Source organism: Vreelandella sp. 2A-K22, from assembly GCF_054065485.1.
This window is the reverse complement of record NZ_JBSUGC010000014.1, coordinates 1-56,117: the sequence shown is the minus strand read 5'-3', so window position 1 is coordinate 56,117 and position 56,117 is coordinate 1. Positions and strand designations below refer to the sequence as shown.

Here is a 56,117-nt window from a genome sequence, read left to right as displayed (position 1 = left end):
GCCCATTGCAGTGGCTACTCCGCATGATCTGGAGGCCCGCCAGCGCATGCAGGAGGCTGCTTGCCTAGCGGGCCAGGCCATCGATAATGGTGGCACCGGCATCGCACACAACATCGGTCATGCCCTGGGTAGCTGTTACCACTTACCGCACGGTGTTGCCGTGACGCTGGCTCTGGAAGCGTCATTGGCTTGGTCAGTGACAGGTAATGAAGCACGCTTCACGCCAGCAGCCCATGCCCTGAAAGCCGGCAGCAAAGCCCAAGAATTGCCCAGACTATTCCGTGAGCTCGCTGATCAGGCCGATTTCAATCAAGCTCTTGCCCCCTTTGCTGAGCTGACGTTAAACGCTGAAGCGCTAGCCTCGACCATGCAAAAAGAAGAGAACGCGCCTATGGCCCGCAATGCTGCTCGCCGGCCAACTGGCGATGACTGGCAATGGCTCGCTGAAGCCACGGTGACCGTGTTCGCACGTCGCATCGCCGAGCTTGCCACCCAAAACAGCGAGGTCAGCGCATGAACGTAATCGAGCGCATCGAGATCAGCCAGCACCAATGCGAACTGGATCCACCTTTCCCGGCGGCCTGGGATAGCCAACCCAGGCGCAAGTTTCCGGCTACCATCGTTCGCGTGATCGACAGCGAAGGCCGTGAGGGCATCGGCTCGGGTGATGCCATGTATGGTTTCAGCGACTTCCGGTCGCTATTCCTTGGGCAAGACCCCTTAGTCATCGAACGCCACAGTGCAGTCATTGACAACATCGGTTTTCATGCCGGGCGCTGCTGGCCATTGGAAGTTGCCCTCTGGGACTTGATCGGCAAGATCAAGGCCCAACCGTTATGGCAATTATTGGGCGGCACCTCGTCACGCCTGAAGGCGTACGCCTCCAGCGGCACTCATCGCCCTACCGAGCAGGTCGTCGCCCTCGCCGAGCAGATTCGCGACGCGGGCATCCCCGCCATGAAACTACGCTTCGGTCGTCACCGGCTCGATGATGATCTGGCCGTACTCGCCGCTGTGCGTGATGCCGTGGGACAAGAATTGGATCTGATGGTCGACTGCAACCAGGGCTGGCGGATGCCGTGGGATACCCAGGCACCCTGGGATTTGGCCAAGGCAAGCGAGGTGGCTGAGGAGTTGATTCGCCATAATGTGCTCTGGATGGAGGAGCCGCTCTATCGCGGCGACTACCCCGGCATGCGCGCCCTCAACGACCTGACCGGCGAGCGACTGAAAATCGCCGGTGGCGAGATGACCCGCGAACCCTATGAATTCCGCGAAATGCTGCGACAGCAGTGTCTTGACGTTTACCAACCGGACGCCGTGTGCTCCATCGGCCTTCTCGGCTTATCCAGACTGGCGAAAGAGGTCACCACAGCAGGCAAGTGGTTCACGCCGCATACCTGGGGCAATGGCATCGGCCTTGCCGCCAATCTGCATCTCACCGCAGGAGCGGTTGGCCCAGTTGGCTGCCCTTATCTGGAGTACCCCTTCGACCCACCGGAATGGACACCTGAGGTACGCGACTTTCCGCTGACGACCGCTATCAAACCCGACGCCGAGGGCTGGCTGACGCTCTCTGATGAGCCTGGCCTGGGCATCACGCTTGATGAAGCACGCCTGGCGGCCACCCGCGCTGACCAAGCAACTTGGCAATAGCCATCATTACCGTTTGTGACTGTGCAAAGCTAGTCAAAAAAGAGCCCAGTGAAAGAGTGCAAAACAAACTAGCATGCTAACAAACATGCTACGATATGCGTTTATGCTTTTCACTCTCCCTCCTTCTCTTGGTATGGACAAGACTATTAGCCAATTAACGCATATTAAGGCCGTACTACTGTTTGCCAGCACTATGACCGTGATGTCGGGGGCAATCATCGCGCCTGCACTGCCGGGCATCAGCCGCCATTTTCCCGACCAGCCCCAGGTAGTGATCCAGCTGATTCTGACCCTGCCTGCGCTGATGATTACGCTGTTCAGTCCACTGATGGGCTATCTTGCTGACCGGTTTGGGCGCAAGAAATTGCTGCTGATGATGCTGGGCATCTACGGTTTTGCGGGGGGCGCGGGCTTTTTCATTGATCGCGTGGATCTGCTATTAAGCTCCCGTGCACTGATGGGGATTGCGGTAGCCGGTATTCTCAGTATCAGTACCACGCTGGTGGGGGATTATTTTGACAGCTCCGAACGCGCCCGTTTTTTGGGGCTGCAAAGCAGCTGCATGGCGCTGGGCGGGGTAATCTTTATTAACCTGGGCGGGCTACTTTCCGACTGGAGTTGGCGCGGCCCGTTTTTACTCTATATGACCGGTGTGCTGCTGCTTCCCTATGCCTGGGCGATTCTCCAAGAGCCTCAATCCAGTGATGGTGCCAGCCGCGATACAAGCGATGCGCCGGTAACGGTGGACTACGGGCGTACCTGTCTTGCTTACCTGATCGCCATGATCAGCATGACCATGTTTTATATGTTTCCCGCGCAGCTGCCCTTTCTGCTTTCCCAGCAGGGTCAAGTCAGCGGCGTAGCGATCGGCGTGGCGCTCTCGATGGCAGCCCTGACGGCCAGCATCGTGGCGTTTTGCTATGGTTACTACAAGCCGTTCCTGTCGGTGATGACCATCTATGTGCTCGGTTTTTTCCTGGCGGCCGCCGGTTTTTTGGTGGTGGGCTTCACCCAGAGTTACGCCATGGCCATCGTGGGTGCGGCGATCTCCGGTTTTGGCCTTGGCGCCTTTATGCCCAATACCACCACGTGGCTGATGCGGATCACTCCTCAACGGGTGCGTGGTCGGGTGTTTGGCGGTTTTACCTCGACCTTCTTTTTCGGCCAGTTTATCTCCCCGGTGGTGGTCGCCCCGGCGGTGATCTGGCTGGAGTCGTTGCGTAACGTGTTTACCGGCATGGCAGTCGTGTGCGGCCTGCTGGCCGTTGTCCTGATCATTCTAGGCAAGACGACGCTAAAGGCCGACAGCCAGCTTTGAGCATCAGCACTTACGCGGGCGGGTGAACCAACCCCACGACACTGACAAGAATCAGCACCGCGCCCAGCACACGAAAGAACAGCCCGGTGTTCGCTTTGAGCATATAGCGATGGGCTTTCTCGCCCACCAAATGGCCGATAAAGGCACAGGGCAGCAGCCACAGCTGGTGAATTAACTGAAGATCCACGCCTGCAATCAGGAACGAGACCATCTTGATCATCACCAGGATAAACCACAGCACAAACATGGTATCCCGCAGTTGCTCTTTGGCGACGTGAGTGGCGAATACCGCCACAATCAACGGCGCGCCAATCAGCGACGTACCGCTGACATACCCACCAAGCGCCAGCAGCACGTAGTCCACGTACTTGTTCTTGCTTTTGAACGGCTTATTCAATACATAGCCAATGGCATAGATGATCACAATGCCGAAAATGATACTGGTCATGACTTGTGCGGGCAGCGTTAACAGCCCCACTACCCCAATCAGCTTGGGGATGATCATGATTTTCAAGGCTTTGGTTAAATAACCCCAATCGATATTACTCTCTGGCGATGTGGTGCCCACGCCCGCTTGCTGCAGCTGGCGATGCCCACTCCAGGCGATCCAACTGGAGAAAATCAGCAGGTGAATGGCAATAATCGGCAAAAATACCAGTGGCTCGTTGACGACCAAAAGCAGGAAAGGCAGTGCCAGCACGGCACCGCCAAAGCCCAGGCTGGTTCGCACAAAACCGCTCCAGGCAAAAATTAGCCCGATCAGCGCATACTGGTACCAGAGTAGATCTGTCATGGTTCGCGTTAGGATCCTAAGTTAGGGGTGGATATCTCCCAGCGTCCACCAGCGTGGCAATAGCGCACGTACGCTGGCCTGGGCAAAACGATCATCCATTAATACCACAACCCCTTGATCTTCTGGACTGCGAATAACGCGACCTGCGGCCTGCACCACTTTGATCATGCCGGGAATGCGGTAGGTATAGTCGTCACCTTGGCCGAAGCGGGCGGTTAGTCGTGCTTTAAGCGCTTCGTTAAAGTCGTTAAACGGCGGTAGTCCCAAGGTGGCGATAAAGGCTCCGATCAATCGGTCGCCGGGCAGGTCGATGCCTTCTGCAAAGGCACCGCCCAACACCGCAAAGCCGATGCCTTCTCCGCCGGGTGCAAAGCGCGCCAGAAATTCCTCGCGCTGCGCTTCCGGCATCCCGCGGGTTTGGCTGAAAACGGGTACTTCCGGGTGCGCCTCGCAAAACCGCGCCAGCGCTGCCTCCAGGTAGGCAAAGCTGCTGAAGAACGCTAAATAGTGGCCTGATTTGCGCTGATACTGCTGCGCCATGGCCGCGACGATAGGATCGATAGAGGCGTCCCGATCCCGAAAACGCGTGGAGATATCCGTGCGTATACGCACCTCCAACTGACACGCAGTAAAGGGCGATGCCACTTCCCGCCATACCGTGTTTTCCTGCAAGCCCAGCAGATCCCGGTAGTAGTGGGCAGGGTTTAACGTCGCCGAAAACAGCACCACTGAGTGGGCCGCGTTAAACCGTGCGGCCAGAAAATCGGCGGGTATCAGATTGCGTAACCCCAACACCGCCTGACCGCGCCCATAGCGGGTAAGATCACACAGGGAGTGCTCACCAAAGCGCTCCGCCAGGCGGCAGAATGCCAGCGCTTCAAATAACAATTCCTGTAGTTCCAGGCTGGCATCTTCGGGGTGCTCACCCAGGTGGTCAGTGATGGCGGCGCCCACCTGTTGGGCAGCGGTGACTAGCTTGTCGGGCAATACCGTAAGCAGCCGGTAGGCCGGTTTCCTGGGGTCGCCCTCCTCTTCCAGCCCTGCTTCTTTAATCACCGCTTGCCATTGGCGGGCCAAACGACCCAGGGGCCGGGAGAGCGCTTTGGGCGCAGCACGGCGAACCCGGTTGAAACGCTGCTGATCGAGCTCGGCGCTGTACATGCCGCGGGCGCGCTCAATCAGATTATGCGCTTCGTCGACCAGCACGCCCGTTCGCCAATCGTTGGCCTGGGCCAAACCGTGCAGCAGGGCGTGGCTATCGAACCAGTGATTGACGTCACCGACGATCACATCCGCCCAGCGCGCCAGCTCCTGGCCGAGATAATAGGGGCAAACATCGTGGGCCAACGCCACTTCGCGCAACGCGTCGCGATCCAGCCATCCCTGATCCACCGCCGCTTGGCGTGCTGCAGGCAGGCGATCGTAAAAGCCGGCGGCCAGTGGGCACGACTCGCCGTGGCAGGCGCGATCTGGGTATTCGCAGGCTTTCTCCCGCGCCACCAGTTCCAGCACCCGCAGAGGAAGTGTTTCATCACTAGTGCGCAGTGTAGCCAGGGCATCCAGCGCCAAACGGCGGCCGGGGGTTTTCATGGTCAGAAAGGCGATTCTATCAAGCTGCTGGCGGGGCATGGCCGAAAGCATCGGAAACAGCGTGCCCATGGTTTTACCAATACCGGTGGGCGCCTGAGCGAGCAGGCAGCGCCCGGTGCTGGCAGCTTTGTAAACATCTTCAGCGAGTTCGCGCTGGCCGGGGCGAAACGCAGCATGGGGAAAGCGCAGGGTCTGCAGGCCACTATCGCGATCCTGACGGTGAACGGCCTCCTGTTCTGCCCAAGCGAGGAAGCGTTGGCACTGCTCGGTAAAGAACGCCTGGAGTTCATCGGCAGTGGCTTCCCGGCTGATCAGGGTCTCTTTGCCGCTGGCAATATCCAGATAAACCAACGTCAAGGTAATCTGTTCCAGCGCACGCTCAGCACACAGCAGCGCGCCGTAGACTTTTACCTGCGCCCAGTGGAGGGCGCGCTGATTATCCGCCATGCGCTCCAGGCTGCCACGGTGGGTTTTGATCTCCTCCAGGCGGTTGGCCGTGGGGTCGAAACCATCGGCGCGGCCGATAACTATCAGCCCTTCAAACTTGCCCGACAGGGGCAGTTCAGCGAGATAGTCTTCTCCCCGGCGGCTGGTCACTAGCGTATGCCCTTCCATCCCTTCGCGCGCACTGGGCGCCGGGGTAAAGCGGTGATCGAGGTCACCCTCCCGAGCGGTAAAATCGCACAGCGCGCGCACCGCCACGCGATAGGTCGCGCTCATGGTTCAGGCTCGTCGCCAGTCGACCAGCTCACGTAACACACCGCCACGGGCATGGCATGGCGGTGAAAAAACGTAAGCCAGCGGCGTTGGTTATCCTGCAGCCGATCGCCGGGGCCTTTGACCTCAATCATCCGATAGCGCGGCTCGCCAACGGGCGCACCGGGCATAAATTGAATTAAATCCGGCAGTCCGGCCCGGTTGGCTTTCAGATCCCCCAGCAGCCGCTCAAAGCACAAGCGTAGGTGCACGGCGGGAATGCACGTCAACGCCAGCTCAACCAGCGGTTCATCGACAATCGCCCAGTGCACAAAGGGAGACGCCAGGCCGTGTTTCTCCCGCCAAGTCGCCCGAATCACCTTTTGGTAGCTGCCGTCTTCCAGGTGCGCCAGGCAGGCATGAAAGGTGTCTCGCCGCCGCGCTACAAAATCGTCGCGGTATAAATCCGCCGGGCCATTGTGGAAAGGATGGAAGAAGGCCCCTGGCAATGGAGCGAAAATCGCTGGCCAGCAGAGCAGACCAAACAGCCCGGTCAGCAGCGCATTTTCCACGTAGTAGATCGGCGCCCCAGGCTCGCTGAGTGCCTCGACCACGGCGCGTTCGACCCACTGCGGCCCAGGCAATGATAAGTCCCAGCGCTCATGAGTGGGTTCGGGGTCGCTCGGCTCAGCAGGCAACTTAAGCCGCCGCCGCAAACGGGGCAGAATCCGCGCCAGCGCCTGGTGCTCGGTTTCGTTGGGGGAACTATTAAGCGCTTGGGTCGCCAGCTCAAAGGCCGCAGGGTGTTCCCCTTGGCGCTCCAACACACGTAGCTGCCGAACGCGCGCCTCACTACTGGCGGACTCGCTATACAGCGTCATCGCTAGCGCTGCGTCTCCGCTACGCTCTGCTACTCGGCCCAACTGGAGCAGTAACCGCGCGCGCCGTGTGGCCAGCCAGCGGTTATCCGCAGGCGGTGGCACTTCAGGGAATAGATCGGCGGGCAGCTCGCCGTCGTCCAGACGTTGGCGCAGACGATGGAGCGCTAAATACGTATCCACTTCATGGCGCGACTGGAAAGCGCGGGACTCTGGCGTGAAGGGCACACTTTCAAAACGCTGGAGGCCAAGCTCGGTTAACACGAACTCGGCCCAGTCCTGGCGCAGGTTGCCAAAGAACATCAGGCGCAGGCGGTCGCAGGTTTCCATGACTGTTAGCCGCAGAACTGGATCGTTTGCCTCGGGCCACCACTGGCATAACCGCTTGGGTTCATTGAGCTGGCTCGCCAGCGTGTCGTAGAGCACGGTTTTAGCGCTTGAGGCGCTCAGCCCGGCAGCGCGTATCTCCGCTACCAACGCCTGGCGCAGTTCGGCCAAGCGTAGCTGGTTAAACAGCTCATCAACGCTAAGCACCGATTCACTATCGACCCAACCTAGCGACATCAAGGGCGCCATGGCGCTGGCACTGTCGCCCACCTCGGCGTAGCTTAATTTGCTGAGCCGAAACAGCTCGCCCTTGCGCATCACCATGCGCACCAGCAGCGCTTGGGAGGCTTGCGGTAAGCTCTCAAACTGTTCAAGAAAAGCGAGCTCGTCTGCCGCGAGCAGATCAGCGTGGCGCTCCCCCACCCAGGCCAAAACGAAGCGGAAGTTCGTTAAGTAATAGAAGGGGTCATCAAGGGAGGCGGTAGGTGTCGCGAAAGCACTGTTCATTTATCCATTGTATCAGTGCGATGCTATTTTGACAGTCTCGCCGTCATGGAGATTAAGCAGCACTATGTCAGTTGCCAGTCTGCAAGCTCTGACTACTCAAGCTTAATAACTCGTTACTGTCATTCCTTCGGCACAAGGTCAGCCGTGTTCTGCTGGTACTGGCGTGGCGTCATGCCCTTTAGCTCACGAAAGTGACGGTTGAAATTGGAGAGGTTGTTATAACCAACCTCGAAACATATATCGGCGATGGACTGCTTACCTTCAAGCAACAGCCGACAGGCATGACCAATGCGGATCCTCCTGAGAAAGGCAACGAAGGTGTCGCCGGTGGCATGCTTAAAAAAACGCGAAAAGGTGGAAGGCGTCATGCCGTTATTCTCAGCCATTGTCGACATGCGCAGCCCTTCATGAAAGTGGTCGTGGATATAGAGCAGTATGGCATCGACCTGCTCGGAAGAGGCGCCCTTGGCATCCAGGCCGTACTCTCGACCGGCCAGGGTATGGTATTCGCTTTGCGAGAGCCTGCGCAGAATGGTCAACATGGTCAGTAGCCTGCCAGCATTATCCTGCTCGCCCATCCTGATGAGCAGTTCGGCACAGCGTGCCGCTTCTTCCCCCTTGAACTCCACTCCCAAGGCCGAGTCCTCGATGAGTGTCGACAGGCAGTTGAGCTCCGGGCAGAGCGCCATCATGTGTTCCAGCCACTCGCCCTTGAACTGGAGGACAACGTCACGGCCCTTGATCACCGGTTGCACGTCATCGAGCTCGCTAAACCAGGCGTGCGGAATATTCGGTCCCACCAGCACTAAATTACCGGGTTCGAAGCGGCCAATATAATCCCCTACAAAATAATGCCCTGCCGAATAACGGATGAGATGTAACTCATATTCGGGATGGTAATTCCAGCGGGCAATAGGGGCGGGGAAATCATGGCTGTGCCAGTAGAAACTAAATTTCGGATCCTGACTGATGCACTCGAAAACAGGCGCACCAAGAGGAGTATCGTTGAGATGCGAAGTAATCATAGTTTATCAGTGCCTCTTTCAGCTATCAGCGATGTCTGGATAAGACGCCCATGCCTGATCTCTTACTATCCTGAATTAAAGTGAGCCGTTGGCCTTTTATACTTTGGTCACAAAAAGTCTTGCGTCTTTCCAACAGCACCGCCCAGGCATTATGGAAAGTGCCATTTAAAACAGACCATTACCTACCACGCTAAGAAAGCCTGCAAAAAAGTATCAGTCCCAAGCAAATTATAGCCTAGCGGTTTTTTCCACATGGCGCGTAGATTTGTTTCAAGCCTGAAGCGAGGTTAACTAGACCAAAAAAAGGCCGGTTCTCGCCCCTTTAAATACAATTCGAGAATAGCGTCATGAAAGCAAAAGCTCTGGTGCTGGAGAAGAAACGCGAGCTGTCGTTACGAGAGATCGAGCTCCCTGACCAGCTCGGCCCGGAGGACGTTCGCGTGCGCATCCATACCGTCGGCATCTGCGGTAGCGACGTGCATTACTATACCCACGGCCAGATCGGCCCCTTTGTAGTCCGTGAGCCAATGGTACTCGGCCATGAAGCATCCGGTGTAGTGACTGACGTCGGCCGAAACGTAAGCCATCTTCATGTGGGCGATCGGGTGTGCATGGAGCCTGGTATACCCAACCCCAGCTCGCGCGCCGCCAAACTAGGCGTCTACAACGTCGACCCGAGCGTAAGGTTTTGGGCCACGCCACCCGTGCACGGTTGTCTGACGCCCGAAGTCATCCACCCAGCAGCATTCACCTTCGCACTTCCCGATTCGGTGTCCTTTGCCGAAGGCGCCATGATTGAGCCGTTCGCGATCGGCATGCAGGCGGTCATTAAAGCGCGCATGCAGCCAGGCGATATCTGCGTCGTGACCGGCGCAGGGCCGATCGGCCTGATGGTTGCCCTGGCCGCGCTTGCGGGCGGCGCCAGCGAGGTGCTGGTCTCCGACTTGGTTGAGGAAAAGCTGGCAATCGCGGCTCGTTATAAGGGCATCACGACTGTCAATGTTTCGCGGCACTCCTTGCGAGAAGCCGTCGACAGGTGTTGCGGCCACGAGTGGGGTGTCGATGTGGTATTCGAGGCCAGTGGTAGCCCCAAAGTCTACGACGACATCTTGGCCTGCGCCCGACCTGCCGGCACGATCGTGCTGGTTGGTATGCCTGTCGAGCCGGTCACCTTCGATATCGTGTCGGCGCAAGCCAAGGAACTGCACATAGAGACAGTGTTCCGCTACGCCAACGTTTACGACCGGGCGATCGACCTGATCGCTTCGGGTAAGGTAGACCTCAAACCATTGATTACCGAGACCTTTGATTTCGAACACAGTATCGATGCGTTCGAGCGTGCCGCAAGCGCACGGCCCAATGATGTCAAGCTGCAGATCACGCTTGATACCTAACCCCGCCAGACCTGAACCCAAGAGAGGAAAACAACAATGACCCAGTTCAAGCGTCGCGACATATTAAAAGGAATGGGTGGACTCGCCAGCCTGTCGTTGATGGGCGCAGGCCCACTGCGCACGGCCCTGGCCCAAGGCATGGCCAGCGATGAGGCCTGGAAGCAAGCCAGTGGCACCACCATCCAATTCATCTCCGAGAACACGCCGCCGACCACCGCCATCGCCGCCAACCTGGCGTCTTTCCAGGAACTCACCGGCATCACTGTCAACATCACCGAAATGCAGTTGGGTGCCTTGGTACAGAAAGTTGTGTTGGACTTCGGCGCTGGGCGCAGCGCCTTCGATGTGATCTATGCTGATCCTTACCAAGTACTCGCGCCATATCATCGTGGCCTAGTGGATCTCAATACCTTCATCAACGACGACCAGCAGTTGGTCGTGCCCCAGGGCATCGAGGACTTCATCCCCTCGCAACTGGCCGCCGCGGGCCGTTTCAAAGACAGTGAAAGCCTGTACACCCTGCCCTACGACTGCCCGACGATGATCTGGATCTACCGGCGTGACCTGTTCGAAAAATACCACGACCAGATGCAACAGGATCTCGGCTTCGACCCGACCCCCTCGGACAGCACCACCTGGGAGCAGTACTACCAGATCGCCGAGTGGTTCAGTAACGGCAACGCCAGCGAGGTTCAGTACGGAACCGGTCATCAGGCTCAGCAGTACGATTCGCTGATGTGCGACTTCTCCAACGTGCTGTTCGCCTACGGCGGCGATTACTTTGCCAACGGCCAGCAGGTCGGCCTACTCGGCACCGACTCCCCTGGCGCCTGCCAACTGACCAGCGAGCCCGCGCTGGAAGCCGCGCGCTTCTATCAGAAGCTGCTCAAGGTCGCCCACCCCGGCAGCACCAGTTGGGATTGGACTGGTGTCGCCAACGCATTCCAGAACGGCGAATTTGCGATGATGCCAGAGTGGCACGAGTTCGCCGGCTCGCTGGAAAGCTCTCAGCTACAAGGCAAAATCGGCTACGCCCCGCTGCCCAAGGGGCCAGCACGCAGCGCCAACCTGTGGGGCGGCACCGGGATCGGCATTAACGCCAACGCCTCGGCCGAAAAGCAGAAAGCGGCCTGGCTATTCCTGGTCTGGGCGACCTCACCACAGACACAACTGATGGGGCTGAGAAGCGAGGTCGGTGGCGGCACACCGACACGCCAGTCGGTTTACGACATGCCTGAGGTCAAGGCCGCCAGCACCCCACCCACCGACATGCCCAACATGCTCACGGCGGACACCATGCTGACCGCCTGGCAGGACGACCACATCGGTCTGAGGCCCAAGATCGCCCAGTGGAACGAGGTCGACACGGTCATCTTCACCGAGCTTTCCAAGATGTTGGCGGGGCAAATGTCCCCCGAGGAAACCATGCAGAGCGCCAAGCAGCGCATCGATCGCATCGTTGGGGCGTAACCCATGGCGCTGACGACCGGAAAACCCTCGGCGCGGCGACAGGGATTCGAGCTGGCGATGATGTCGCCAGCGCTTTTTCTGCTCGCCCTGATCACGCTGGTCCCGTTCTTCTCGATCATCTGGATGAGCTTCAACGACGTCAGCCTGATGGGCGGGCTGGCCTTCGAGTTCTCGGGCCTCGATAACTGGCAGCGGGTGTTCACGGACCCGGACATCCGCTCCAGTTGGCTGATCAGCCTGGTCTATTTCCTGGCCACGGTGGGCCTGGAAATGGTCATCGGCACCGTGATGGCGCTGCTGGTTTATAGCCTAACGCGGGGCAGCAACATCATCATCTCGCTGCTGTTGATCCCGATGTTCATCGCCCCGGTGATCGTCGGGCTACTGGGGCGTTTCATGCTCGACCCCAGTCATGGCCTGTATGCCTGGCTGCTCAATGAAAGCGGTCTGTTCGACGGCAACATCCTGGGCAGCGTAGGCTCCGCGATGGTCGCAGTCATCCTCATGGATGTCTGGGAATGGACGCCGCTGGTCGCGCTGATCGTCCTGGCGGGGCTTGCTTCAGTACCCGAGGACACCCTGGAAGCGGCCGAGATGGACGGCGCCAAGTACGGCCAGAAACTTCTCTATATTATCCTGCCGTCTATCTCCAATATCCTGCTGGTGGCGCTGCTCATCCGCGCCATGGACGCGATTCGCTTCTTCGCGATCATCTTCATCACCACCAACGGCGGGCCCGCGGATTCCACCAAGATCATCCCCATTAGGCTCTACGACATCGCCTTTCGTTTTTTTGATCTGGGCTATGCCGCCGCCGTGGGCATCACCATGCTGGTGTTCTCGATCATGGTGGCTACAGCGTTTACGAAACTGCTCAAACGCCAGGAGACGAGTTCATGAATACCTCCAAACGCTGGCTGCCCCACACGTTAAAAATCGCTCTGTTAACGCTCCTGCTGTTATGGACGCTGATACCGATTATCTGGATGGTGCTGTCCTCTTTCAAGTCGAACGACATCATCACCGCCGGTACGCCGCGAGTCTTCTTTACCCCTACCCTGGAGCATTACACCTCGTTGTTCAGCAGCGGCAACAGCCTCTGGCCTTACCTGCTCAACAGCCTGTTCATCGCTGGGGTCTCGACGCTGATCGCCGTAGTGCTCGGCTGTATGGCCGGCTTCGGGCTGTCGCGGATAAGAATCAAGGGCAAGCAGCATCTGGCCTTCTGGATCATCAGCACCCGTATGGCGCCGATCGCCGCAGTTATCGTGCCGCTGTACCTGCTGTTCCGTTACCTCTACCTACTCGACACCCACGCCGGCCTGATCGTCGCCTACCTGAGTTTCAACCTGCCCTTCGCCATCTGGCTGATGACCGCATTCTTCGACGACCTGCCACCTGACCTGGAGGAAGCGGCGATGATCGACGGTGCCACCAAGCTCCAGGCGTTCCGCTACGTCGTGCTGCCACTGATGACCCCTGGGCTGGTGACCACCGCTATCCTGTGCTTCATCTTCGCCTGGAACGATTACGCCTTCGCCCAAACGTTTTCCGGGCCCAGCACGCAGACCATTCCCATTGCCGCGGCGCAGTTGCTGACCCAGACCGGCATCGATTGGGGCAAGCTGCTGGCGATCGGTACCATCGTGGTCTGCCCAATGGCGATCGCCGGACTGCTGGTCAAGCGCTGGCTGGTCCAAGGGCTGACCCTGGGCGCGGTGAAATGACTGGCCCTAAGACAACGGATCTACGGTAAAGGCCCCGACAATAACGGCTCTACAATAAAAACAGGGAGAAAACCATGAACGTGATGTCACAGTTCGATCTCAGCGGCAAGGTCGCCATCGTCACCGGCGGCAATGGCGGGCTCGGTGAGGCATTCGCCCATGCGCTGGCCGAGGCCGGTGCCCAGGTCGCCATCGCCGCCCGGGGGCACGCGCGCAGCCTGGAAGTAGTCAAGGCCCTGCAGGACGCCGGGCATCGCGCCATGGCGGTGGAAGTCGACATTACCCAACCCGAAGCGGCTGACACCCTGCTCGACGAGGTCGAGGCCACCCTCGGCCCGGTCGATATCTTCCTCAACAACGCCGGCGCCTGCCAGCACGCGCCGGCGCTGGATGTCACCCCGGAGCGCTGGCAGGACATCTTCAATATCAACGTCCACGGGCTCTGGTACTGCGCCCAGGCCGCCGGACGGCGGATGCAGTCGCGCGGCGGCGTGATCATCAACATTGGCTCGATCTCGGCGATGATCGTCAACCGCCCACAGATGCAGCCCGCCTACAACGCCTCCAAGGCCGCGGTGCATCAACTGACCAAGTCGCTAGCCGCGGAGTGGGCCCCCTACGGCATTCGCGTCAACGCGCTGGCTCCCGGCTACGTCAAGACCAGCATGGCGCCGGTCGACGACCCCAGATTCAAGCCACGCTGGATCGACGACGCGCCCATGCAGCGCGCCGCCACTCCCGAAGAGCTCGGCCCCACCATCGTCTACATGGCCAGTAATGCATCGAGTTTCATGACCGGCTCCATCGTCGTGGTGGATGGCGGTTACACCCTCTGGTAACCACAATTCGAGTATCCGCCCGACCCGCAAGGAACCCGACATGGCAACGCTACAACTCAACAATATCGTCAAAGACTTCGGCGGCACCCAAGTCATCAAGGGGGTCAATTTAGAGGTCAAAGACCGCGAATTCGTGGTCTTCGTCGGGCCTTCGGGCTGCGGCAAGTCGACCTTGATGCGGATGATCGCCGGGCTCGAGAGCGCCACCAGTGGCGACATCTCGATCGATGGCAAGCGCATCAACGACGTTGGCCCGGCCGACCGTGGCCTGGCGATGGTCTTCCAGAGCTACGCGCTTTACCCGCATATGACCGTCGAGGACAACATGGGCTTTAGCCTGCGCCTAGCCAAGGTGCCCAAGGCCGAGCGTCGCGAGAAAGTCCTCGCCGCCGCGCGCATCCTGCAACTCGAAGAACTTCTCGACCGCAAGCCCCGTGCGCTGTCCGGCGGCCAGCGCCAGCGCGTGGCGATCGGCCGGGCAATCGTGCGCAACCCAAGCATTTTCCTATTCGACGAGCCGCTCTCGAATCTCGACGCGGCGCTGCGCGTACAGATGCGCATTGAGCTGGCGCGGCTGCACGAGGAGCTCGACGCGACGATGATCTACGTCACCCATGACCAGATCGAGGCCATGACCATGGCCGATAAGATTGTTGTGCTACAGGGCGGTGTAGTCGAGCAGATCGGTTCGCCGATGGCACTCTACCACCACCCGCGCAACCGCTTCGTGGCCGGCTTCATAGGCTCGCCGAAGATGAACTTTCTGGATGTCGAGGTTCGCGGGGCTGACGCTGAGGGGGTCGATGTGGTGCTGCCCGGCGGCGATTGTCGAATACCGGTGGAGGGCAACGGTGTCAGCAGCGGCGACATGCTGACGCTGGGCGTCCGCCCAGAGCACCTCACGCTTGATGATCAGGGGCCGTTGACGGGTAACATTTTGGTCATTGAGCGCCTTGGCGGAGCGACCACCCTGTATCTAGAGAACGCTGACAGCCAATGGACATTGGTAGCCGACGGCGATGTCGCTCACCGGGTGCACGATCAAGTACGCTTTTCCTTCGATCCGGCCTGCTGCGCGCACCTTTTCAAATGCAACGGCGATGCGTTGCCCCACCGACACCGCCATCCACTGGTCGCCATTGACCGTAAGGAAAACCGTGCACCGTCAGCCTGAAGATTTCTGTTGACCTCAACCCACCCGGTGCTGCTTGAGCACGGTGAGGCTTCGCTCTTCCTCGCTTTGCGGCTGGGAAGGTGCTTGGCGGGTACCGACCAGCACATACCACTCTGCCTCTGAAAGGTAGGTTTGACACCAGCGGCCAAGGTCGGCTGCGCTCTCTTCGCGGCTAGAATCGCCGCAGCGGTAGTCGTTCGCCAAATGAAGGAGGTCTTGACGGGCGGTACGCGCACGGGCGTTGCCACCGTGTACTTTTACCAGCGGGCAGCGTCGGTCATAGGCAGCGTTAGTTAACGCATTAAGCCAACGCTCCAATTCATGTGCCTGAATTCCACCATACACTGCCACGCTTGAGCTCCCTGCCCCGTTGAAAGGGCAATAGCCTGCCCGATTTAGGGGCCGCTGTCACGGTTAACCTTTACCCTTGTTTAGATGCAGTTCCAGGCCGTTTTATAGCGCCTGTTCAAAACCTTGTAACACGTTGACTACATTGACACCTATTTCATCTACAGCATAGCCCCCTTCCATCAGAAACACGCTGGGTAAGCCTACTTGGGCCAGGTGCTCACCTAACGCTGTGAAATCTTCGCTGGTAAAGGTGAAGGCACTTATGGGGTCACCTTCGAAGATATCGACCCCTAACGATACGATCAGGCATTCACACTCCGCGGCTTTAATTTGCGCCAAGGCTAGCTCAAGTGTGGCCATCCACCTGGTAACGCTGGTGCCCGGCGGCAACGGGTAATTGACGTTAAAGCCCTTACCTGGCCCTTCGCCGTTTTCATCAGCGTAGCCCAAATAGTAAGGAAATGTGACCTCAGGGTCGCCATGCAGTGAGATAAACAGCACATCATCACGCTTGTAGAAAATCTGCTGGGTGCCGTTGCCGTGGTGAAAGTCGACATCAAGAATGGCGACCCGACGTTTGCCTGCATCCAGCGCTCGCTGAGCGGCAATGGCGGCATTGTTAAAGAAGCAGTAACCGCCAAACTGATCAAACGCGGCGTGGTGCCCTGGCGGCCGGCATAAACCAAAACTGGGTTCGCCGGTTTGTAGCGTATGTTCTAGCGCGCCTAACGCCACGTCTTTACTCGCCATGGCGGCTTCAAAGGTGCCTGCTGAGATCGACGTTTCCGCCGCCAGCGCGTAGTAGCCTAGCTGACCGCTAACCGATCGCGGGATGCGGTCACCACGCATGGTTCGTGCGGGCCAAATATTGGGAATCGCCTCCCCCTCATGCCCAGCCGCCTGCCACTCTTGCCAACAGTTGGCTAGAAACGTTACGTACTCTTTGTCATGCACCGCTAATACGGGGGCTAACCCATAAGCGCTAGGGGTACGAATATCGCCAAGCCCGGACTGGTGAAGATGCTTTAGCACTAGATCAAGGCGTTCGGGGCACTCAAACGGGGTCACCAGCGCGCCGTCATGTAACTCCGTGCGCGCTTGGCGCAAACGGCTGTCCTCTGAGTAAAACGTCAGCATGTAGGTTCCTTAATCTACGCCTAACGGAAAAGATACTAGTTAGCTTCTAATTGTACAGGCCACTGCTTGGCCCAGCGGCGCTTTTGGCTCGGTGTTTGTTGCTTTAACTGATATTCAGCCCGGCTTGCGGCGGCGCGGTCTTCAAACGGTTCGGCACCCAGCAGTGCAACAGGCGGATTTGCACGGGTATAACGCGCCCCTTTGCCGGTGCAGTGCGCTTGATAGCGCTTTGCCAGGTTATTGGTAATGCCCGTATAGGTGCCGCGCTGGCACTCCAGCAAATAGAGATACCATTGCGGTTCGGCTTTGTGAGGCTGAACGATGCCACTACTCACCGCAACATACCTTTAATTTACGCCCACTACCACATAGGCACGGGTCGTTGCGGCGTGGTTTCAGGCGGGTAAGCGTGGGTGTTCCGTCTATATACCACCAGCGTTGCTGCTCTTTAACGAAGCGGGAGACCTCTTCTAATACATGCCAGCCTTTTTGCACTCGCCCCCTTTCATAAAAACAGGCACGAAAATGCACGTAACCGATATTGTCGAGCGGCGGTTCTGCGGAGACGATAGATAGCGACTTCCACTCAGCGTCAGGATCAGGCGCAAGCTCTGCAGGGCGGGTAGAGGGGTGCCATGTCGCCAACAGGTAGTCGCTACGCCCTAGCACAAAAGCCACATAGCGAGAGCGCATCAAAGCTTCAGGCGTGGGGGCAAGCCCGCCTTGGTGATAACGGCCACAGCACTTATCAAGCGTTAATAAGCTACCACAGGGGCAACTTGGATTAGTTGTGGAGGTCATAGAAAAGCTCGTTAGTCACATCTTTTATAGCCTAACCGATACGCCCTATGCGCGTCGCCCGACGCGTATCACTATTGTTCGATATTTATGCTGCGTTAGGTATATAGTAGCGGGGCAATACATTCAGACGATGGGGTACGAAACACGATCGATCATTCTTTCCAAAATTTTTGGAGGTTCTCCTATGAAGGTCTTTAAACCGGAATGGCAGTGCACGTTTAGCGTAAACGAAGGCGCGGAAGAATCAGCAACTTGGAAAGAGAAAATCGCGTGGCGGCTCAGGGGAGTTGCGGATCGGCTGGAAGGTGGTGGGCGCACGGTAAAAATCGATTACCGAGTGACGCCAGCGGTTAGCCAACAGGAAGTCGACACTTGCTTAGGCAAGGGCTTCGAAGTAACTCAACGCCTGCTAACGCAGTTAGCCCAACAGCAGGCGTGCGAAGATGTGATGCGCCATGCCAAAGCTGAGCTGTTTGAACAACATCCTCAGCACTGAAAAAGCGACATGGTATGAAAGCACTACAAAAAATCCCACCCCATTAACCGGGTGGGATTTTTTTTGGGTGGTCACTGTATTTCCTCTTGCGCTTTACTGATTAGCATACGAATGAAGCTATCTAATAGTGGGTTCGCTTCCCCTTTACGCAAGACAGCCACCAACGTGGTACTGATTTCAATATCATCGACAGGGAGAAAGACGACATCTCGTCGATTATTGGGTGTAATTGAACTACTTACCAGAGTGCCACCCAAACCGGCGCCTACTAATGCCAATGCAGTATGTATTTCAATCGCGTCATGAGTAACAACGGGGCGTATACCTCGCTCTTCAAGATGTGAAAGAATTTTCTGCCCAAAAGGGCTCCGCGAATCCTTGGGATAGAGCACAAAGGGGAGTTCCTTGAAAGCACTTATCGGAAAAGAGTCATGCCTTGCAAGTGGATGATCAATCGGTAAGGCAGCCATGAAAGGATCGTTGATAATGACTTCATAGTGCATGTCAGCATGGCGCTCAAAGGCTCCAATAAACCGAGAAATACCCACATCGATGCGATGCTGTCTTAGCCGCTCTTCTTGATATTCCGATAGTACTTCAACGAGATCGAGATGAACCTCCGGATACTGAAGCCTGTAATTTTTAATGACGCTTGGCAGCAGAGAAAACAGGGTTGAGCGAATAAAACCTATGCCTAGCCATCCTCCGCTTCCGCTGGCAACTTGTCCTGATTCTTGCTCTAGCCGTGAGGCCTGAGTTAGCAGCTCTTTTGCACGAGGATAAAAAAATTTCCCAAGCGAAGTGAGTTGCATGGGCCGTGTTGCACGATCAAATAGTTCGCCCCCCAAGGTTTGTTCCAGTAGGGCGATCTGGGCGCTGATAGCAGTTGGCGCTACGAATAGCCGCTTAGCAGCAGCGCTACCACCTCCTGCCTCGACTACTTCACAGAAATAGCGTATCTGACGTAGATTCATTTTTTATGAACCTGTATGCAAAATTTACTGATTTATTAAAGATAATAAATATATGATAGTACTTCTGAGGTCAACTCAGGAGCATAATAATGATAAATAAAAAACTCGCATCACAACTCAGTCAATTTGGCAGTGCTTCCATCTATGAAGCCCAAGGGGCCACTGGAGCACTCGACAGCGGCATCAAGCCGCTCACGCATACAATGCAGGTTTTTGGGCCTGCATTTACCGTCGACATCCGTCCTGGCGACAATCTCATGCTGCATTACGCCCTACTGCATATTCAGCCGGGTGATGTGTTGGTAGTGGATGCAAAGCGCTTTATGGAAGCAGGCCCATGGGGCGACATCCTCACAGTGCAAGCTATCAGTAAAGGCGTCGCAGGTCTCATCATGAATGGTGCTGTTAGAGACGCTCAGGCGATTAAATCTCTCGGTTTTCCGGTTTTCTGTCGCGGTTTAAGCATCAAAGGCACAGCCAAAAAACAGTCAGGCAGAATTAATGTTCCCATTTGTATTGGTGATACGGTTATTAATCCCGGTGACTATATATTTGGCGATGAAGATGGCGTAGTAGCAGTACCTCAACAAGACCTTTCAGCGGTTCTTACAGCCACTCAAGAGCGCGAAGATACCGAAGCAACATATCGAGAAAAAATAAAGCAAGGGAGCAACACCGTCGACTTAATGGGATTAAGAGAAACAATCAAACAACTTGAGCTAAATTAAAAACTAACAAAACAGCTAAAACGCTTAAAAACAAGCAACACTTAGCCGTACTCCAATAAATATAAACCAGCACTTATAAACAACAAAAAAGTGAGAAAACCATGCGAACTATAAAAGCCACTAGCCTCCTTTCCTGTATTTCACTTTCAGTAATGTTGGCAACCTCTTCATGGGCGGACAACTATCCAGAAAGGCCGATCTCCACCATTATTTCCTTTGGGGCCGGTGGCAATACGGATGTTGGTGCACGAATCCTATTTCCGGCAGTAGAGCGTGAGCTAGGGGTACCGCTCAATATCATCAATCGCCCTGGCGGTGGAGGCTGGGTAGGTTGGACGCAATTACTCAATGCATCTAATGATGGCTATACCCTAGGCTATATAAACACTCCCAATCTGATCACCGGCTATATGGATCCACAATATAGTCGAAACATTGACCTTGATGACTTTGAGCTTATTGCAAACCATGTCACTGATTACGGCGTCATTTCAATCAATAAAGATGAGACGCGTTTTAGCAATATTGATGAGCTAGTCAACTATGCTCAGTCAAATATGCTGACGGCCTCAACTACAGGGGCAAACGGTGATGATCATATCGCGATGTTAAAGATGAATCATCATTACGATACGCAATTTGTACCCGTTCATACCACAGGCACAGCAGAGCAACGAGCAGCAATTCTAGGTGGTCACGTAGATGTAAATTTCTCAAATGTGGGCGATACCAATATCGCGCATCGCAATGGGGACTTAAAAATAATTGCGGTTATGGCACCTGAACGCTCAGAGTTTATTCCAGACGTTCCAACCCTTGAAGAGCTTGGTTATTCAGGTGTGATCTCTTGGTCGGCACGGGGCATTGCAGCCCCTAAAGGAATTGATCCGGTTCAGTTGGAGCAATTACAGGAAGCTTTCGTAAAGGGCATGCAAGACCCTGAACATCTAGCCAAGATGGAAGAAATGGGCCTAATGGTTGATATCCGTACCGGAGACGCCTATCGAGAAATGTTGGAAGAGGAAGAGCAAGGCGTTCGCTCCCTGGAAAACTTGCTTGGCTGGTAATCATCACTGGTCGTGATATCGATGCATATCACGACCAGAACCTTATTTACACAGCGTCTACAATAATAAAACAGGTGCTTTATGAAAGCGTTACACTCCGATGCGTTAATCGGCCTGGCTATGCTGGTCTTCTCAATTATATTTTATAGCCTATCTGCTCAGATGCCTTCTGATCCAGCGATATTTCCTAAACTTATCCTCACTACATTGATAGTATTCTCGCTATTCATTACTTGGTCAGGTATCGCTAAAACACGCGCAGCAAAAAAACAAGGGATTAAACACACACCCATTTTTGAGCATATTCGCGGCCCAATCGTTACGTTTATCGCTCTTTGTCTTTATATAGTTTTAATCAACACTCTCGGTTTTTTTGCAGCTAGTTCGATCATCGCCATTTTCTTCATGATTTATTTTGGCGTGAGGTCGTACATTCAAGTGTTATTAGTACTCTTCATCATGAACACTTTCATTTATCTGCTCTTTGTTTGGCAGCTACGCATCGCACTTCCCACGGGTTTATTGCTGTAAAGGAGAGGGATTATGGCTATTGATACGTCCTTATTATTGTCAGTTCTCGCACAGTTAGCCTCTCCAGATGTGTTGCTAATGCTTTGTGTGGGCGTCTTCGGCGGTATATTTCTCGGCGCTTTACCTGGATTGAGCGCGACGATGGGTATTGCGCTATTGATTCCTGTCACTTTCGGCATGCAGCCAGTCGCCGCCATGGTATTGCTTTCCGCTATCTATGCATCCGCCGTTTATGGGGGATCCATTACGGCGATCTTGATCCATACGCCAGGTACGCCTGCGTCAGCAGCCACGGCAATGGATGGCTACCAAATGACACTGCGTGGAGAGGGACTGAAAGCACTGGGAACATCCACGATTTGCTCAGTGATCGGAGGTGTCGTTAGTGTCGTGGCCTTACTACTGCTGGCACCGCCATTGGCACAGATTTCATTACGCTTCAGTGCACCTGAGTATTTTCTGATCGCTATATTTGGTTTGACCATCATTGGCAGCCTTTCCAGTGGCGCGATGGTAAAAGGACTATCCGCGGGGCTGCTGGGCCTGCTCATCAGCCTAGTCGGCGTGGATGTGATGACCGCCTATCCACGCTTTACTTTTGGAGTTGCTGAGCTGGAGAATGGCATTTCGTTGATTCCCGCCATGATTGGTCTCTTCTCTATTTCTCAGGTCATGATTCAAGCAGAAAAGCTCCATGGAGCCAACGACCTTACATCCCAAACACCAACGTTGAGTGGCCATCTCTTTCCTAGTCGGGAAGAGTGGCGAAAACTTCGCCGCACTGTTTCTCGCTCCTCGATCATCGGTGTGGTGGTGGGCGCATTACCGGGGGCAGGGGGCGATGTCGCCTCTTGGGTGGCTTACAATGAAGCCAAACGTAATGCGAAAAATCCCGATAACTTTGGCAAGGGCGAGATTGAAGGGTTGGCTGCGGCTGAAACAGCCAATAATGCGGTAACAGGCGGTGCAATGATTCCATTATTGACGCTCGGGATTCCAGGTAGTGCCGCTACAGCCGTTATGCTTGGTGGTCTTTATATCCATGGCTTACAGCCTGGGCATGAGCTATTTACCGTTAATGCCCATATCGTCTATGCCATTATCGTGGGACTGCTATTAGCCAATATATTGATGGGTATTGTAGGCTTGGCGCTGGCAAGGCAGGTCGTCAAGGTGGCTACGGTACCTTTTGCCATACTCGCACCGATCATTGTGATTCTCTCGGTCGTAGGTTCCTACACCATCAACAATAGTATGTTCGATGTTTACGTCATGGCGGCGTTTGGACTGCTGGGCTACCTGATGAGAAAAACGGATTTTCCGACAGCCGCCATTGTGCTTGCCATGATTTTAGGCGCTATGGCTGAGATTGGATTCCGGCAGTCACTGGTCATGTCCAAAGGCAATATGCTGGGCTACTATTTTGATCGGCCATTTTCACTGCTCATTATGGGTTTGATCCTGCTGGCATTGGTATCACCGCTAATTGTGCGCTGGAAACGACAAAAATCTCAGCAGGCCATTTAGGCAAACCAACAATAAGCCATGGCTGGTTAGTGCCATGGCTTATACAGTGCTCTACCCATCTTCGTTAGAAAATCCTCACACGCTTCAAGCTGCTCAATATCGATATACTCATCGGGCTGATGCGCCTGGGCGATGCTGCCGGGGCCAAGAATTATTGTCTGCAAGCCCTGGCCCTGGAACTGCCCCGCTTCCGTGGCGTAAGCCACCGCGTGGTCGCAGCACCCTGCGGGCAAATGGTCTTTGGCTAGGCGAAGTACCTGATCGTTTTCGCGGTCGGCCAGGCCCGGCACTGTCACGTTTAGCGGCTCAGTAGTAATTTCAACGTGCTTGCCTTTGGCCTGCAGCTCAGCGCTTAGCTGGGCGCAATAGGCCTCAAAGCGCGCGTATATTTCGTCGAAGGTGTCCGTGGGCAGATGGCGAATTTCCCACTCGAACTGGCACTCCCGCGCCATAATATTGATCGCCGTACCACCTTTGATTTTGCCGACGTGCAGGCTGGTGTGAGGCACGTTAAAGGCCTCATCGATGCGCCCCTCTTCCACCAACGCCGCCATGGTGTCCTCAATAAAGGTCACTAGCCTTGCCGCTACGTGGATGGCTGAGGTGCCTTGATTGACCTGGCTGCTGTGAGCTTCCTGACCAATCACGGTGGTACGCAGATTGGTCGCCCCTTTCTGCGCTACCACTGGCTGCATGCTGGTGGGCTCGCCGACAATCACATGGGCGGTGGTGGAGTAGTGCTCGTAAAAGCGCTTAATGAGGCTGGGCGCACCCACGCAGCCGATCTCTTCGTCATAGGAGAAACCCAGATAAATCGGCTGCTGCAGAGGCGCTTTCGTCCAAGTGGGCACCATCGACAATACGCAGGCGATAAAACCTTTCATATCGCAGGTGCCACGCCCATAAAGGCGCCCACCGCCACCATCACGCAGGGTGAACGGATCGCTCGACCAGGGCTGCCCCGCCACCGGTACCACATCGGTATGCCCGGAAAGCATCACACCGCCCGGCGCCTCTGGGCCAATTCTTGCGATCAGGTTGGCTTTGGTACCGCAGGGGCTCATCACCCGCTCGGCGCTAACGCCATACTCTGCCAAATAGCCTTCCACATACTCAATCAGCGCCAGATTGGATTCACTGGAAGTGGTATCGAATGACACCAGCTTCGTCAGTAAAGTGGTCACGTCAGTCATACTGCTCTCGTTAGTTGGACTCTTCCTATCACACTATCATCGCCCTCTTCCTTTTCCTACTCAGTAGGCCTGCTGGCAGCGCAATGTTGACTGTCACGGCAGGTTCATCGTGCATTCACTAAAACGTCATCTACACTTCTTACTGTTCAGTGCATCTAAAAATCTCAACAAACGCATTGCACGCCTGACTAAGTTCAGGCCCATAAGGAGCTTGTTATGTCTCGTTTCACACTGCACGCGCTTGCCGTAGGGGTGGCGACGGCCAGCCTAAGCCTGTCTGCTCAGGCGGCAACAGAGATTAGCTGGTGGCACGCCATGGGCGGCCAACTGGGCGAAATTCTCGAAGAGATGACCCAAGACTTCAACGAGTCTCAAGACGACTACCACGTTACTCCCAGCTATCGCGGCACCTATACCGAAACGATGACGGGCGCGATCGCCGCCTTCCGTGCCAACGAGCAGCCGCATATCCTGCAGGTGTTTGAAGTCGGCACTGGCACCATGATGAACGCCAAAGGCGCCATCTACCCAGTGTACGAGCTGATGGAAGAGCATGGCCGCGCTTTCGATAAAGAAGCCTTCCTGCCCGCCGTCGTGGGTTATTACACCGACACCAACGGCAATATGCTTTCTTTCCCGTTTAACTCCTCTACGCCAATCATGTACTACAACAGGGATATGTTTGAAGAAGCAGGCCTGGATCCCGAGCTGCCCCCACAAACATGGGACGAAGTGGCCGATTTTTCACGCCAAATCGTCGAGTCTGGTGCGGCCAGCTGTGGCTTTACCACCTCCTGGCCTAGCTGGGTCATGCTGGAAAACTTCTCCGCTTGGCATAACGTGCCGTTAGGTACGCTGGAAAACGGCTTTGGCGGCATGGAAACCGAGTTTACCTTTAACAATGAGCTAGTCGCTCGCCACTGGGACAACCTCCACGACTGGCAGGAAGAAGGTGTCTTTAAATGGGGTGGCCCTGGCTCCGGCCCCGACTCTGAGCCGATGTTCTACTCCCAGGACTGCGCGATTTTCTTCGGCTCTTCTGCTTCACGTGCGGATGTCGCCGCCAATTCAGAATTTGAAGTTGGCTTTGGCATGCAGCCCTACTACGACGACGTAGAAGGCGCACCGCAAAACTCGATTATCGGTGGCGCCACCCTGTGGGCACTGCAGGGCCATAGCGACGAAGAGTACGAAGCCGTTGCAGCGTTCTTTGAGTACCTCTCTCAGCCCGAAGTGCAGGCACAGTGGCACCAGCAAACCGGCTACCTGCCCATCACCCAAGCCGCTTGGGATCTGAGCAAAGAACAGGGCTACTACGAAGAGAATCCCGGTGCAGATATTTCGCTGAAACAGATGACCCTTAACGAGCCAACCGAAAACTCTAAGGGCCTACGCTTTGGTAACTTTGTCCAGATTCGCGACATCATCTCTGAAGAGATGGAAGCTGTGATGACCGGCGATAAATCCGGCCAGGAAGCAGCTGATGACGCAGTAGCACGCGGCAATGATCTGCTTCGTGACTTTGAAGCTGCCAACCAGTAAATAAGCTCTCACTTCGCCGCCTTCCCTATGGGGTAGGCGGCGATTTTGTTTGTTGATGCTTATATTTACTAACCATTTGCAGAGCTGCCCATGCAAACCAAACGCATGACCTACCCTGGTCGCTTTTTGCCCTACGCGCTGCTGGCGCCCCAGGTGATTGTGACACTGATTTTCTTTATCTGGCCTGCGGGCCAGGCGCTGTATCAGTCGCTGTTGCGCGAAGACGCCTTTGGGCTGCGCTCAACGTTTGTGGGTCTTGAGAACTTTGCCCGTCTATTTCGTGACGGCAGTTATGTCAATTCGCTATCGGTGACGGTGGTATTCGCCGTGGGCACTACCCTGCTATCGATGACAGTGGCGCTTTTATTGGCCAGTACCGTCAACCGGATGATTCGCTCACGCAGCACCTACACCACGCTACTGGTGTGGCCCTACGCCATCGCCCCCGCGCTTGCGGGCGTGTTGTGGTGGTTTATCTTCAACCCCTCTATCGGCATTGTGCCCTATATGCTGGAAATGGTGGGTTACCAGTGGAACCACCGTAACTCGGGCAGTGACGCCATGCTGCTGGTGATTTTTGCCGCCGCCTGGAAGCAGATATCCTATAACTTTTTGTTTTTCCTGGCGGGCTTACAGTCAATCCCGCAATCGCTGATTGAAGCCGCCTCCATTGACGGCGCCAGCCCGACTAAGCGCTTCTGGACGATTATTTTCCCGCTGCTCACGCCGACCACTTTCTTCTTGCTGGTGGTTAATGTGGTGTATGCCATGTTCGACACCTTCGCGATCATCCACGCCACCACCGCAGGCGGCCCGGCCCAGGCGACCAACATCTTGGTTTACAAAGTGTATGCCGACGGTTTTGTAGGGCTCAACCTTGGTTCATCTGCTGCTCAGTCGGTGATTCTGATGGTGATTGTGGTGGCATTAACGATGATTCAGTTCCGCTTTATTGAGCGCCGCGTCAATTACTAAGCCTTTGGGAGAACGTTAATGGTTGAAAACCGCCCTTGGGCTAACCTGATAGCCCATATTGTTTTGATCTCTGGTGTCGCGCTGGTGGTTTTTCCGGTGTATGTCGCGATCATCGCCTCTACCCATTCCCTATCGGGTTTGCTGCAGGGTACGCTGCCACTGCTGCCCGGTGGTCACGGGATCGAAAACTACACGCGCATGTGGCAGTCGGGCGTCTCCAATGCCGGCGCACCGCCGGCCGCCCTGATGCTGTGGAACAGTTTTATAATGGCCATGGCGATCACAGTGGGTAAGCTGTCTATTTCGCTGCTTTCCGCCTTTGCCATCGTCTACTTCCGTTTCCGCTTCCGGATGTTCTTCTTCTGGGTGATCTTCGTCACGTTGATGCTGCCGGTGGAAGTGCGCATTATTCCGACTTTTCAGGTCGTTGCGGATCTTAAAATGCTCAATAGCTTTGCCGGGCTATCGATCCCACTGATTGCCTCGGCTACCGCAACCTTCTTGTTCCGCCAGTTCTTTATGACCATTCCCGAAGAGATGCTCGAAGCCGCCCGAGTCGATGGCGCCGGGCCACTGAAGTTTTTTAAAGACATCTTAATGCCGCTGTCGGTGACCAATATCGCCGCGCTGTTTGTGATCATGTTTATCTACGGCTGGAACCAATACCTCTGGCCGCTAATTATCACTACCGACCCTGATTATTACACCATCGTGATGGGCATTCAGCGCATGACCTCGGAAGAGAACCCACAGTGGCAATTAGTGATGGCCGCGGTGGTCATGGCAGCGCTGCCGCCTGTATTAGTGATTCTGTTTATGCAACGCCTATTTGTGAAAGGCCTGACCGAGACGGAGAAATAAGATGGCCAGCATTACCTTGGAAGGGCTAAAGAAAACCTATAGCGGCGATGTTCATGCCGTCAAAGGCATCGACTTACAGATTGAAGATGGCGAGTTTGTGGTGCTGGTGGGGCCTTCCGGCTGCGGCAAATCTACCCTACTGCGCATGGTGGCGGGGCTTGAAACCATTACCGAGGGCACGCTCAAAATCGGTGACCGGGTGGTCAATAAGCTGGAGCCCGCCGAGCGCGATATCGCCATGGTATTCCAGAACTACGCGCTCTACCCGCATATGACGGTGTACAACAACCTAGCTTACGGCCTCAAGAACCGCGGGTTTAACAAAGAAGATATTGAAAAGCGCGTGCGAATTGCTGCCAAAATGCTCGAGATCGAAGAGTTTCTGGAGCGCAAACCGCGCAAGCTCTCTGGAGGTCAGCGCCAGCGCGTCGCCATGGGCCGCGCGTTGGTGCGCGACCCGGCAGCCTTTCTATTCGATGAGCCGCTTTCCAACCTGGATGCCAAGCTGCGCGTGCAGATGCGCGTGGAGATCAAACAGCTGCAGCGGCGCCTGAAGACTACCAGCCTGTATGTGACCCACGACCAGCTGGAAGCCATGACACTGGGTGACCGTTTAGTGGTTCTTAACGCCGGGCAGATTGAGCAAGTGGGCACACCCATGGAAATCTACGCCCGCCCCGCCAGCATGTTTGTCGCCGGGTTTATCGGCTCCCCCGCCATGAACATGCTGCCAGTGGATTACTTGAACGAACAAGGCGCCAACGGCCTGCTGGATAACCTGCCCGACGGCACCGATGTCGTCGGCATTCGACCGGATGATATGCATCTAGCGCCGCCGACCGCGCCTCACCTAATTGTCGACTCAACGCTGGCGCTGTTTGAAGCCGCGGGGGCCGAAAGCCACCTTTATGTGACCCTCGCCGATAGCGACCAGCCTACAGTCATCCGCGTTTCGGGGCAGCCGCCCGTTGCCGAAGGCGAAACCCTGCGATTTTTTGTGACCCGCGACGCCCTGCATCCTTTCAACAGCGCCACGGGAAAACGCACCGGGGATTGAATACCTATCCCCCGAAAGACAAAACAAGAAAAACAAGAAAAACAAGAAAAACAAGTCAACGGAGAAACCATGCGCTACGTTTGAGATAAAGCTTACGGATCTCCCTTGATGAGTACTGAACCTTCATACGTCGATGACCTGTATCGTGAGCACTCCCGGCGCGTGCAGGCGACGCTGATACGCCTGCTGGGGGATTTTGAACTAGCCGAAGAAGCCATGCAGGATGCCTTTGTGGCGGCGGTTCAACAGTGGCCGGTTAACGGCAAACCTGACAACCCCACGGCATGGCTAATTCGCACCGGCTACCACTGCGGAATAGACCAAATTCGCCAACGCAGTACTGCTCGCCGTCGGGCTCACTTGCTATTACCCACAGATGAAGCGCTGGATCTTGAGCCCACCACCATCGAAGATGACGCCTTGCGGCTGCTATTCACCTGCTGCCACCCAAGTTTGAGCATGGAAGCACGGATTGCCCTGACGCTTCGCGAGATGTGCGGTTTGACCACTGAGCAAGTAGCCAGCGCGCTACTGATGAAGCCTACGACGCTGGCACAGCGTATCGTACGAGCCAAACGCAAAATTCGCGATGCGCATATCCCTTATGCCGTGCCTACCCAGGAAGAGCTGCCCGAGCGTTTACCCGATGTGCTCCAAGTCATCTATCTGGTCTTCAACGAAGGCTACTCGCGCAGCACGGGCGCCAGCGTGGTCGATATCAGCCTAACAAAAGAAGCCATGCGACTGGGTAATGAGCTGGCGCGGCTACTGCCCCAGGGGGAAGTATTTGGGCTGATGGCTTTGATGCTGCTTAATGATGCCCGCCGGGATGCGCGCCAGGATAGCGACGGTGAGCTGGTAACCCTGGATGCTCAGGACAGACGCCTATGGCGCCAAGAGGATATCCAGGTCGGAATAACGTGGCTAGAACAGGCGCTGGCGCTCACCCCCACCGGGTACTACACCCTTCAGGCGTCGATTGCCGCCGTACACGCCCAGGCTAGCCACGCCGAGCAAACAGACTGGGGGCGTATCGTCAGGCTCTACGATGCTCTCTGCCGACGTTTTCCATCGCCGATTCTGGCGCTGAACCGTGCGGTGGCCATTGCTATGAATGGTGCACCCGACACCGGCCTGAAGTTGCTCGACGACATCGCGCATCACCCGCAACTATCCCGCTATCATCTGTTCTATGCCGCTAAAGCGGATTTACTGCGGCGCCAAGGTCAGCATGAGGCCGCGCGCAGTGCCTATCACCAGGCGCTGCAATTGGTCACCCTGGATCCAGAAAAACGCTTTTTGCTAAAGCGGTTAAACGAACTAGAGCCAGCTCCATAAACATTCATTAGCCCCGCATAGAGATCGACATGTCGCCATAGATATTTGCCTGAACCGCCGGGCGCCGCAGGTACTCATGGGGAAATCCTAGAGGCACCGCGCTGACCTCGTCGAGCCGTGCCAGTTGGTCACCTGTCAGTTCCAGTTCGAGTGCAGCCAGATTGGCTTCAAGCTGACTTATCGATTGCGCTCCAATGAGCGGTGCAGCCATACCAGGACGGGTGAGCAGCCATGCTAAAGCCACAGTGGCAGGTGATGTATTTTGTTCCATAGCGACCTGTTTCACTTCGTCAATAATGCGAAAGCTGCGTTCGGGGACGGGCCCCGCCTCGGTCGCGATGGCGGCACGGCTGCCGCTGACCACATTTTCGGGTGCGAGTTCGGCACGGTTGTACTTCCCCGTCAGGAGTCCACTCGCCAGCGGTGACCAGGGCATGATACCCATCCCCATTTCACGCGCCATCGGAACCAAGTCACCTTCCACGCTGCGCTCAATCAGATTGTATTCCAGTTGCATTGCAACCATTGGCGACCAGCCCCGGAGATCGGCGATAGCCTGCATCCGTGAAGCCTGCCAGGAAGGGATATCCGACAGCCCCAGATAAACGACCTTTCCTGCTGCCACCAAATCATCCATGGCGCGCAGAATCTCTTCCACGGGAGTGGTGAAATCCCAGGCATGCAGATACAGCAGGTCGATATAGTCGCTGCCCAGGCGCGTCAGGCTGTCTTCTACCGAACGAACCATACTACGTCGACTGTTGCCTCCAGAGTTGGGGTCATCACCGCGCATCGGCAAGGTGTATTTTGTGGCAATGACCAAGCGATCCCGTTTCCCCTGGGCGAAACGGCCGACAAAGGACTCGGAAGTGCCACCCGTATAGTAATTCGCCGTATCAATGAAGTTGCCGCCGTGATCGACGTAGCGATCAAAGAGCGCGCGGGAGGTCGACTCGTCGGCGCCGAAGTTCCATTCCGTACCGAAAGTCATGGTGCCTAGCGCCATCGGCGATATTTTCAGGCCCGAGCGGCCCAGCAAGCGGTAATGGTCGAGCTGCATGGGATTCTCCCTAAGCTGTTGGTTTCCGCAATGGTAGGCTTGTTCTTAAACTGACAGAATACACCGATATATTCATGGACTATGAAGCTGAAATGAACAATGAAAGGTAGCGATGTGGCGGAATTGGGTGCCTTCGTGGCAATCGTTGAACATGGCAATTTCGCACGAGCGGCGGGATGGCTCGGTGTTTCGCCCTCGGCACTCAGTCAGACGATCCAGCGGTTAGAGGCACGCTTAGGACAGCGCCTTTTGAACCGAACCACCCGAACCACGCGGCCAACGGAGGCGGGCCAACAGTTGTATGAGCGAGTTCGGCCCGCTCTGAAGGAGATTTCAGCGGCTCAAGCGCAGTTGCTGGAGCAACAGGACGAGCTTGGCGGACGGTTGCGAATCAATGCGTCGCGCGCTGGGGCTGCTTATGCGCTGGCACCACATCTGGCTAGCTTTGCCGAGACTTACCCTGGAATTGAAGTCGAGATCGTCGTCTCTGATCGTTTGGAAAATGTGGTGGCTAGTGAGTGTGATGCCGGGCTGCGGCTCGGTGAGAGCCTGGAACAGGATATGGTGGGAGTGCCAATGAGCGAGCCGCTACGTTGGATTGCGGTGGCATCGCCGCTCTATCTGGCTCGGGCAGGGACACCGGAGCATCCCGCTGCTTTGAAGGAACACACCTGTATCAATATGCGCTGGCCCAGCGGAGGACATCTGTTCCATTGGGAATTCGAGTGCGAAGGTCAGTCCGTTCGGGTGGCTGTCACCGGCCCGCTGTGTACCAACGATGTGGCAACGCGACTGCGTGCGGTCAAGGATGGACTTGGTATTGGTTATTTCCTTGAGCCGGAGGTGAGGGGCTTGCTATCGGCCGGCGATGCCGTTGAGGTGCTGGCGTCTTGGTGTCCAAGGGAGCCAGGGTTCTACCTCTACTACCCAGGCAACCGACTAGTCACTCCGCAACTTCGGGCTTTCCTCGATCATGTCATGGCGCGGCGTCGGAAAGTCGTTGCTACGTAATAAGATCATTTAACCTGCATCCGATGGCAGAAGGAAATCAACCAGATATGCCGATTACCAAAAATAATATCTAGGCTGTGTCGATTTGTGAGCACGCCAAACGACTACAGAGAGTCACTACCCTGACCAACCAGGAGGCTCTCAATGAAATTCATGCTGATACGCCGTGCCGATGCCGACACCGAGAATGGCGCTATGCCATCCCAGGAAATGTTTGCCGCCATGGCTGCTTATAACCAGCGCATGACCGAGGCAGGCGTGTTTTTGAGCGGCGATGGCTTACATCCGACCAGTGACGGATGTCTGATCCGTTTCAAAAACGGTGAGCCCACCATCATCCCCGGGCCTTTGTCTCCAGCCAGTGAGCGTATTGCTGGCTATAGTGTGCTCGAATCCCCCTCCCTGCAGGCGGCTATTGAGTGGGCCCAGCAGTGGCCCACCCAGGATGCCGATGGCAACGTGACCCTTGAGCTACGGCGCTACTTCTCACTGGAGGATTTTGAGCCCGGCGCCGGAATTGAGCAGCACCGTAATCTTGCTCGTGTACCCGATGCCATGAACGTGCACGTTGCCTTTCCCGGCACCTGCCGGGAAGCCATGCAGTTCTATGCTGATGTAACCGGAGGGCGTCTGGAGTGCCTGTTGACCTATGCTGACACACCCGCCGCTGAACACATGCCGCCCGCCCTTCATGACCGCATCATTCATGCCTCGTTGAACCTACGGGGACGCCGCTTGATGGGCGCGGATCTGGCAGCTGACTGCTATACACCACCGCAAGGGGTAGAGGTTCAATTGGAGTATCAGGATATCGAGCAGGCCAACCGAACCTTTGCTCAGCTAGCGGAGGGTGGAAAGATTGTCATGCCGTTCGAAGCGACCTTCTGGTCACCAGGGTTCGGCATGACGGTAGATCGTTTTGGCGTCGGCTGGATGGTAAACGTTCCGTCAGACAACTGCCCCTTGGCCACAGAAGGAGACTCCCCATGAAGTACGTTGCGCTGGTCTATTACCAAGAACAGATTATCAACGCCATGAGCGAACAGGAGTGGCACGACCTCAACCAGGAATGCATTGCTGGGGTTGAGCGCCTGAGCGCCAGCGGCCACTACCTGGCCGGACAGCCGTTACAACCGACGGAGACCGCCACCACCGTGCGCGTGCGCGATGGCGAAACGCTGATCTCCGATGGCCCCTTCGCGGAAACCAAGGAGCAATTGGCCGGTTTCTACCTGCTCGAAGCCCACGACTTGAATGAAGCACTGCAGCTGGCTAGCCGTATTCCACCCGCCCGGCTGGGCAGCATTGAGATTCGCCCCGTTCGAGAACTCCCCCCTAAAGCAGCACCCAAAACAGAAATAGGAGAACAATCATGAATACTGCCGCCTACCCCTATGTGGATGGTTTCGTCGCTGCCGTGCCTAGCGCTAATAAAGCTGAGTTTATTGAACATGCCCGTGCCGCGGCCGTTGTGTTCAAGGAGCACGGGGCGCTCCGCGTGGTGGAGTGCTGGGGCGATGATGTGCCCGATGGGGAAGTGACCTCCTTCACCATGGCGGTTAAGCGCAAGGATGACGAGACGGTTATTTTTTCATGGATAGAGTGGCCATCCCGCGCCGTGCGCGATGAAGCCATGCCCAAAATCATGCAGGACCCTCGCCTGCAGATGGACGTTAACCCGATGCCATTTGATGGTAAGCGACTCATTTATGGAGGCTTTGCAAGCATCATCAATGAGTAAGCGTGAACAAGTGGCCCAGAGATTTAATCCGAATCGTCCTGGGCCCCATTCTCTTCAACTACATCTTGTTGAGTTACATCAGTGATCCGCCCTTCAACCTGGTAGAACACTTCTTTGCGTTCCACCATATAGTCGCGCAGCATTTCCCAATCGGTATTGCCGACAATGGTGTTACGGCCATCGGCGTAGGCTTCACCGAGTACCGCATGGCTGTCGCCACCGGCGGCGGTGAAGTTGTTGGTGGCGATGGTATAAGTACGCTCTGGATCAATCGCCTGCATCGCGCCTTCCTGGACAACGTTTAGGCTGATCACCCGTTCACCTTGCGGCTCGCTGCTGTCATACATCAACTCAACGCCTGCTGACACCTGCAGAAAACCGCCGTTCTCATCGGGTGCATTGGCCAGGGCAATTTCAAAGGTTTCCAGCAGTTCGGCGCCGGTAACGTCGAGCAACGTCAGGCGATTGCCAAACGGCTGTACGGCGATTAGATCGCCTACGGACACATCGCCCCTCTCAATCGCTTCGCGGATACCACCGCTATTTTGGACCGCCATGACCGTGTCGGGCGCTACCTGCTGCGCGGCATGCAGCTGGGCATCGGTGATTAAATTGCCCAGCGCTGTTTCATTGGCACGCACGCTCCGTTCATCGCCACGCCCATGGCGCGGGTTGGGTAGCGTGGAGATTACCTTGGCGCCGACCTGGGTATCCCGCAGTGTCTCAATCTCTGCGGTGTAGGATTCAAGCCGCTTGGCGGCATCAGCGTCCGCTTCGCGATCGTCGGCAGCGAGCAGTTCACCGCTGGCATCCACCACCACGCCGTTTTCGTCGAAGGTGACCTGCATAACGCCCAGGTGCTGGCCATACTCGCCTGCCTGGCCAATCACCGTCGGTGATAGGAGCTTCTCACCAGCGCGGCTCTCGCTCAGCAGCCTGGGGGGCGACACTTGGGTATGGCTGTGACCACCAATAATAATGTCGATGCCTTCGACATGCTCTGCCAGCAGCAGGTCATTACCTACGCTGGGGTCACTGTCGTAGCCCAAGTGGGTAAGGGCAATAATCTTGTTAACGCCCTGCTCTTCAAAGCTTGCCACCATGGCTTCAGCCGCTTGGCGATAATCGCTGATGGTGACGTGGCCAGGGCTGGAAATCGTCTCACTGTCCTGAGTGCTTAACCCAAAGATGCCGATTGGCTCGCCGTTATGCTCAACGATCATGCCGTCATAAAGCGTCCCCGCCTGCGGCTCAGCGCTGACTGAATCACCCAACATGTCAGCAAACTCCGGGCCTGCGGAGAAGTCCAGATTCGCCCCTAAAATAGGAAACTCGGCGCCTGCGAAAAACGCCGCTAGCGCTTGGTGCCCCTGTTCCGGGTCACCCAAATCGAACTCATGGTTGCCGGGCACAAAGGCGTCGTAGCCCATTAAATTCATAAATTCGAGGGCATCCTGGCCTTGAAACTCTGTGAAGTAGAGCGTGCCTGTAAAGATATCACCGGCATCCAGCAGCAACCCTTCGCCAAAGCGCTCCTGCGCCTCATTCAGCGTGGTAATTAGATAGGGGTACTGGTCGGTACGCCCATGAAGATCGTTGGTGTGAAATAGCGTCAGGGTGTAGTTATCAGCAAAGGCAGGAGGAACGGTGGCAAATAGCGCTGTCCCTAGCGCCAAGCCATAGCGGTGAAAACGCATTTAAATGACTCCTTTCATAACAGTGTCCAGACACTTTAGCAGTAAAGATGCCTGCCGGGAGCGTCATAAATCCGTGATTAAATCGTCATCTTCACTACACCTTACCGTCATTGCCAGCTGCCACCCTAGCTACCACTTCAATGTAGACTTTTTTCATCGGCAGGATAACGACTAATGCATAAAGCCAATGTCAGTACTAACCGTTTCCATAAAAACCGTGTTCGTAAACAACTCGCCCGTAAAACAGCACTAAGCCTAGCGATCGTAGGGGTGGCATCGCTTGCCACCTCATCAAGCGTGTTCGCCAATGATGATTTGAGCAATGTGTGCCCTAACCCGATCCGCATGGCGGATACCGGCATTGAAGGCATGGGGCCACTAGAAGAGGCTTTCGGCCCCTTCGCCGAAGCGTTTGAAACCACTACCGGCCTTGAGCTGGAGATGTTTAGCCTAAGTAACCGTACGGCTGCGGGCACGGCGCTTCAGTACGACGATGTTGATCTTGTTTTTGCCGGCCCGTCTGAGTTTGTGCTGTTCGACCGTGAAAGCGATATCGACATTCTGTTTGCCATTGAACGCCCGCATTACGGCAGCAGCTTTTTTGTACCCGCCGACAGCGATATCGACACTCTGGCGGATCTGGAAGGCCACCGCGTAGCGCTGAAAGATGTGGGCTCCACCAGCGGGCATATTTTCCCCAGCCAAATGTTGGTAGACGCGGGCCTCGATATTGACCGTGATCTGGAAATTATTATGGCCGGTGATGCACGCATTGCGGCACTCGTTAATGGTGATGTAGACGCAATGGGTGGCGGCAACCGAGATATCGAAGAAATTCAGGCCATGGATCCCGACGGTGAATACCGCGTAATCGCCAAAAGCGATGTGCTACCTGGCGACCCGGTGGTGATGCGCGGCTCCCTGGATGATGCCTGCAAAACAGCCCTACGCGAATCGCTTAGATCTAATGCCGACACACTATGGAACGCATTGGTTGCGACCGATCGCAACGAAGATAAGTTCCTAAACCGGGACTCTTCGCTAGGCTTTGAGCGCACCAACGCAGATTACGACGTAGTACGCCGCGCCTACGAAGCAGCGGGTATCGATCTGTAAACATCTCTCTCTTTTCGCTCCACAACGGCACAGGGATGTGCTGCTAATAAGCAGGTCTGTCCATGAACATTCAATTTATCCACCTCCTGCCGCTAACGCAGGAGGTTTTTTTATGAAGGCTATCAGCGTCCACAATCTGCATAAACACTACGGGCAGTTGCACATACTGCGTGGCTTAACGCTAGAGATTACTCGAGGCGAGTGCGTCATTTTGTTGGGTGCGAACGGCTGCGGTAAATCGACGTTAATGCGCTGCCTAAATGGTCTAACATCCCATGATCATGGGGAGATCACTATTTTGGGCGACTCCCTCACTCACCTTTCTAAACCACAATTACGCCAGCTACGACGCAAAGTGGGTGTGGTTTTCCAGCAATTTAATCTGGTGCAGAACGTCAGCGTGTTTCAAAACGTGCTCTATGGCGCCATGGGGCAGCAACGTTTTGGCCTGCTCGCCTCGCTCGCTTGCCTTGCTACTCATGAGTTGCGCGAGCGCGCTATGGCCTCACTTGAACGCGTTGGGTTAGCACACAAGGCCCATGCCGACTGCCGTCAACTTTCCGGTGGTCAACAACAGCGGGTGGCCATTGCCCGCACGCTGATGCAGGACGCCGAAATAATTATTGCCGATGAACCTATAGCCAGCCTTGATCCAAAAGCCGGCAAAGAAATCATGGACTTGCTGCTGGACGTAGTGTCGGAGCGGCGTTTAACCGTGCTGTGCACGCTGCACCAGCTGGAGTTAGCCCAACAGTACGGCGACCGCATTATCGGTATGAAAGCGGGCCAAATAGTCCTCGATACGCCGAGGCAGCAAGTGACTCTTGCCACTATGCAGCAGCTCTACCAGGGCGATGTACGGGTAGACCAAATTTCGCCCCCAACTGTTGATAACGCCGCTCTCCCCACTTCCTGATAATAGCGAGGCAACCATGCCCAATCACCACCGAACCAGCACGCCTTTGCCACCACGCTTTGCCATGCCCTCCCCTTTTACCTGGGGGGTGGCGTTAATTTTTTTAGCGCTGTTTATTCAAGGTGTCATGGCCACCAACTTAACCCTGGAACGCCTGCTCCGTGGTGGCGTCAATTTAGTACACTTTATAGGGCGCGCCTTTCCTCCCGATCTGGCCGATCTCGATGTATTGGCGTGGTCGATGTTTGAAACCCTTAACATTGCCATTGTTGGCGTTACCATCGGGGTTATTTTAAGCCTGCCGTTTGCGCTGCTGGCGGCTCGCAACACCTCGCCAGCCCCGTGGATCCGCTCCATCACACGCTTGATGATTGCCACCATGCGTACCATTCCAGACCTTATTTGGGCGCTTATTTTTGTGGTAGCGGTTGGCTTAGGGCCGATTGCGGGGGTACTCGCGATTGTGATGGATACCATAGGCTTTGCGGCTCGCTTCTTTTCAGAACGTATTGAAGAGGTTCACCCAGGCCCTTCCGAAGCACTCAGCGCCACCGGTGCAGGCAGGCTGTCAGTCATTGGTGGTGCCATTTTGCCGGAAACGCTGGCCTCCATGACCGCCACTAGCCTTTACAGCGTTGAAAAAGCGCTCCGCTCTGCGGTAACACTTGGCTTGGTGGGGGCTGGAGGCATCGGGGTTGAACTAGCCGCTGCCATGCGTCTGTTTAACTATGACCGCGCGTTAACCATTATCCTGGTGATTCTGATTGTGGTCATTGGGTTTGAGCAACTCTCTTCCCAGATTAGAAAGCGCGTCATTTAAAAATTAGCTTATAAAAACGCTAAAAACCGGTGTGGAGTTATCCACACCGGTAAAGATCGAAACATGCGAGCTAACTAAAAGCTAAAGAACTAATGCAAAAAACTAATGCAACACTACCGCTAACATCACTCTATTAATTAGAAGTGATAGCGAGCGCCTAATGCGTAGTACATATCTTCTTCGAAGTCATTAACAGCATCCAGGTTACGATCGTTCAGCTCAAGGAACATATCGAAATTGCTAGACAGCTTGTACATTGACCCTAGCGCCCAAGCGTTACGCTCATCGCTAGCGCCGTCTACGTCGATGTTGTAGTAATCGGCGAAGAACTTCCAGGAATCGATGGCGTACGTAGCACCAACGCCGATTTTATCGAAACCACCACCGTTAACATCGTCATCACCGCGGGTTTCATAACCTACACGAGCAGCGAAAGCATCTGTAACAGCAAACTCGCCCGTAGCGCCATAACGCACTTCACCGTTACCGCCACCACGTACCGTATCTTCCACATAGCCAAGCGCTAAACGAGCTGGGCCTGTTTCGTAGACAACACCACCCTGAGTGGCGATAACGGATCCTTCGGAAGTCTGCTCGGCTTCAGTCAAACCACGCTCAGAGAAGTGCTTGGCAGAAATAACCGCCTGAAAACCACTCATTTTAGGCGTTTTATAGCCAATAGAGTCGCCGCGTGCCTGGGTACCACCACCCGCAAACTCGTAGCCGCGCTCAACGTAAACATCGAACGGCGTCATCACGTAGTTATCGTAGAAACTGTTGTAGTTCCCGGCCATAAAGGTACCGAACTGCTGGCTTTCCAGGCCTAGGTAGCTGTTACGTACCTCATCGAAACCAGAGGATGTATTACGCTCATCACCCGTAAAACGCCACTCTACACGGGCGAATGCACGCAGGTCAGAGGAAATCTGGTGGCCAGCGGTAATCCGTAAACGCGAGCCGAAATTACGGAACTCTTCGCCGTTATCAACACCGTTGTCAACACCACCGCCTTCAAGACCCATAGCGATGCGACCATAGATTTCGAGATCGGTACCGTCTTGGTCATAAACGGTTGCTGCTTGTGCTGCAGAGGCTGCCAATAAACCGCTAACGGCTAGGGCCAGTGTCGTTTTTTTAAACATGATCGTTCCCATTGAAGTAGTTAATGCTTGCGCTTGCGAAGGCACAATGAAGGACGAATAACGCCTCAACACAGGGAACCTTAAAGGAGTTATGTTTCATTAATCTTAAAGTTTTATTTTTTGGGAACTTATTTTTTTATGCGCTATTAAATAAAACTGCCATCCAAATTTAACATTGAACTGATATTAGAACAGATGGCTGTAGCACTTTGTCTACTAGCCTATTTATTTAAGCGTGTCATCACTTATTCACCTGTTTGTCTTGGCAGTGTCATTCACCCCACCCACACTGTACGAAAACGTGATAAAGGGATGAATCGCTCATGCGGCTCTGCATCGTTAGTGAGACATGGTCACCGGACATCAATGGCGTTGCCCATACGCTGAGCCGGTTAAGCTATGAACTTAACCGGCAAGGAGTGCCGGTGGATGTGATCCGCCCTCGGCCACGATCTGCGGGTAATGCAACCGGTATTAACCGCGAGCTACAGGTGCAGCGCCTTGCCCTACCTGGCTACACCGATGTGCAGGTAGGGCTGGTTAGGCCCGTTACACTGCGCCGCTTTTGGCGCCAACATCGCCCCGATATCATCTATGTAGCGACCCAAGGCCCTCTCGGCTGGGCGGCACGCCAAGCGGCACGGCAACTCAATATCCCCCTGGTAGCGGGCTGGCACACCAACTTTGACCACTACTGTGAAGATTATGGCGTCAATTGGCTGGCCTCGACCACACGCCGCTACCTGCGCTACTTCCATAACGGCTGTGATCTGACGTTAGTGCCTACTCATCAGCAGGCTAAAGCACTGCAGCGCCAAGGGATTCGGGGGGTTCATGTGCTGTCACGCGGGCTGGATGGCGAGCGCTTTTCACCTGCCCACCGTGACCCTTCATTACGCGAACGCTGGGGAGTTAGCGAGCATCAGCCGGTGGCCCTTTACGTTGGCCGACTAGCCGCAGAAAAAAATCTCACCTTGCTCCATGAAAGCCTTCAAGCCATGCGTGAGGTGCGGCCCGATATCGCCCAAGTGATCGTCGGCGATGGCCCCGCACGGGCACAATTGGAAAAGGCGCTGCCCGATGCCCATTTCACCGGCTTCGTGGGGCAGGGATCGCTTGCTCGCCACTATGCCAGCGCCGACCTGTTTATTTTCCCCTCGCTTTCAGAAACCTGGGGCAATGTGGTGGCGGAAGCCATGGCCAGCGGCTTAGCCGTGGTGGCCTATGATCATGCAGCCAGCGCTGAGCTCATTAGCAGCGGCCACAACGGTGTCACCGTACCCGCTGGCAATAGCACCGCTTTTCAACAGGCAGCAGTTGAGTTGTGCCAACACCCAGCTGACTACGCTCGTTTAGGCCGAGTAGCGCGTTTACGCGCCCTTGAGCAGAGTTGGACAGGTATTGCCGAGCAGTTTTTGCGTTACTTACACCAAGCCCAGGAGGCTCATCATGCGCCCGCGTCCGCTTGTCGTATTCGATCGTCTTGACCTGCTGGAGTGGCAGTTCTGCCAGCGCATTGCGCGGCTATCGATCTACCGCCCCTGGCGAATCACGCTTCAGGCCGCCAGCCGCTTAGGCGATTGGCCTATTTGGGTGCTGCTGATTCTCGCCCAGCCCTGGCTTCAACCCAATGGCGCCTGGCGCGTACTGCAGTACAGCGTTATCGCTCTATTTGCCGTGGCGGTTTATCGACTGGTGAAAACTCGCTTATGCCGTGAGCGACCCTTCATTACCTATAGTGAAGGCATCGAGTGCTGTGAACCTGCCCGCGACCGTTACAGTTTTCCCAGCGGCCACACCATGCACGCGGTGATGTTTAGCGTCTTGGTCGCCGCCCACACGCCCTGGCTACTACCGGTGGTATTGCCATTAACGCTTCTAATAGCGGTCTCACGGGTAGGCTTAGGGCTGCACTATGTCAGCGATGTACTGGCAGGGGCAGCGATGGGCTACGCTTTTGCCTTGGCCAGCCTGTATTGGATGGGGTAAAGCGCGTCCTGCCCCCTTAATAGACAACCCTTTGATGGACAGCCAGCGCAAAAACGCCCGCATAAGCGGGCGTTTTACTTTCAAGGCAGATAGTTAAACGTCGGGCGGCATGTCATCGCGTTCATCAATACTGGCCGTAAACGATGTCTTAAACATCATATACACGCCCACGCCTGAAAACCCTAAGAACAAAACAAACATGCATAACATCAATGCCATCGCCATAATCTTGTCCCTGATCGTGCGCGGTCGTTACGTTGACGTTTTCTAACCGCTGCATTTTGGTTTCATCGAAGGATAGACCAAAATCACACTTTTTTCTGTACAAAAGCTGTGCAAAAACCAGAGCCTTATAGAAAGTACTTATCTATCAAATGATTATTTAAATCACACATGCGAAAAAACCACCTCACTTGCATGAGATGGTTGATTCGCATCGGTCCGCTCCCTGGTTTGATGAACAGCGCCTCCTTACGCTGCAACCAGTGAGTGGGCTAATTGTCCCTTAAACATCCTGTTCGTTTTTCGGCTTCCTGCCTTCCATTTTGCTGTTAGCCCACTCACTCAGTTACTGGTAAAAAATGTTAACTCGACTAGCGTTAAGTGACTGAATTTAAAAATGACTTACTTTATTCATTTGCGAGTATTTACTTGGTTTCTTGCTGGATTCTACTTAGTAACTGCAGGCAATGAGCCAAACCATGCCAATAACGAATATAAACATTAGAAAACAACTACTTAAAACAATAAAAAGTGAATAACAAAGCACTCTCCACCTCTATTTTTCATGTATAGAAGTGGCACATGCGACATAAACATACGGTTTCGAGGCACACTGCTATGCTTCCTTGTGTTTAAACGTATTGAAAACCGTAGCGTATCGTCACGACAGAGGGTATTTTTGCTTTCTACTCCTTTCACTAGCGGTATGCCTTCGAAGGAGGCTTTTATGAAACGCACTATCGCCCTCGGCTTCGTGATGGTGGTGACCCTGATGCTGGTCAGTGGCTGTAATACCATTCGCGGTGCGGGTGAAGACCTTCAACAGGGTGGCGAAGCTATCCAGCGTGCAGCGAGCTAACCGTTATGATGACCGTTTATCTATCCCATGGCCTTGAGAGCGGGCCAGGCGCACTGAAAACCCAGGCAATGAAAGGTGTTGCGCAAAAGCTGGATGACTGTGAGCCGGTGGTCATGGATTATCGAGGCATAGCAGAGCCACAGCAACGCCTTGAATACCTGCTGAGAGTATTAGCCGAGCGCGGAGATGATCCTGCCCAGTGTGTACTGGCAGGCTCCAGCTTGGGGGGTTGGCTAAGCGCGGCAGTTAGCGCTCAGCAGCCGGTGTTGGGCTGCTTTCTGCTGGCGCCTGCATTGGGACTTGCCGACTACCCGGAAACGTCACCGGTTATTCAGGCGCAGCACAGCCATATTATTCATGGCTGGCGGGATGATGTGGTTGCCCCTGAACCGGTGATCGAACGTGCTCGTCTTCAGCGCCTATCGCTGCGGATGGTTGACGACGATCACCGCCTGCACGCGAGCCTGGAGACTATTTTATGTGATTTTGAGCGCTTCTTATGCCAGTGCGCCACGCCTAATCACTACGATTAGCAAGGCTAGTTAAAGCAAACATTCGACACGAGCACTTCAATCCTATACAAATAGTGTACAAGAGACATTGATAGCGAGGAGATTGCTCATGTTAGGTATGTTTAAGCGTGACCCCAAAAAGAAGCTTCAACAAGAGTATGAGCGCAAACTACAAGCCGCCATGGAGGCTTCACGCAATGGCGATATGCGTGCCAATGCCACACTTACTGAAGAAGCAGAAGCGTTACTTGCCGAAATCAGGCGCATTGAAGCGACACAATAACTGCCATAGACAACGCTGTTGCTGCCCAGCGTCACTTCGGCAGCCTACTCAAGCCCAGGGTAGTGGTGGCAGGATGAACAGCCACTCACCAGTAGCGACGGCACTTTGCCCAACCCCACCACCCTAGCCGATGCGGTATATATACTCGCTGGCGACTAGGAGCCTGTCTGGCTTGACCGATCATCGCGAGAAGCACGAATTTTGAGCCAAATTTATCGATCGATTGAGGCGAATAGCGTGCTATTTAACGAAATCGATCGAATAAAGTTGGCCAAAATACCGGGACTCGCAGTAGATCAGTGTTAAGCCAGACAGGCTCCTAACGTTTACTCGTCAGCGAGTGCCGGTAGCAGTGTTTTCAGTTTACGCGTGAGCGTATTGCGCCCCCAGCCCAGCAGCTCGGCGGCTTCACCTTTGCGCCCGCCGGTATGTTTTAGCGCTGTCTCAATCAGAATCCGCTCAAAATCGGGCACCGCTTCTTCCAGTAGATGGGTATGGCCTTCGGCCAGGGCATGATCCGCCCAGTCACGAAACGCCGTGCGCCAATCGCCGTGGGCACTGCTTTCAGAAGCGCTGGGTGAACGCAGCTCCGGCGGTAGATCTTCAACCAGAATCTCACGCCCTGATGCCATCACGGTGAGCCAACGGCAGATATTTTCTAACTGCCGCACGTTGCCGGGCCACGGCAAACGCGTTAGATGGGCTTCCGCTTCGCTGGTCAGCACCTTGATATCGGTCGTCAGCTCTTTCGCCGCTTCAGCTAAAAAGTGCCGCGTTAAACGAGGGATATCTTCGCGGCGCTCGGCAAGCTTGGGCAGGTGAATACGGATCACGTTCAGGCGGTGGAACAAATCCTCCCGGAAGCGGCCGTCATCCACCAACACTTCTAGGTTTTGGTGGGTGGCAGCAATAATGCGCACATCCACTTTGACCGGCGTATGCCCGCCAACGCGATAGAACTCTCCATCGGCCAGCACGCGCAGTAGCCGCGTTTGGGTTTCAGCGGGCATATCGCCTATTTCGTCTAAAAATAGCGTACCGCCGTTGGCTTGCTCAAACCGCCCCTGGCGCTGCTGGGTCGCCCCGGTAAAAGCCCCCTTCTCGTGACCAAACAGCTCAGACTCAATCAAATCACGGGGAATCGCCGCCATATTGAGGGCAATAAACGGCTTGCCCTCACGAGGGCTATGCTGATGGAGTGCCTGGGCAACGCGCTCTTTGCCGGTTCCCGACTCCCCATTAATCAACACCGTGATGTGGGAGTGCGAGAGGCGACCAATGGCACGGAACACCTCCTGCATGGCGGGCGCTTCACCGATAATTTCGGCGTTCAAGCCTTCCGGCACGGTCACCGGACGTTGGCGTTCACGGGCGTGAGCCACGGCGCGACGTACCAGCGCCAGGGCCTCGTCAACATCGAACGGCTTGGGCAGGTATTCAAATGCCCCGCCCTGATACGAGGCCACGGCGCTGTCCAGGTCGGAGTGCGCGGTCATCACGATCACCGGCAGGTCAGGATGCGCTTCGCGTACCCGGGACATTAGATCCAGCCCATCGATACCCGGCATACGAATATCGGTGACCAGCACGTCGGGTGGATTTTCCAACAAACGTGTCAGGGCAACGTCGGCGCGCTCGATACACTCAACGTCAAGGTCGGGTTGCGCCAAGGCGCGCTCCAACACCCAGCGGATAGCGCGGTCATCATCGACAATGACCACCCGCGCAACATCATTACGTGCAGCCTCAGTCATGACGCTTCTCCGGTGAAATTAATAACCATGGGAATCAGTAAACGAAATTCGGTGTGTCCAGGACGTGAATCGCATTCAATCAATCCTTGATGCTGGTGCAAAATCGACTGGGCAATAGAGAGCCCAAGGCCGCTGCCTTCCGCGCGTCCCGACACCATGGGGTAAAACAGTGTTTCCTGCAGCGTATCGGGAATACCGGGGCCGTTATCGATCACGGCGACTTCACTGACCAGCCGGTGACGTTCGGCGCCAAGCGTAAACTGGCGACGGGCGCGGGTGCGTAGTATTAAAGTGGGCTCCGGCGTTTGTGCATCGCTCATGGCCTGTACCGCATTGCGCGCCACATTGAGCACCGCCTGAATCATTTGCGATTCATCGCCGGAAAGATCGGGCAAGCTGGGGTCGTAATCACGGCTGATTGTCACACTAGGGTGTTCGGCAATCAGCAGCGCCCGCACTCGCTCCAGCACCTTGTGGATGTTGACTGGCTCGTGTTTAAGCATCCGGTTAGGGCCGAGCATGGAGTCGACCAGGTCGCGCAGCCGATCCACCTCTTCAACAATGATATGGGTATATTCGCGCAGCGCCGGGTCGTCTAGATCACGCTCTAGTAGCTGTGCTGCCCCGCGAATGCCACCCAGCGGGTTTTTGACTTCATGGGCGAGCCCGCGGGCGAGCACCTTGATGGTCTCCTGGCGTGTGGTTAGCGCCTCTTCCCGGGAGATCTGCATCAGCCGATCCCGCGGCTCTACTTCCAGTAGCAGCTCATCGTCGGATAAGGGCGTCACCGTGTAGTCCACCGTGAGCGGTTCGCTATTCAACGGGGTAATGCGTGCTTCACGCTGGGTATAGGGGTGAAACGCATCCCGCGCCTTGGCCAATACTTCGTCAATGCTTACATCCCCGCCAAGTAGCGTATCCAGGCTGATGCCGTGAACACGGCTAAGGCTGACCGCTAACAACGCTTCAGCGGCAGGGTTCATCCATCGCACACGCAGTTCGCCGTCTAGCAGCAATACCGCTGTGGTGAGATGCTCAAGCAAACGCTGATGCATGGTGGTGTCCTGAAAAATCGCGTCTTCCATCGCCGATACAGACCTACAGGTGGATGATCAATGAGGGAGCTGCAAAAAGCGCGCCAACTATACGTTTATGTCCATTTGCACGGCTTGCGGGCATCGCAGCGAAAGAGCGCGAATCGTTTTAGCGCACTTGCCGTGCCAAATGCTCCTGCTCATGCACCACTTTAGTGCACCCAGGTTTTGGTAGGTAATACTTAGGGCTGTCTTTTTGATCGCGTTTATTAAAGCGCTCTTAAGGAACCGTAATCGTCACCGCTGCCGTGCGGTGCTGTAAACGCTGGCTGCTCTCCAGCATTCTGCCTGGATCTCGTGCCCCCTTGCGGCAGGCCTGTTAACCAGAAGACATCGCTGTGCAGCGCTTTCTGGCTAATCTCGCCATTCACCAACAGCCGTACCTGATTGTCGTCGCGCAACGGTGGCGCAATAACCACCTCCACCACGGTCATCCCCTCTTCCACCTGTGCGCCTTGCTGGGGCAGAGCGATGGAAAAGTGGTCGCAGGGCATAAAGGGCTGCTTGGGTTATCGGTAAAGGTAACGTTGCCGTGCTGATCGGTCACCCGATACACCGCCTGCCCGAACGCCGTGCCACCCACTCCCCCACGCCCAAGAGAGCTACCAGCACACTGCTCATCACCCCTCTGGCACGCTTCTCAGCCTCCCAGCAATAAAAAAACCCCGCCGTAGCGGGGTTCTATTGGCAATCATTGTTACCACCGCCTGGCTGATAGTAACAGCCAAGGGCGAGTAACGCTGATTCGCAGCTGTACTTAACAGCTATAGTACATATCAAACTCGATGGGGTGAGTGGTCATACGAATACGCTCCACTTCTTCCATCTTGAGGTCAATGTAGGCATCGATCATTTCGTCGGTGAACACGCCACCTTCGGTCAAGAACGCACGGTCAGCGTCGAGGGCTTCCAGTGCTTGATCCAGGCTGTGCGCCACAGTCGGTACTGACTTGCCTTCTTCTGGCGGCAGGTCGTACAGGTTTTTGTCCATGGCATCGCCAGGGTGGATCTTGTTTTTGATACCGTCGATACCCGCCATCAACATGGCAGAGAACGCCAGGTAAGGGTTGGCAGTCGGATCAGGGAAGCGCGCTTCCACACGCTTGCCTTTCGGGCTGGCGGTGTAAGGAATACGGATTGAAGCCGAACGGTTGCGGGCACTGTAGGCCAGCATGACCGGCGCTTCAAAGCCAGGCACCAGACGCTTGTACGAGTTGGTAGAAGCGTTAGTAAAGGCGTTCAGGGCACGGGCGTGCTTGATGATGCCGCCGATGTAGAAAAGCGCCATTTCAGACAGACCAGCGTACTCGTCACCGGCGAACTGGTTGTTGCCATCTTTCCAGAACGACTGGTGAACGTGCATACCCGAACCGTTATCACCGACCAGCGGCTTCGGCATAAAGGTGGCCGTTTTGCCATACGCGTGGGCCACGTTGTGGATCACGTACTTCATTTCCTGAACTTCGTCAGCTTTCTTCACCAGCGTGTTGAACTTAACGCCGATTTCGTTCTGACCTGCGTTGGAAACCTCGTGGTGGTGTACCTCGACGGTCTGACCAATCGCTTCCAGGGTATTACACATTGCGCCACGAATATCGTGGAAGCTATCGACCGGAGGAACCGGGAAGTAGCCGCCTTTAACGCGCGGACGGTGGCCAAGGTTGCCGCCTTCCACAACACTGTCGGTTGCCCAAGCGCCTTCGTCGGAGGTGATTTTGTACATAGAGCCCTGGATATCAGACTTCCAATGCACTTCGTCAAAGATAAAGAATTCAGGCTCAGGGCCGAAGAACGCGGTGTCGCCCAGGCCAGTAGACTGCAGGTAAGCTTCTGCGCGCTTAGCGATAGAGCGCGGGTCACGATCATAGCCTTGCATAGTGGCCGGCTCGATGATGTCACAGCGCAGCACCAGCGTCGCATCTTCTGTGAAGGGGTCGAGGTAACCCGTACCATCTTCCGGGCGCAGAATCATGTCGGATTCGTTAATGCCCTTCCAACCTTCAATAGAAGAGCCATCGAACATTTGGCCATTCTCGAAGAATTCTTCGTCTACATCGCGCGCAGGCACGGTCACGTGCTGTTCTTTACCGCGAGTGTCGGTGAAACGCAGGTCTACCCATTTAACATCGTGTTCTTCAATTAGCGCGAGAGTCTTGGCTGACATAGTGTCCTCCGGTATGAGCGTGGCTTAAAGCTAACGACAGTAAGCTACCGATAAAAGTGTTGTTCGACAAAATACGTGCTAAACCGCACGTTTGTCATTCTTGTTCGCTCAACGTTTGCCTGACATTGGTTAACAAATCGCTCAGCGAGCATTTCAGACCGGCTATCGTTTTAGCACGCCGCAGGGCTTATGCCTACGGCCCGCTAGCCGCTTGCAAATACAATGCAGAGAACATGCCAACACTGCACCAATATGGCATAAAAAAACAACAACTATCTGTTTTATAAGCATTAAAAAATGGCTTCGAATGCCTCTTGATGACGCATAACGGCGCAACAGGCTATTCTGAACCGTCTAAAAAACCTCTTATGCACCAAAATAGAACAAAAATAATGCCGCGCGCCCCATCAAAGTGCACAAGTCATACTTAGCGCTGTTTTTTAGCTCGCAAATTTTTTTACTTGCTACGCAAATAAACCAGCTACTACAATAAATTACAATTTGATAGATTTGCTCACAATCGGAGTCGGCAAATGGGATCGGTCTGCTTTATCGTTGATGCCATGGTGACGGGTGAAATGTTGCCACGCCACTTAAAATCCATACGTGAATCCGGTGTCGCCGACCACTTGCTGCCCATTTTGGTGACAGCCACTCAAGCGCAAGCACGCCTGAGTGCTATTGAACAGCGCTACCATGCTCATTCGCTGATTACACCATCAAGGCCGCTGGGGGCTCGCTTGAATAAAGCCGCGTTTACCAGCCAAGCAGAGTGGCTCATCATTGCGCTGCAGAAAAAACCACTGCCTGCGGAGCTTTGGTGTGCACTCTATTCACAGCTCAACACTTACACCCTTGACGCCTTGATTATTGGCCTCACCCGGCCATCGCTGTCGGAACGCATCCTGCGGCGCTTATTGGCCAGTGCTTTACTTTTGCCGCCCTACATTGCCGTGAGGCGAGCCTGGCTAGAACGCTTGGGTGGGTTTGACCCTGAGCTGGACGATAACAGCGCGATCGACGATTTTCTGCAACGTTTACACGCCTGCCCTACGCGTTTAAAAACCTACAACGGAAACCTGCTTAGACTAACGAAAGAGCCAGAAAAACCTTTTCTGGCTAACGCCCCGGTTACGGCTTTCACTCCACGCCCATAATGCGTTTTCTGCCGCTATCCACAGATACCATCCACCGCCACTCTCTGACTAACTTACCTTTAGTCGCTTGCCGAACAGCATGGCGCCCAGTGTCGTGGTATTGGCGAGCTTATTAAGCCCCACTGACCCCACCACACCAACCGCCATAAGCGCCAGTGCATACACGCCAATGGGCAACGACAACGGCTCGACAGCCAGATCAGCGAGCACAAAGAACATGGGGTGAGCCAAGTAAATGCCAAACGAATACGCATTAATGTGGCGCACCCACAAAGGCGCAGGACGCCCGGCCAAGTAGCGCATGGCACACAGCGTGAACAGCACGAAGAAAGGAATGACCCACACCTCTTTGGAAGAAAAGGCCAGCCAACCTGCAAAGGTCGCGGCAATAATCAGCGCCACCATTAGCACCAACCAGACCGGGCGGGCCATTTGCTGCATCCAGGCAGGCCGCGCCAGCATCACGCTCTCAGGGGGTAGCGGGTAGTAGCGCACCAGCACCAGGGCAAGAAAAAACACATAGATCCAACCCAGTGGAGCAATCCACAGCAGATAGCCGGGCAGGTCAACCTCAAACCAGTAAGCCAACCCCCAATACGCCATGCTGATCACACAAGCGCCCCACAGCCACGGCACCGGGTTCAAACGCCACAGCTGCCAACGGGTAAACAGCCAATAGGCCACATAAAACTGCATCGCAATAATCAAAAAATAGCCATGCCAGCCCGCGTACACATAATACTCAATGGCGTTGGCCACGAACCCCACCGGTTCATCCGATGGCTGTTGGCTTAGCCATTCAGCCGTCGAATAAATAAAGCCATACACAAAATAGGGCACCATTACATACTTCACGCGCTGGGCAAGGAACCCTTCCGGCACGGATTTATCGTAGCGAACGGCAAACACAAAGACCGCAATAAACAGGAAAATCGGGGTACCCAACACCAGCGGTATGCGCATCAAATCGGTGGCAACGTTATCGAGGCGCTGATTGACATGATCTAGTAAGTGAAACAAAAAAACGGCTATACAGCCGTAAGCACGCAACCAATAGATCTCTTCAATTTTGCGCATTGGGCCTCCCGCCTCGACCTACTCCTACCCTGGCATTTTGCATGGCGATGATGAATGACTATGCTAACTGACTGTCTTATATGGCTATGATGAACAATAAAAGCCTTCGCGCTGTCCGACCCCATTGAACAGTTTTAATTCCCGGAGGAAACGTGTTCATCCCCAAGCCACCAGTATTCTCGTACCGATTTCACGCCCTACTTACGGCATTTATTGGCTGGCTAACGTTCAGTGGCCATAGCTTAGCCAGCGAGGTTGAACACCATCAGTTTTTCTCGCCCACGCTAGGTTACGACTACCCCTACAGTATTTATTTACCCGACAATTATGACGCCCAAGCGACAGACGCGTATCCGGTCGTTTATATGCTGCACGGCTCATTTAACACTGACCGCGACTGGGTTTCTCGCGGCAACTTGCAGCAGGTGGCGGATAGGTTAATCGCTGCCGGGCATATTCCTCCGGCCGTTTTCATTATGCCCGGCAGTCGCAGTTGGTGGGTAGATGGCCACAACGAACCCGCCCGCAGCGCATTTTTTAACGACCTAATGCCACATGTGGAAGCAACCTACCGCGTGGGACAAGAGCGCCACCTGCGTGGCGTGGCAGGCTATTCCGCTGGCGGTTACGGTGCACTCAACTTTGCCCTGGAACGGCCTGAACTGTTTGCCGCGGTAGCCGCGTTAAGCCCCGCCAGCTACGCCCCCCTGCCGCCGCGTAACTCCACCGCCTGGCGCCACCCTTCATTTATCAATGACCAGGGCCGATTTGATCGCGAGCTGTGGCAAAACCTTAACTACACCAACTATTTGGAAGAGTATCGCCTGCGCGTAACCCCTCGCGGTACCGAAGATGAGGGCGACCTTTCCCCCGTACCGCTGTATATCAGCGCCGGGCGAAGCGACGTTTATGATGCTGAATTTCACGCCCGCATACTGCGTCAAGCCATGGAACGCATCCAGCCCAACGATGTGCGCCTCGACCTCTACCCCGGTGGCCATACATGGAAAGTATGGCGCGCCAGCCTACCGGCAGCGCTAAACTTTCTCTTTCAATACGTGGGGCAAGAAAACAGCCCAGTGGTGGAGACCAACAGGGCGGAGGATGAACAGCATACATAACCCCAATGAAGGCACTACACTGAAACTACACTCATCACGTCATTCAACAAGACAAGGAAGACAGCGATGCACCAGCATATCGAATGGGACGAACCCGGCAGCGCCAGTGTTATGCAGTACTTTAAAAAACACCCGGATCAAAGCAGCCAACCCGACCCGGGCGACATCATTTCCGCACGCTACCAAGGCGCCATGGTGCGCGTTAAAGTAGAAGCCTACAGAGAAGATGACGCCGTCAGCATCGGCGAAGTCGCCGCCATCATCGACACCAACGGCGGCCGCCACCAAAGCCACGACAAGCTGGAAGTCGGCCACATCGTCCGGGTACCCGACGACAAACGCGCGCTAGAAACACCGCCGCAAGAAGATTAAAGCCCTAGCATTGATCGAAATTCAGCGAAAGCCACCCAACGTGAACTGCACCCCAAAAGCTGGACATTCATCCAACGATTGGGGTGTTTTTCATGGCGAAATACAATGAAGCGTTCAAGCTACTAGTAGCGCGGCGTCAGCCTCAGGCGCAGCAGTGCCAAGGGCACATACCTTAAATCTATAGCCATACTGGCTGGGCGGCAGCGCACACTTCTACACCCTGCCCCCACGTCTCATTTGTTTTGCGTGCTACGCTTAGCGCGACTGCTCCCCCTATATAGGCACTTCACCATGCATGCTTTTCGTCTTTTTGCCGCGCTGATTACCACCTTGGTGATCACTCTGCCTGTCTCTTTACACGTCCAGGCTCAAACCGAGGGACAGTGGAGTGAGTACGATGACGTGTTTGAGGACGGCGCACGCCACGCTAATATTTGGCAGTGGGGTTGGACGGGCATTTACGCCACCAGTCTGGCGGTGAACGCTTACCAATCCAGCGAGGCGAGCGATCCGGATGACCGCTTTGATGCACGGGTGGGTGTGGTGAAATCAGCGCTGGCCTTGGGTGGTATGCTGACCGACCGCCAGCCGCACCCCGAGGCACTGGCCGAATATGAGCGTTTGAAAGCCAGTGGCGATTTAAGCGGCGTACAGGCGCTAGGCTTGCAGCTCGCCCAGGCAGAGCGTGAGCGGCGCGGCTGGGGTGCCCAGATAAGTTCGCTAGTGGTGAATGGCGTGGCGGGTGCAGTGATTGCCGCCGATGGCAGAGAAAGTGATGGTGCTATCAACTTTGTTACCGGCATGCTGGTGAATGAGCTACAAATTTGGACACAGCCGAATCAGGCATCTTCTGCGATTAATCGCTTCCAACCCGCTAACCTATCGCTGGGGCCGATCACTATTCCCGGTGAATACGCGCTGCATGTAGCGCCGCAGCAGTTGGGTGCTACCTGGCGCTATTGACACACCCTACGGTTATTCCTTTAAAGCGCTGGAGACGGTTTTCCGCTAGTGCTTTATCGTTGCTAGCGCGGCGTGAACGAGTAAAATACTCAGCAATTTTTTGGCTTTGCCAAACGTTATGTTATAACCTATTTGAAATTATACGAGGCCGCTTGATGAGTGAGCATACGCACCGCCATAACAAGGAGGGCCCTTGTCACTTCTCCTTGATGTCGCTATCGGCTGTTAAACGGCTGCTGTTTGTTGCCGTGCCGCTATTGGCGCTGTGGGGCTTGGTGGTTTGGGCTAGCGGGTGGTTAGGATGAGTCAACGCTCTTTATCACGCTTACAGCTGCACAACCTGCACTTGGCCCAGGTGCGCCGCACGGTGCTGGAACATATCGAGGGCGACTTTAAGCCGGGTGCGATTACCGCGCTGATTGGCGCTAACGGCGCCGGTAAAAGCACGCTGATTCAGGCCATTATGGGCGAACTTCGGCCCATTAGCGGCGAAGTGGTCTGCACCGTCGCGAAAGAGCGCCGGGCGTGGCTGCCACAGCAGTTGGCGCTGGATCTCACCTTCCCGATGAGCGTGGAAGAGTTAGTCATGACCGGCAGTTGGCCCAGCCACGGCGCGTTAACCGGCTACTGTGCGGGGCACTACCGTAAAGGCCGCGAGATTATGGCGCGGCTGGGTATTTCGCACTTGGCCCACCGCCCGCTGGGCGAACTTTCCGGAGGCCAGCGCCAGCGTGCACTGATTGGCCGTACGCTGATGCAGGAAGCCGAGCTACTGCTGCTCGATGAGCCATTTGCCAACGTGGATAGCGAAACCGTGGATATTTTGATCCGCATCCTGCGCCAAATGGCGGACGACGGCGCGACGATCATTGTCGTGCTGCACGATATGGATCACCTGCGCCGCCTGGCCGATGAAGTACTGATGCTAAACGGCGGCCATGGCCGTTGGGTGGCGCCCAGTGCGCTGACGCATCAACACGCACCCGCTCAGGTAGTGCCGTTTACCATGGGAGGACGCCATGCTGGATCTGCTTAATGCGTGGTTTGTCAGCCCGTTCGATTACGGCTTTATGCGCCGCGCGGTGGTGGGTGGTTTGGCGCTTTCGTTGGCTGCACCGCCGCTGGGAGTGTTTTTGGTGCTGCGCGGCATGAGCCTGATTGGCGATGCCATGGCCCACGCGATTCTGCCCGGCGTCGCGCTGGGGTTCCTGCTGGCAGGTTTTTCGCTGCCGATTATGAGTATTGGCGGGGTGTTGTTTGGGTTAATGGTGGCGCTGCTGGCGGGGGCGGTCTCGAAAATGGGCGGCCAGCGCGAAGATGCCGCCATGGCGAGCTTTTTTATTATCTCGCTGGCCGCAGGCGTGATGCTGATTTCGCTGGGCGGTAGCAGCGTTGACCTTACCCATGTGCTGTTCGGCTCGATTCTGGCGATCAACTCCACCGCGCTGTTGCTAATCGCGGGTATCAGTACGCTGATTGTGCTGACCCTGGCAGTGGTGTTTCGCGCCCTGGTAGTGGAGTGTTTGGACCCGCTGTTTTTACGTGGCCAAAGCCGCCGCAGCGGTTGGGTACACAGCGTTTTCCTGGGCCTGCTGGTGCTGAACCTAACCGCCGGCTTTCAAACCCTGGGCACGCTAATGGCGGTGGGACTGATGATGCTACCCGCCACCTCGGCGCGCTTTTGGAGCAAACGCCTGGAGGGCTTGATCGGCATCGCGATTGTGCTGGCCATGGTAGCGAGCACCGGTGGCCTGCTGCTCTCTTTTCATCTGGATATCCCCTCTGGCCCGAGCATTATTCTGCTGGCGGGGTTCGGTTATCTCTTTTCGGCCCTGTTTGGTCGCTACCACAGCTTGGCAGCCAAGCTGCGGCGTAAAACAACGCCGCTTGAAGTGGAGCAAGGGGCTTAATTATCAGTCTTCATGCTTATCGTAAGGAGTGTTGTATGTCGCTTGCCTATTTATCATCTCGGCCTTCGCGCTGGTTAGTCGGTGTTTCCGCGCTGCTGGCTCTGCCTGCTGCCATGGCTAATGAGCGCGTGCAGGTGGTGACCAGTTTCTCTATCCTGGCGGATATGGTCGAAAACGTAGGCGGCGAGCATGTCGAGGTGACCCCGCTGGTGGCTGCCGATGGCGATGCCCACGTTTACTCCCCCAGCCCCGGCGATGCACGCTCCCTAGCCAATGCCGATTTAGTCGTTTTCAACGGCCTGCTGTTTGAGGGCTGGATGGAGCGCCTGATTAGCGCCAGCGACTACAACGGGCCGATGGTCACCGCGACCGATGGTATTGAACCGCTCTCTTTCGCTGCACATGAAGAGCACGGCCATGATGATCATGACGAGCACGACCATGGGCACGACGACCATGACCACGAAGAGCATGCCGATGAGCACGCGGGGCATGACCATGGCAATCAAGATCCTCACGCTTGGCAGGATATGCATCAAGCCGAGGTGTATATCGCCAATATCCGCGATGGCTTAATCGCCGCCGACGCCGATAACGCCGATGCCTACCGCGCCAATGCGGAGCAGTATTTACAGGAAATGGCCGAGGTAGACGACGAGATTCGTGCGCTGATTGACGAGATCCCGGCCTCCACCAGCGTGATTACCGGCCACGACTCCTTTGGCTACTTCTCAAGCGCCTACGGGGTGACCTTCCTCTCTCCGGTAGGGCTTTCCACGGAAGCCGACCCCAGTGGCGCCAGCATGGCGGCGCTAGTGGATGTGATTGAGCAGGAGAACGTGAAGGCGCTGTTCCACGAGAACATGACCAACCAGTCGATCATCACCCAGCTCGCCGAAGAGACCGGCCTGCCCATTGCGGGCACGCTCTACGCCGATGCGCTGGCAGCAGAGGGTGAAGCTAGCACTTATCTGGGTATGATGCGCCACAATGCCCACGTGCTGCACGACGCGTTGGCCCAGCCGGGTCATAACGACCACGACCACGACCACGACCACGACCACGACCACGACCACGACCACGACCACGACCACGACCACGACCACGACCACGACCACGACCACGACCACGACCACGACCACGACCACGACCACGACCACGACCA

General features: G+C 55.5%; 59 protein-coding genes (1 of these 59 running past the window's edge). 40 read left to right on the top strand and 19 right to left on the bottom strand.

Annotated features, from left to right (window positions below):
* The 3 genes from ACW17M_RS18300 to ACW17M_RS18290 all read left to right on the top strand — a co-directional run.
* Window positions 1-517, top strand: the 3' portion of a protein-coding gene (locus ACW17M_RS18300) for an iron-containing alcohol dehydrogenase (protein ID WP_027958189.1). Its footprint begins 683 nt before the window's first position; the window shows 517 of its 1,200 coding nt (coding positions 684-1,200); the start codon falls outside the window, past its left edge; its stop codon occupies window positions 515-517.
* Window positions 514-1,656 (top strand): mandelate racemase/muconate lactonizing enzyme family protein, encoded by a 1,143-nt coding sequence (locus tag ACW17M_RS18295; protein ID WP_027958188.1) that lies wholly within the window; start codon window positions 514-516, stop codon window positions 1,654-1,656. Before ACW17M_RS18300 ends, ACW17M_RS18295 begins: the two co-directional genes overlap by 4 nt.
* 103 nt (window positions 1,657-1,759) lie before the next feature.
* Window positions 1,760-2,974, top strand: a complete 1,215-nt coding sequence (locus tag ACW17M_RS18290; RefSeq protein ID WP_027958187.1) for an MFS transporter — start codon at window positions 1,760-1,762, stop codon at window positions 2,972-2,974.
* A gap of 10 nt (window positions 2,975-2,984) precedes the next feature.
* On the opposite strand, the gene ACW17M_RS18285 is transcribed toward ACW17M_RS18290, so the two are convergent.
* The 4 genes from ACW17M_RS18285 to ACW17M_RS18270 form a co-directional block, all read right to left on the bottom strand.
* On the bottom strand, window positions 2,985-3,767 hold the full coding sequence (locus tag ACW17M_RS18285) for a sulfite exporter TauE/SafE family protein (RefSeq protein ID WP_027958186.1): 783 nt from the start codon (window positions 3,765-3,767) through the stop codon (window positions 2,985-2,987).
* Between the two features lie 21 nt (window positions 3,768-3,788).
* Window positions 3,789-6,077 carry an ATP-dependent DNA helicase gene (locus ACW17M_RS18280; protein ID WP_457547915.1) on the bottom strand — a complete coding sequence of 763 codons (2,289 nt, stop codon included), beginning with the start codon at window positions 6,075-6,077 and terminating at the stop codon, window positions 3,789-3,791.
* A complete protein-coding gene (locus ACW17M_RS18275; RefSeq protein ID WP_457547914.1) occupies window positions 6,074-7,765 on the bottom strand; it encodes a VRR-NUC domain-containing protein in 1,692 nt (563 codons plus the stop codon). The genes ACW17M_RS18280 and ACW17M_RS18275 overlap by 4 nt, the downstream gene beginning before the upstream one ends.
* A 119-nt stretch (window positions 7,766-7,884) precedes the next feature.
* Entirely contained in the window at window positions 7,885-8,790 is a 906-nt protein-coding gene (locus ACW17M_RS18270; protein WP_027958183.1) for a helix-turn-helix domain-containing protein, read from the bottom strand.
* Window positions 8,791-9,137: 347 nt separating this feature from the next.
* On the opposite strand from ACW17M_RS18270, the gene ACW17M_RS18265 reads away from it, so the two are divergent.
* From ACW17M_RS18265 to ACW17M_RS18240, 6 genes are all read left to right on the top strand, one after another.
* Window positions 9,138-10,184 carry an NAD(P)-dependent alcohol dehydrogenase gene (locus tag ACW17M_RS18265; RefSeq protein WP_027958182.1) on the top strand — a complete coding sequence of 349 codons (1,047 nt, stop codon included), beginning with the start codon at window positions 9,138-9,140 and terminating at the stop codon, window positions 10,182-10,184.
* A 36-nt stretch (window positions 10,185-10,220) separates the two neighbouring features.
* Window positions 10,221-11,654: an ABC transporter substrate-binding protein gene (locus ACW17M_RS18260; RefSeq protein ID WP_457547913.1), complete on the top strand. Its 1,434-nt coding sequence runs from the start codon at window positions 10,221-10,223 to the stop codon at window positions 11,652-11,654.
* 3 nt (window positions 11,655-11,657) lie between these two features.
* Window positions 11,658-12,554, top strand: coding sequence for a carbohydrate ABC transporter permease (locus ACW17M_RS18255; protein ID WP_051430635.1), 897 nt, complete (start codon window positions 11,658-11,660; stop codon window positions 12,552-12,554).
* Window positions 12,551-13,381: a carbohydrate ABC transporter permease gene (locus ACW17M_RS18250; RefSeq protein ID WP_027958179.1), complete on the top strand. Its 831-nt coding sequence runs from the start codon at window positions 12,551-12,553 to the stop codon at window positions 13,379-13,381. Before ACW17M_RS18255 ends, ACW17M_RS18250 begins: the two co-directional genes overlap by 4 nt.
* Window positions 13,382-13,455: 74 nt before the next feature.
* Window positions 13,456-14,220, top strand: a complete 765-nt coding sequence (locus ACW17M_RS18245; RefSeq protein WP_027958178.1) for an SDR family oxidoreductase — start codon at window positions 13,456-13,458, stop codon at window positions 14,218-14,220.
* Window positions 14,221-14,260: 40 nt separating this feature from the next.
* Window positions 14,261-15,394, top strand: coding sequence for an ABC transporter ATP-binding protein (locus ACW17M_RS18240; RefSeq protein WP_457547912.1), 1,134 nt, complete (start codon window positions 14,261-14,263; stop codon window positions 15,392-15,394).
* Between the two features lie 15 nt (window positions 15,395-15,409).
* Here the strand turns inward: ACW17M_RS18240 and ACW17M_RS18235 are convergent, their stop codons facing one another.
* The 4 genes from ACW17M_RS18235 to ACW17M_RS18220 form a co-directional block, all read right to left on the bottom strand.
* Window positions 15,410-15,745, bottom strand: coding sequence for a hypothetical protein (locus ACW17M_RS18235; protein WP_022520776.1), 336 nt, complete (start codon window positions 15,743-15,745; stop codon window positions 15,410-15,412).
* A gap of 102 nt (window positions 15,746-15,847) precedes the next feature.
* Complete coding sequence (locus ACW17M_RS18230; protein WP_457547911.1) at window positions 15,848-16,882, bottom strand: histone deacetylase family protein; 1,035 nt, start codon at window positions 16,880-16,882, stop codon at window positions 15,848-15,850.
* Between the two features lie 35 nt (window positions 16,883-16,917).
* On the bottom strand, window positions 16,918-17,217 hold the full coding sequence (locus tag ACW17M_RS18225; RefSeq protein WP_457547910.1) for a GIY-YIG nuclease family protein: 300 nt from the start codon (window positions 17,215-17,217) through the stop codon (window positions 16,918-16,920).
* Window positions 17,210-17,683 (bottom strand): YchJ family protein, encoded by a 474-nt coding sequence (locus ACW17M_RS18220; protein WP_041158919.1) that lies wholly within the window; start codon window positions 17,681-17,683, stop codon window positions 17,210-17,212. The genes ACW17M_RS18225 and ACW17M_RS18220 overlap by 8 nt, the downstream gene beginning before the upstream one ends.
* A gap of 184 nt (window positions 17,684-17,867) precedes the next feature.
* Here ACW17M_RS18220 and ACW17M_RS18215 point away from each other — a divergent pair, with 184 nt between their 5' ends.
* Complete coding sequence (locus tag ACW17M_RS18215) at window positions 17,868-18,179, top strand: hypothetical protein (protein WP_022520780.1); 312 nt, start codon at window positions 17,868-17,870, stop codon at window positions 18,177-18,179.
* Window positions 18,180-18,250: 71 nt separating this feature from the next.
* Here the strand turns inward: ACW17M_RS18215 and ACW17M_RS18210 are convergent, their stop codons facing one another.
* On the bottom strand, window positions 18,251-19,153 hold the full coding sequence (locus ACW17M_RS18210) for a LysR family transcriptional regulator (RefSeq protein WP_051430636.1): 903 nt from the start codon (window positions 19,151-19,153) through the stop codon (window positions 18,251-18,253).
* An 89-nt stretch (window positions 19,154-19,242) separates the two neighbouring features.
* Here ACW17M_RS18210 and ACW17M_RS18205 point away from each other — a divergent pair, with 89 nt between their 5' ends.
* The 4 genes from ACW17M_RS18205 (at window position 19,243) to ACW17M_RS18190 (ending at window position 23,006) form a co-directional block, all read left to right on the top strand.
* Window positions 19,243-19,881 carry a 4-carboxy-4-hydroxy-2-oxoadipate aldolase/oxaloacetate decarboxylase gene (locus ACW17M_RS18205; protein WP_457547909.1) on the top strand — a complete coding sequence of 213 codons (639 nt, stop codon included), beginning with the start codon at window positions 19,243-19,245 and terminating at the stop codon, window positions 19,879-19,881.
* A 101-nt stretch (window positions 19,882-19,982) separates the two neighbouring features.
* The gene (locus ACW17M_RS18200; protein WP_457547908.1) at window positions 19,983-20,948 is read left to right on the top strand and encodes a tripartite tricarboxylate transporter substrate binding protein; all 966 of its coding nucleotides are present in this window, start codon (window positions 19,983-19,985) and stop codon (window positions 20,946-20,948) included.
* Window positions 20,949-21,029: 81 nt separating this feature from the next.
* Entirely contained in the window at window positions 21,030-21,479 is a 450-nt protein-coding gene (locus ACW17M_RS18195; protein WP_457547907.1) for a tripartite tricarboxylate transporter TctB family protein, read from the top strand.
* A 12-nt stretch (window positions 21,480-21,491) separates the two neighbouring features.
* A complete protein-coding gene (locus tag ACW17M_RS18190; RefSeq protein WP_457547906.1) occupies window positions 21,492-23,006 on the top strand; it encodes a tripartite tricarboxylate transporter permease in 1,515 nt (504 codons plus the stop codon).
* A gap of 26 nt (window positions 23,007-23,032) precedes the next feature.
* On the opposite strand, the gene argE is transcribed toward ACW17M_RS18190, so the two are convergent.
* A complete protein-coding gene (argE, locus tag ACW17M_RS18185) occupies window positions 23,033-24,199 on the bottom strand; it encodes an acetylornithine deacetylase (protein WP_457547905.1) in 1,167 nt (388 codons plus the stop codon).
* A 216-nt stretch (window positions 24,200-24,415) separates the two neighbouring features.
* Here argE and ugpB point away from each other — a divergent pair, with 216 nt between their 5' ends.
* The 5 genes from ugpB to ACW17M_RS18160 all read left to right on the top strand — a co-directional run bounded on the left by ugpB (window position 24,416) and on the right by ACW17M_RS18160 (window position 29,972).
* A complete protein-coding gene (gene ugpB / locus ACW17M_RS18180) occupies window positions 24,416-25,741 on the top strand; it encodes a sn-glycerol-3-phosphate ABC transporter substrate-binding protein UgpB (protein ID WP_457547904.1) in 1,326 nt (441 codons plus the stop codon).
* A 90-nt stretch (window positions 25,742-25,831) separates the two neighbouring features.
* Window positions 25,832-26,716, top strand: coding sequence for a sn-glycerol-3-phosphate ABC transporter permease UgpA (ugpA, locus tag ACW17M_RS18175; RefSeq protein ID WP_009288107.1), 885 nt, complete (start codon window positions 25,832-25,834; stop codon window positions 26,714-26,716).
* A gap of 18 nt (window positions 26,717-26,734) precedes the next feature.
* Window positions 26,735-27,577, top strand: a complete 843-nt coding sequence (gene ugpE / locus ACW17M_RS18170; protein WP_022520784.1) for a sn-glycerol-3-phosphate ABC transporter permease UgpE — start codon at window positions 26,735-26,737, stop codon at window positions 27,575-27,577.
* 1 nt (window position 27,578) lies between these two features.
* Window positions 27,579-28,634, top strand: coding sequence for a sn-glycerol-3-phosphate import ATP-binding protein UgpC (locus ACW17M_RS18165; protein WP_144813985.1), 1,056 nt, complete (start codon window positions 27,579-27,581; stop codon window positions 28,632-28,634).
* Window positions 28,635-28,742: 108 nt separating this feature from the next.
* Window positions 28,743-29,972, top strand: coding sequence for an RNA polymerase sigma factor (locus ACW17M_RS18160; RefSeq protein ID WP_457547903.1), 1,230 nt, complete (start codon window positions 28,743-28,745; stop codon window positions 29,970-29,972).
* Between the two features lie 7 nt (window positions 29,973-29,979).
* On the opposite strand, the gene ACW17M_RS18155 is transcribed toward ACW17M_RS18160, so the two are convergent.
* Window positions 29,980-31,032, bottom strand: coding sequence for an aldo/keto reductase (locus tag ACW17M_RS18155; RefSeq protein ID WP_457547902.1), 1,053 nt, complete (start codon window positions 31,030-31,032; stop codon window positions 29,980-29,982).
* Window positions 31,033-31,131: 99 nt separating this feature from the next.
* On the opposite strand from ACW17M_RS18155, the gene ACW17M_RS18150 reads away from it, so the two are divergent.
* From ACW17M_RS18150 to ACW17M_RS18135, 4 genes are all read left to right on the top strand, one after another.
* On the top strand, window positions 31,132-32,043 hold the full coding sequence (locus tag ACW17M_RS18150; RefSeq protein WP_342584538.1) for a LysR family transcriptional regulator: 912 nt from the start codon (window positions 31,132-31,134) through the stop codon (window positions 32,041-32,043).
* A gap of 144 nt (window positions 32,044-32,187) precedes the next feature.
* Window positions 32,188-33,033, top strand: coding sequence for a YciI family protein (locus ACW17M_RS18145; protein ID WP_457547901.1), 846 nt, complete (start codon window positions 32,188-32,190; stop codon window positions 33,031-33,033).
* Window positions 33,030-33,419, top strand: a complete 390-nt coding sequence (locus ACW17M_RS18140) for a YciI family protein (protein WP_457547900.1) — start codon at window positions 33,030-33,032, stop codon at window positions 33,417-33,419. The genes ACW17M_RS18145 and ACW17M_RS18140 overlap by 4 nt, the downstream gene beginning before the upstream one ends.
* The gene (locus ACW17M_RS18135; RefSeq protein WP_457547899.1) at window positions 33,416-33,784 is read left to right on the top strand and encodes a DUF1428 domain-containing protein; all 369 of its coding nucleotides are present in this window, start codon (window positions 33,416-33,418) and stop codon (window positions 33,782-33,784) included. Before ACW17M_RS18140 ends, ACW17M_RS18135 begins: the two co-directional genes overlap by 4 nt.
* A 23-nt stretch (window positions 33,785-33,807) precedes the next feature.
* Here the strand turns inward: ACW17M_RS18135 and ACW17M_RS18130 are convergent, their stop codons facing one another.
* Complete coding sequence (locus ACW17M_RS18130) at window positions 33,808-35,481, bottom strand: bifunctional metallophosphatase/5'-nucleotidase (RefSeq protein ID WP_457547898.1); 1,674 nt, start codon at window positions 35,479-35,481, stop codon at window positions 33,808-33,810.
* A gap of 174 nt (window positions 35,482-35,655) precedes the next feature.
* Here ACW17M_RS18130 and phnD point away from each other — a divergent pair, with 174 nt between their 5' ends.
* From phnD to phnE, 3 genes are all read left to right on the top strand, one after another.
* Entirely contained in the window at window positions 35,656-36,597 is a 942-nt protein-coding gene (gene phnD / locus ACW17M_RS18125) for a phosphate/phosphite/phosphonate ABC transporter substrate-binding protein (protein WP_457547897.1), read from the top strand.
* Between the two features lie 112 nt (window positions 36,598-36,709).
* A complete protein-coding gene (phnC, locus tag ACW17M_RS18120) occupies window positions 36,710-37,513 on the top strand; it encodes a phosphonate ABC transporter ATP-binding protein (protein ID WP_457547896.1) in 804 nt (267 codons plus the stop codon).
* Between the two features lie 16 nt (window positions 37,514-37,529).
* Entirely contained in the window at window positions 37,530-38,333 is an 804-nt protein-coding gene (phnE, locus tag ACW17M_RS18115; RefSeq protein ID WP_053856916.1) for a phosphonate ABC transporter, permease protein PhnE, read from the top strand.
* A gap of 137 nt (window positions 38,334-38,470) precedes the next feature.
* Here the strand turns inward: phnE and ACW17M_RS18110 are convergent, their stop codons facing one another.
* Entirely contained in the window at window positions 38,471-39,475 is a 1,005-nt protein-coding gene (locus ACW17M_RS18110) for a porin (protein WP_022520796.1), read from the bottom strand.
* Window positions 39,476-39,798: 323 nt separating this feature from the next.
* On the opposite strand from ACW17M_RS18110, the gene ACW17M_RS18105 reads away from it, so the two are divergent.
* The 5 genes from ACW17M_RS18105 (at window position 39,799) to ACW17M_RS18085 (ending at window position 43,340) form a co-directional block, all read left to right on the top strand.
* Window positions 39,799-40,962 carry a glycosyltransferase family 4 protein gene (locus ACW17M_RS18105; RefSeq protein ID WP_022520797.1) on the top strand — a complete coding sequence of 388 codons (1,164 nt, stop codon included), beginning with the start codon at window positions 39,799-39,801 and terminating at the stop codon, window positions 40,960-40,962.
* Window positions 40,925-41,464 carry a phosphatase PAP2 family protein gene (locus ACW17M_RS18100; protein WP_022520798.1) on the top strand — a complete coding sequence of 180 codons (540 nt, stop codon included), beginning with the start codon at window positions 40,925-40,927 and terminating at the stop codon, window positions 41,462-41,464. The genes ACW17M_RS18105 and ACW17M_RS18100 overlap by 38 nt, the downstream gene beginning before the upstream one ends.
* 949 nt (window positions 41,465-42,413) lie before the next feature.
* Window positions 42,414-42,545 carry an entericidin A/B family lipoprotein gene (locus ACW17M_RS18095; RefSeq protein ID WP_027958157.1) on the top strand — a complete coding sequence of 44 codons (132 nt, stop codon included), beginning with the start codon at window positions 42,414-42,416 and terminating at the stop codon, window positions 42,543-42,545.
* Window positions 42,546-42,550: 5 nt separating this feature from the next.
* On the top strand, window positions 42,551-43,078 hold the full coding sequence (locus ACW17M_RS18090; protein WP_027958156.1) for a YqiA/YcfP family alpha/beta fold hydrolase: 528 nt from the start codon (window positions 42,551-42,553) through the stop codon (window positions 43,076-43,078).
* 88 nt (window positions 43,079-43,166) lie between these two features.
* The gene (locus tag ACW17M_RS18085) at window positions 43,167-43,340 is read left to right on the top strand and encodes a DUF6435 family protein (protein WP_007111925.1); all 174 of its coding nucleotides are present in this window, start codon (window positions 43,167-43,169) and stop codon (window positions 43,338-43,340) included.
* 326 nt (window positions 43,341-43,666) lie between these two features.
* Here ACW17M_RS18085 and ntrC read toward each other — a convergent pair whose 3' ends face one another.
* The 4 genes from ntrC to ACW17M_RS18065 form a co-directional block, all read right to left on the bottom strand.
* On the bottom strand, window positions 43,667-45,094 hold the full coding sequence (gene ntrC, locus ACW17M_RS18080; RefSeq protein ID WP_039860203.1) for a nitrogen regulation protein NR(I): 1,428 nt from the start codon (window positions 45,092-45,094) through the stop codon (window positions 43,667-43,669).
* Entirely contained in the window at window positions 45,091-46,149 is a 1,059-nt protein-coding gene (gene glnL, locus ACW17M_RS18075) for a nitrogen regulation protein NR(II) (RefSeq protein ID WP_027958155.1), read from the bottom strand. Before glnL ends, ntrC begins: the two co-directional genes overlap by 4 nt.
* A 248-nt stretch (window positions 46,150-46,397) precedes the next feature.
* On the bottom strand, window positions 46,398-46,682 hold the full coding sequence (locus ACW17M_RS18070; protein WP_052475667.1) for a hypothetical protein: 285 nt from the start codon (window positions 46,680-46,682) through the stop codon (window positions 46,398-46,400).
* Window positions 46,619-46,771, bottom strand: coding sequence for a DUF4124 domain-containing protein (locus ACW17M_RS18065; RefSeq protein WP_223828040.1), 153 nt, complete (start codon window positions 46,769-46,771; stop codon window positions 46,619-46,621). Before ACW17M_RS18065 ends, ACW17M_RS18070 begins: the two co-directional genes overlap by 64 nt.
* Here ACW17M_RS18065 and ACW17M_RS18060 point away from each other — a divergent pair.
* Window positions 46,721-46,846 (top strand): hypothetical protein, encoded by a 126-nt coding sequence (locus ACW17M_RS18060; protein WP_276316033.1) that lies wholly within the window; start codon window positions 46,721-46,723, stop codon window positions 46,844-46,846. The two genes, ACW17M_RS18065 and ACW17M_RS18060, sit on opposite strands and share 51 nt — an antisense overlap.
* A gap of 99 nt (window positions 46,847-46,945) precedes the next feature.
* Here the strand turns inward: ACW17M_RS18060 and glnA are convergent, their stop codons facing one another.
* Window positions 46,946-48,352, bottom strand: a complete 1,407-nt coding sequence (glnA, locus tag ACW17M_RS18055) for a glutamate--ammonia ligase (RefSeq protein ID WP_022520804.1) — start codon at window positions 48,350-48,352, stop codon at window positions 46,946-46,948.
* A 533-nt stretch (window positions 48,353-48,885) separates the two neighbouring features.
* On the opposite strand from glnA, the gene ACW17M_RS18050 reads away from it, so the two are divergent.
* The gene (locus ACW17M_RS18050) at window positions 48,886-49,509 is read left to right on the top strand and encodes a hypothetical protein (RefSeq protein WP_457547895.1); all 624 of its coding nucleotides are present in this window, start codon (window positions 48,886-48,888) and stop codon (window positions 49,507-49,509) included.
* A gap of 48 nt (window positions 49,510-49,557) precedes the next feature.
* Here the strand turns inward: ACW17M_RS18050 and ACW17M_RS18045 are convergent, their stop codons facing one another.
* Window positions 49,558-50,586, bottom strand: coding sequence for an acyltransferase family protein (locus tag ACW17M_RS18045; RefSeq protein ID WP_009288118.1), 1,029 nt, complete (start codon window positions 50,584-50,586; stop codon window positions 49,558-49,560).
* A 152-nt stretch (window positions 50,587-50,738) separates the two neighbouring features.
* Here ACW17M_RS18045 and ACW17M_RS18040 point away from each other — a divergent pair, with 152 nt between their 5' ends.
* From ACW17M_RS18040 to ACW17M_RS18010, 7 genes are all read left to right on the top strand, one after another.
* Window positions 50,739-51,707 (top strand): alpha/beta hydrolase, encoded by a 969-nt coding sequence (locus ACW17M_RS18040; protein WP_138800154.1) that lies wholly within the window; start codon window positions 50,739-50,741, stop codon window positions 51,705-51,707.
* 66 nt (window positions 51,708-51,773) lie between these two features.
* Window positions 51,774-52,079, top strand: coding sequence for a hypothetical protein (locus tag ACW17M_RS18035; protein ID WP_190374134.1), 306 nt, complete (start codon window positions 51,774-51,776; stop codon window positions 52,077-52,079).
* A gap of 291 nt (window positions 52,080-52,370) precedes the next feature.
* The gene (locus ACW17M_RS18030) at window positions 52,371-53,042 is read left to right on the top strand and encodes a hypothetical protein (RefSeq protein WP_457547894.1); all 672 of its coding nucleotides are present in this window, start codon (window positions 52,371-52,373) and stop codon (window positions 53,040-53,042) included.
* Window positions 53,043-53,197: 155 nt separating this feature from the next.
* Window positions 53,198-53,347 (top strand): hypothetical protein, encoded by a 150-nt coding sequence (locus ACW17M_RS18025; RefSeq protein ID WP_162836274.1) that lies wholly within the window; start codon window positions 53,198-53,200, stop codon window positions 53,345-53,347.
* Window positions 53,344-54,078, top strand: a complete 735-nt coding sequence (locus ACW17M_RS18020; RefSeq protein WP_457547893.1) for a metal ABC transporter ATP-binding protein — start codon at window positions 53,344-53,346, stop codon at window positions 54,076-54,078. Before ACW17M_RS18025 ends, ACW17M_RS18020 begins: the two co-directional genes overlap by 4 nt.
* Complete coding sequence (locus tag ACW17M_RS18015) at window positions 54,062-54,952, top strand: metal ABC transporter permease (protein ID WP_009288130.1); 891 nt, start codon at window positions 54,062-54,064, stop codon at window positions 54,950-54,952. The genes ACW17M_RS18020 and ACW17M_RS18015 overlap by 17 nt, the downstream gene beginning before the upstream one ends.
* A 35-nt stretch (window positions 54,953-54,987) precedes the next feature.
* On the top strand, window positions 54,988-56,117 hold a 1,130-nt coding region (locus tag ACW17M_RS18010; protein WP_457547892.1), incomplete at its 3' end, for a metal ABC transporter solute-binding protein, Zn/Mn family.

Bases quoted from the DNA above. Each gene is read 5' to 3' on its own strand.
- ACW17M_RS18295 (WP_027958188.1), top strand. From the start codon at position 514: ATGAACGTAATCGAGCGCATCGAGATCAGCCAGCACCAATGCGAACTG.
- ACW17M_RS18290 (WP_027958187.1), top strand. From the start codon at position 1,760: ATGCTTTTCACTCTCCCTCCTTCTCTTGGTATGGACAAGACTATTAGC.
- ACW17M_RS18285 (WP_027958186.1), bottom strand. From the start codon at position 3,767: ATGACAGATCTACTCTGGTACCAGTATGCGCTGATCGGGCTAATTTTT.
- ACW17M_RS18280 (WP_457547915.1), bottom strand. From the start codon at position 6,077: ATGAGCGCGACCTATCGCGTGGCGGTGCGCGCGCTGTGCGATTTTACC.
- ACW17M_RS18275 (WP_457547914.1), bottom strand. From the start codon at position 7,765: ATGAACAGTGCTTTCGCGACACCTACCGCCTCCCTTGATGACCCCTTC.
- ACW17M_RS18270 (WP_027958183.1), bottom strand. From the start codon at position 8,790: ATGATTACTTCGCATCTCAACGATACTCCTCTTGGTGCGCCTGTTTTC.
- ACW17M_RS18265 (WP_027958182.1), top strand. From the start codon at position 9,138: ATGAAAGCAAAAGCTCTGGTGCTGGAGAAGAAACGCGAGCTGTCGTTA.
- ACW17M_RS18260 (WP_457547913.1), top strand. From the start codon at position 10,221: ATGACCCAGTTCAAGCGTCGCGACATATTAAAAGGAATGGGTGGACTC.
- ACW17M_RS18255 (WP_051430635.1), top strand. From the start codon at position 11,658: ATGGCGCTGACGACCGGAAAACCCTCGGCGCGGCGACAGGGATTCGAG.
- ACW17M_RS18250 (WP_027958179.1), top strand. From the start codon at position 12,551: ATGAATACCTCCAAACGCTGGCTGCCCCACACGTTAAAAATCGCTCTG.
- ACW17M_RS18245 (WP_027958178.1), top strand. From the start codon at position 13,456: ATGAACGTGATGTCACAGTTCGATCTCAGCGGCAAGGTCGCCATCGTC.
- ACW17M_RS18240 (WP_457547912.1), top strand. From the start codon at position 14,261: ATGGCAACGCTACAACTCAACAATATCGTCAAAGACTTCGGCGGCACC.
- ACW17M_RS18230 (WP_457547911.1), bottom strand. From the start codon at position 16,882: ATGCTGACGTTTTACTCAGAGGACAGCCGTTTGCGCCAAGCGCGCACG.
- ACW17M_RS18220 (WP_041158919.1), bottom strand. From the start codon at position 17,683: ATGACCTCCACAACTAATCCAAGTTGCCCCTGTGGTAGCTTATTAACG.
- ACW17M_RS18215 (WP_022520780.1), top strand. From the start codon at position 17,868: ATGAAGGTCTTTAAACCGGAATGGCAGTGCACGTTTAGCGTAAACGAA.
- ACW17M_RS18210 (WP_051430636.1), bottom strand. From the start codon at position 19,153: ATGAATCTACGTCAGATACGCTATTTCTGTGAAGTAGTCGAGGCAGGA.
- ACW17M_RS18205 (WP_457547909.1), top strand. From the start codon at position 19,243: ATGATAAATAAAAAACTCGCATCACAACTCAGTCAATTTGGCAGTGCT.
- ACW17M_RS18200 (WP_457547908.1), top strand. From the start codon at position 19,983: ATGCGAACTATAAAAGCCACTAGCCTCCTTTCCTGTATTTCACTTTCA.
- ACW17M_RS18195 (WP_457547907.1), top strand. From the start codon at position 21,030: ATGAAAGCGTTACACTCCGATGCGTTAATCGGCCTGGCTATGCTGGTC.
- ACW17M_RS18190 (WP_457547906.1), top strand. From the start codon at position 21,492: ATGGCTATTGATACGTCCTTATTATTGTCAGTTCTCGCACAGTTAGCC.
- argE (WP_457547905.1), bottom strand. From the start codon at position 24,199: ATGACTGACGTGACCACTTTACTGACGAAGCTGGTGTCATTCGATACC.
- ugpB (WP_457547904.1), top strand. From the start codon at position 24,416: ATGTCTCGTTTCACACTGCACGCGCTTGCCGTAGGGGTGGCGACGGCC.
- ugpA (WP_009288107.1), top strand. From the start codon at position 25,832: ATGCAAACCAAACGCATGACCTACCCTGGTCGCTTTTTGCCCTACGCG.
- ugpE (WP_022520784.1), top strand. From the start codon at position 26,735: ATGGTTGAAAACCGCCCTTGGGCTAACCTGATAGCCCATATTGTTTTG.
- ACW17M_RS18165 (WP_144813985.1), top strand. From the start codon at position 27,579: ATGGCCAGCATTACCTTGGAAGGGCTAAAGAAAACCTATAGCGGCGAT.
- ACW17M_RS18160 (WP_457547903.1), top strand. From the start codon at position 28,743: ATGAGTACTGAACCTTCATACGTCGATGACCTGTATCGTGAGCACTCC.
- ACW17M_RS18155 (WP_457547902.1), bottom strand. From the start codon at position 31,032: ATGCAGCTCGACCATTACCGCTTGCTGGGCCGCTCGGGCCTGAAAATA.
- ACW17M_RS18150 (WP_342584538.1), top strand. From the start codon at position 31,132: ATGAAAGGTAGCGATGTGGCGGAATTGGGTGCCTTCGTGGCAATCGTT.
- ACW17M_RS18145 (WP_457547901.1), top strand. From the start codon at position 32,188: ATGAAATTCATGCTGATACGCCGTGCCGATGCCGACACCGAGAATGGC.
- ACW17M_RS18140 (WP_457547900.1), top strand. From the start codon at position 33,030: ATGAAGTACGTTGCGCTGGTCTATTACCAAGAACAGATTATCAACGCC.
- ACW17M_RS18135 (WP_457547899.1), top strand. From the start codon at position 33,416: ATGAATACTGCCGCCTACCCCTATGTGGATGGTTTCGTCGCTGCCGTG.
- ACW17M_RS18130 (WP_457547898.1), bottom strand. From the start codon at position 35,481: ATGCGTTTTCACCGCTATGGCTTGGCGCTAGGGACAGCGCTATTTGCC.
- phnD (WP_457547897.1), top strand. From the start codon at position 35,656: ATGCATAAAGCCAATGTCAGTACTAACCGTTTCCATAAAAACCGTGTT.
- phnC (WP_457547896.1), top strand. From the start codon at position 36,710: ATGAAGGCTATCAGCGTCCACAATCTGCATAAACACTACGGGCAGTTG.
- phnE (WP_053856916.1), top strand. From the start codon at position 37,530: ATGCCCAATCACCACCGAACCAGCACGCCTTTGCCACCACGCTTTGCC.
- ACW17M_RS18110 (WP_022520796.1), bottom strand. From the start codon at position 39,475: ATGTTTAAAAAAACGACACTGGCCCTAGCCGTTAGCGGTTTATTGGCA.
- ACW17M_RS18105 (WP_022520797.1), top strand. From the start codon at position 39,799: ATGCGGCTCTGCATCGTTAGTGAGACATGGTCACCGGACATCAATGGC.
- ACW17M_RS18100 (WP_022520798.1), top strand. From the start codon at position 40,925: ATGCGCCCGCGTCCGCTTGTCGTATTCGATCGTCTTGACCTGCTGGAG.
- ACW17M_RS18095 (WP_027958157.1), top strand. From the start codon at position 42,414: ATGAAACGCACTATCGCCCTCGGCTTCGTGATGGTGGTGACCCTGATG.
- ACW17M_RS18090 (WP_027958156.1), top strand. From the start codon at position 42,551: ATGATGACCGTTTATCTATCCCATGGCCTTGAGAGCGGGCCAGGCGCA.
- ACW17M_RS18085 (WP_007111925.1), top strand. From the start codon at position 43,167: ATGTTAGGTATGTTTAAGCGTGACCCCAAAAAGAAGCTTCAACAAGAG.
- ntrC (WP_039860203.1), bottom strand. From the start codon at position 45,094: ATGACTGAGGCTGCACGTAATGATGTTGCGCGGGTGGTCATTGTCGAT.
- glnL (WP_027958155.1), bottom strand. From the start codon at position 46,149: ATGCATCAGCGTTTGCTTGAGCATCTCACCACAGCGGTATTGCTGCTA.
- ACW17M_RS18070 (WP_052475667.1), bottom strand. From the start codon at position 46,682: ATGCCCTGCGACCACTTTTCCATCGCTCTGCCCCAGCAAGGCGCACAG.
- glnA (WP_022520804.1), bottom strand. From the start codon at position 48,352: ATGTCAGCCAAGACTCTCGCGCTAATTGAAGAACACGATGTTAAATGG.
- ACW17M_RS18050 (WP_457547895.1), top strand. From the start codon at position 48,886: ATGGGATCGGTCTGCTTTATCGTTGATGCCATGGTGACGGGTGAAATG.
- ACW17M_RS18045 (WP_009288118.1), bottom strand. From the start codon at position 50,586: ATGCGCAAAATTGAAGAGATCTATTGGTTGCGTGCTTACGGCTGTATA.
- ACW17M_RS18035 (WP_190374134.1), top strand. From the start codon at position 51,774: ATGCACCAGCATATCGAATGGGACGAACCCGGCAGCGCCAGTGTTATG.
- ACW17M_RS18030 (WP_457547894.1), top strand. From the start codon at position 52,371: ATGCATGCTTTTCGTCTTTTTGCCGCGCTGATTACCACCTTGGTGATC.
- ACW17M_RS18025 (WP_162836274.1), top strand. From the start codon at position 53,198: ATGAGTGAGCATACGCACCGCCATAACAAGGAGGGCCCTTGTCACTTC.
- ACW17M_RS18020 (WP_457547893.1), top strand. From the start codon at position 53,344: ATGAGTCAACGCTCTTTATCACGCTTACAGCTGCACAACCTGCACTTG.
- ACW17M_RS18015 (WP_009288130.1), top strand. From the start codon at position 54,062: ATGCTGGATCTGCTTAATGCGTGGTTTGTCAGCCCGTTCGATTACGGC.